Here is a 57,671-nt window from a genome sequence, read left to right as displayed (position 1 = left end):
AGCGCAGTAGCGAATGCATCCCCGAGCCGAGCACATCAATGGTCGACCCATGCCCCGCCATCAGGATCAACATCGCCGTCGCGATCAGCTCATCTTCGGACAACCGCCCAGCATCGCGATGACGCATAAGCTGGGTCAACAGATCCTCTTGCGGTGCCTTTTGCCGTTCGGCCACCAGGTCGAGCAGGTACAGATAAAACTCTTTGGTCGCTTGCTCGGCCAGGGCCTTGTCATCATCATCCCGGCCAACATCAAAGAAACGCACGACATTTTCCGACCAGACGCGCAGTTGCGGGCAATCCTGATCCGGCACGCCCAGCAAGCGGCCAATGATATGACCGGGCACATGGGCGGCGAACTCTTCGATGAAATCAAACTCGGACTGGTAGCGAAGCCCGTCCAGTTTGCTGGCCACAAAGGTCTGAATGGCCTGTCTTTGCCGCGCGATCATCGCACGGGTGAATTCCTTGAAAACCAAGGTCCGCAGCCGGTGATGGGTCTCCCCTTCGCTCTCCAACAGGTTGGTCTGCACAAAGCGTTCGTGATGTGGCATGTCATGCCAATTGCGCTTGTGCTGTTCGGCGCGGCGCTCTTCCTCGCTTTGCACATCGTCCAGACTGCGCACCATTTTGCGATCCGTCGCCACGCGCTGCACATCCGCCATGCGGCTGAGCAGCCAAATGTCCTGTTCCGCATAATAAAAGGGCTCGTGCTGCGCCCGCAGCTCGGCATAAACCGCGTAAGGGTCGCGGGCGAATTCAGGTGATAGCGGATTGAAAACAAAAGGTTGGGTCATGGCGGGGTCTTTCTGCTCAAGACCCGCAGCCTGAGCCAAGATGATCGCAGGCTCAACCCCCTTTCAACACAACCTCAGCGCCTCGTGCTGGCGGCTCTTCATCCACCAATTCCTGAGGGAAGCCATCGGCCAACACGCTGACACCCGCGGCCTCTTCGAGCCGTTCAATCATACGATCCGATTGCGCCCGCTCACCATAGCGTGCCTGCCCGTCTTTCATCATCGCAATGATCTGTGGGGACAGTTCCAAAGGCACATCATGTGCCTCAGCAAGTTGTTGAAAAAGCCCGATATCCTTGAGCACAAGGTCCATGGCAAAATCAACGTCGCGCGAGCCGGACAGGATCAATTGGCTTTCGGTTTCGTGCACAAAAGAGTTGCCCGAACTGATGCGGATCGCCTCGTAAGTCGTGGCCAGGTCAAGCCCCGCTGCTTTCATGGTCGTCAGCGCTTCGCAGAGCGTGAGCAAGTTGGCGGTGGCGAGGTAGTTGGTCATGACCTTGAGTTTCGAGGCCGTGCCGATCTCTCCGGTGTGCAACACGTTGCGGCCGAGGATGGTGAGCAGGGGGAGGACCGTTTCAAAGGCGGCGCGCTCGGCGCCGGCAAAGATCGAGATATTTCCGGTCGCGGCACGGTGGCAACCGCCGGAAACCGGGGCCTCGACAGCCGTGGCTCCGGTGGCAGCAACACGTTGAGATTGCTCAATAATCATCTCTGGATCGGTGGTCGACATCTCGATCCAGATCTTGCCGGGGCCCATGTGTGGGAGCATCTCGGACAGGACAGATTCCGAGGCGGCGGGGTTGGGGAGTGAGGTGATAACCACCTCATTTTGCTGCATAATTTCCGCGGCAGATTTTCCATCTGTCGCACCACGAGAAACGAACTCGGCCACGCGAGATTCGTCGAGATCGTAAACGTCTAGCACCTTGATATTATTCAGCAAATTGCCAGCCAACTTACCGCCGACGGCACCTAATCCGATGAAACCTGTTTTCATGTCATCCTCCCCTTTTCGAGCAGGTTGGCGGGATTCCGAGGGCTTGACCATTCTGTTCGCGACAAGGGATTGTCTTTTTTAGACAAGGGGTTACGGTGTTGCCATGGCTCAGATTTACTTTGATACACCGACCGGGGTTTTTAGTGTCACCCAAGAGGGTGACGCGATTGTCAGAGCCGGGTGGAATAGCGTGCAAGCTATTGAAAGCACGCCCCTTTTAGAGGAGGCCAAGGCGCAGATCCTGGCCTATTTTGCCGGGGAATTGGAGGTTTTTGACCTCGCCCTAAAGGTTAACGGCTCCGATTTTCAGCGTCAGGTCTGCGAGGTGATGTCTGCTATTCCTTTCGGGGAAACAAGGACTTATGGCGAGATTGCTCAAGAGATTGGGGCCCCGGCTCAGGCGGTGGGTGGGGCTTGTGGTGGCAATCCCATCCCGCTGATCATCCCGTGTCATCGCGTGCTGTCAGCCTCTGGTTTAGGCGGATTTTCAGGCACTTACGGGGTTGAAACCAAGGTCGAGCTGCTGAAACACGAAGGCGCGGCGAGCCTGTTGATCTGACCCAGTTTTAAGAGGGCGCACGGTGGGGGGTAACGGGCCGGGCGCTGAATGGGCAACAGGGCAATCAGTACAAAACGCCGCGCGTTTGGGGGAGATTTCCCCCTGCCCTTTCGCCCCCAATCCGGGGCCCCGGAGCAAACCGCCCACCCAATCTGTCCGATTCTGCCCGAATTTGGGAGAGATTGCCCCCTCCGCTGAATTCACCGCACAATTAGATGGTAAATTCTGGTTAAACTCTGTTGACGAACGCCGTTGAGCATCGGCAGCCCCCTTGCCAATAGCATCTGTTGATGCCCCAGATTGAGCCCCTACCCGAAAATAGATCATACATATTTGCATTATTCTGTCTTATAGGACAAACTCCATACTCAAACGCCACATGGCGTTAGGCGATTGGATGGCGGCCTTCCCCTGGCGAATGGATGTCGAAAAGCGCAGAACCCTTGGACCGAGCAGCGAGAAAGCCATGTCAACTCTAGCCCCAAAACGCAAAACCTTGGTCGTTGAAGTCCGGGACAAGCTGAAAGAACAAATAACGTCAGGCGATTATCGTCCGGGCGACCGGCTGCCAAGCGAAGCCAGCCTCACCGAAGAACACGGCGTGTCGCGCACTGTGATCCGCGAAGCAATTGCATCGCTGCGCGCCGACGGGCTGGTGGATTCGCGTCGTGGTGCCGGGGTCTTTGTGATCGAACCGGTCAACCCGCCCATCATGCCGTTCCAAAGCGCCAACCCTGAACAATTGTCATCCATGATTGAGCTTCTGGAACTGCGCACCGCGATCGAAGTCGAGGCAGCAGGCCTGGCTGCCATCCGTCACAGCCCGGCGCAAGAGGAAAAAATCCTCAAGAGTTTAAAGCACTTGGAAGAGTTGACCGACACGGATGCATCGACCCATGAGGCGGATTTCGCCCTGCATCTGGCCATTGCCGAAGCATCAAACAACAAGCGTTTTGCCGATACATTATCCATGCTTGGCGCGACCATGATCCCGCGCCATGCCTTGCATCCGACCGAAACGCCAGTTGCTCCGGAATACACGGCCCTGCTGAAACAAGAGCATCGCGACATCGTTTATGCTGTTCTGGACGGTGATGAAGATGGCGCAAGACAGGCCATGCGCATGCATCTGAAGGGCAGCCAAGCCCGCTATAAGAAATTGCTGCGGGACTAGGGTCAGGACTTGAATTCTTGTCATCCAGATACCGCCCCCGGATCGCTTGCGATCCGGTTCGCGCCCGACCCCGCCCCCAGGGCGGGCGCGAATTCGGCTCAACGTTTCAACAAGATACGCAGTTTCCTGATGCCACCACCCGTTTGCCAAGGTTGGACGCGCCCACCCTCGGTGCCGGGCGCGAACCTGTGTGGTTGCTATTTACCTAAGTAGTAGACTTCAGTTCCTGGTGACGAGAGACAGGACTTGAATAGCGCGCGGCATAGAGCAAAGCGAAATTGACTTCACTCAAATTGTATGACAACCAGTATTATTAATACGACTTGATTTCAGAATCAGGTTCATTTTGTCATGCAAGAGGGCTCCATGCTGACCGTTGAAACCCGCCACGCCATTCATCCGGACCATGCCAAACAAATGGACACGGACACGCTGCGTTCCAATTTCCTGGCCGGAGGCCTGTTCGCACCGGGCGAAATTCGCCTTGTTTATACCCATTATGACCGGTTTGTTTTGGGCGGGGCCGTGCCAAATGGCGCGCCTCTGACCCTGGGCAAGGTTGAAGAAACCAAGACCGACACCTTTCTGGAGCGTCGCGAGATGGGCATCGTCAATATTGGCGAAACCGGCACGGTTTCTGCTGACGGGACAAGCTATACGCTGGCCAAGGGCGAGGTGCTGTATCTGGGCAAGGGCACGGGCGATGTGACCTTTGACGGTGCGGGCCGGTTTTACATCACCTCTGCCCCGGCGCATGAGAGCTTTCCCAACCGTCTGATCACGATGGATGAGTGCGAAAAGGTGGCGATGGGCGCGGCCGAAACCTCGAACAAACGTACGATCAAGATGTTCATCCACCCCAAGGTGATGGAGAGCTGCCAGCTGATCCTGGGCTATACCTCGCTGGAGGATGGCTCGGTCTGGAACACGATCCCGAGCCATATTCATGACCGCCGCATGGAGGCCTATCTGTATTGGGGCATGGATGAGGAAAGCCGTGTGCTGCATCTGATGGGCGAACCGACCGAAACGCGCCACCTGTTCATGAGCAATGAAGAAGCTGCGATTTCTCCGCCCTGGTCGATCCATTCCGGCGCAGGCATCGGCGAATACACGTTTATCTGGGCCATGGCCGGCGACAATGTCGATTATACCGACATGGACTTTATTCAACCGAAGGACATGAAATGAGCCGCTTTTCGCTTGAGGGGAAAAAGGCGCTGGTGACGGGCGCGAATACCGGGATCGGGCAAGCGATTGCGGTGTCTTTGGCCGCTGCAGGCGCGCAGGTTGTTTGCGGTGGGCGGCGGTCTTGTGACGAGACCATCGGCAAAATTCACGATGCGGGTGGCGCGGCGTCGGCCTTGATCATCGATTTTGCCGATCCGATGGCGGGTCGGGATGTGTTTACGGGCGCGGGATATGACATTCTGGTCAATAATGCGGGCATCATTCGGCGTGAGGACTCCGTGGATTTCTCGGAAACCGATTGGGACGATGTGATGGATGTGAACGCCAAGGCGTTGTTCTTTACCTGCCAGGCTTTTGCCAAGGAGGCGCTGGCGCAGGATCGCCAGGGTAAGATCGTCAATATCGCCTCTTTGCTGTCCTTTCAGGGCGGCATTCGCGTGCCGTCTTATACTGCGTCCAAACATGCGGTGGCCGGGTTGACCAAGCTGCTGGCCAATGAATGGGCGGCGCGTGGGATCAATGTGAACGCCATTGCGCCGGGCTATATTGCCACCAACAACACCGAGGCGCTGCGCGCGGATGAGGCGCGCAATCAGGCGATCCTCGAGCGTATCCCGGCGGGGCGTTGGGGTGATCCTGAGGATATTGCCGACACGGCAGTGTTCCTGAGCGCCCCAGCCTCTGATTATGTGCATGGCGCGGTGATCAATGTGGATGGCGGGTGGCTGGCGCGCTAAGGTCAGGCAAACGCAAAGTATGAGCCGGTGGGTCACGATTTGACCCACCGGCTTTTTGTTGGAGCACGGGAAAGGGGCGCAAGGCCCCTGCCCTAGGTTGGCCCCTAAAACCGATAGAGCTCGGCGGGGTTCTCGACCAAGGCCCGCTCAAGCGCAGCCCCCTCTGGCAGCCAGCCCAGCACAGTGTCCAGTAGGGCGGCGTCATCCGGGTAGTCTTCGGTCTTGGTGGCCATGTTATGGGGCCAGTTGGTTCCCCAGACGATCCGCTCTGGCGCGTAACGCGCGATTTCGCGGGCAAGCTCGGCGATATCGGGGTAATCCGGGCCGCCGCTGCGGGAGGATTCATAACAACCGGCGAATTTGAAACGCATCTTGCCGCGATCCAGCAGCCGCTTGATCGTGGCCACATGGCTGTTGGTGATGCCGGAGAAGATCTTGCCGTGGTGATCCAGAACCCAGTCTGATTTCAACGAAGCCAGCCGAGGCTCCAGACGTGGCAAAGCAGAGCCGTCAAATTGCACCGCCATCATCCAACCGGCATTTGCGGCAATCGCGTCGATCTCTTCCAGACGATCAAGGCCAATGGCCCCGCCCGGCAGGTCCATGATGCGCGCGCCGACAATGCCCTGCGCGCTAAGCGCCTCAATCTCGGCATCAGAGACATCGGGCGTGATGACGGCCACGCCGCGCGCAACTTCACCCATCTCTTTCATACAGGCCAGCAGACAAGCATTGTCGGCCTGATGCGCATTGCCCTGGGTGATCACCACACGCTCAATGCCCAACCAGGACATGACCTTGCGGTACATCTCGGGCGTGGGCAGGGGCGCGGGCGGCAGTCCGGGGCCGCCCTCGACCGCGGGGAAACCGGCGACATACATATGCATTTGCGTGTCCACAGCGCCCTGCGGCAACCGGGTTTTCGCGGGCGCGCCCGCCAGCGTGCGATCAATCATTTCTAATCCCTTGGCGCGAAGTCGCGCAATGCGTCGCGGTTGATTTCGATGCCGAGCCCCGGCCCATCGGGGACGTGAACCCAGCCGTTTTCATGTTCAATCGGAGAGGTGACAATGGCCTGACGGAACGGGTTATGGGTGCGGTCGAACTCCATGATCGGTGCAACAGGAGCGGTGCGCACCGGGTCGGGCACCATCGAGGACAGGAATTGCAGCGCCGCCGCAATCTGCACAGCGGTGCCCCAGACATGCGGGACCACGCGCACCCCATAGACCGAGGCGAGATCGGCGACCTTTTTGGCTTCGCTAAAACCGCCAACGCCGCAGAGATCCGGCTGGATGATGTCCACCGCGCGGCTTTCCAGCGCCTCGCGATAGCCCCAGCGCGTGTGCCAAGTCTCGCCCGCCGCCAGAGGCAGCGGCTGGCGCGCGCGCACGTCGCGATAGGCCGAGAGCTGTTCGGGCAGGACCGGCTCTTCGAACCAGTCAATATCAAATTCTGCAGCCGCCTGGCCAAGCTTGATCGCCTCAGCCGCGGTGTAGCCGTGATTTGCATCGATCATCAAACGCCAGGTCGGACCAATGGCCTCGCGCACGGCCTTGATGACCCGCAGGTCTTCGGCCACGTCAAAGCCGATCTTGACCTTCATCCGGTCAAAACCCGCCTCGGCATGGGCCGCCATTTCAAGGGCATTGTCCTGAACACGATCAACGCCATCACGTTTGAAACTGCCCGTCGCATAGGCCTCGATCCGGTCATGCCAGCGCCCGCCAAGCAGGGTGGAAATGGGCGCGCCAAAATGCTTGCCCTTGATGTCCCAAAGCGCGATGTCGATGCCCGACAGTGCTGTGACGGTCAGGCCGCGCTGCCCCTGATCGCGCAGCGCATTGTAACAGGTCGCCCAGAGCTTTTCGGTTTCCAGCGGGTTTTGCCCGATCAGAAACCCCTTATAGGCGTCAACCACCGCCGCATTGGGCCGCGCAGGACCAAGGCATTCGCCCCACCCTATGGTGCCATCGTCACAGATGACCTCGACCAGCACATGGCTACGCTTGTCAAACCGCATTGAGGCGCTTTCGAACGCGGTTTCAAGCTGGTGCTCGAGCAGATGGGTTCGGATATCGGCAATCTTCATAACGATCCTCTCGGCGGTCGCTGGGGGCGCTGGCTCTTTGGGGGCAGCCCCTTAGGCCGCCGTTTCCATGATCTTGAGCAAAACACCCTCTTCTTCCTTGGACAGGTCGTCAAGCGGCGCGCGCACGGCACCGGCATCGAACCCTGCCAAGCGCACCCCGGCCTTGATCGCGGAAACAGCATAGCCCTTGCGGGAGTCGCGCAGCTTCATGAAAGGAAAGAAGAAATCGTTCAGGATGGTTTCACAGGTCTCGTGATCTCCACTGCGCAAGGCCGTGTAAAAACGATTGGCCAGAGCCGGAACAAAGTTGAACACAGCCGAGGAATAAGTGGTGAAACCGACGCCAAGATAGGCCTCGGCAAAGAGTTCTGCGGTGGGCATCCCGCCGAGATAGGTCAGGCGGTCGCCCATCTTGGCCGTCACCTGACGCATCTTGCCAATATCGCCCGATCCGTCCTTGAACCCGACCAGGTTCGGGCAGGCGTCACAGAGCCGCGCCACGGTGTCGACCTCAAACTGGGAATTGTCGCGATTGTAGATCATCACGCCAATATCAACCGCATCGCAGATGGATTTGATGTGGTTGAACAGCCCTTCTTGGGGCGCATCGATCAGGTAATGCGGCAGGACAAGCAGGCCGTCCGCCCCGGCCTTTTGCGCCGATTGACCGATCGAGATCGCAATCTCGGTTCCGTAACCACATCCCGAGACAATGGCCGTCTCGCCGGAGCTTTCCTTGGCCGCGGCGACAATCGGGGCGATCTCATCCTGCTGAAGAGAGAAGAATTCTCCGGTGCCACCGGCGGCAAACAAGACCGGGGCGTCATATCCGGCGAGCCATTCGATATGTTTTTGATAGCTGTCGCAGGCGAAATTCCCGTCTGCATCGAAATGGGTCACGGGAAAGGAGAGCAGGCCGGAGCCGAGGGCGGATTTGAGATGATCAGGAGTCATTTTAGTGTCTCTTCATTTATCATACTACTTGTATGATAACTTTCTATTTATGTCAATCGAAACGGGGCTTAGCCCAAGGTCCTCAGGTCGGCGGGCAGCACATCGGTCGGGATATTCTGGTAACAGACCGGTCGCAGGAAACGGCGGATCGCCAAAGTGCCCACGGAAGTCGCGCCAAAGTTTGTGGAGGCCGGATAAGGGCCGCCATGGACCATGGCATCGCAGACTTCAACGCCGGTCGGGAAACCATTGGCGAGGATGCGGCCAGCTTTGCGTTCGAGGATCGGCCTGATTTTGCGCGCAAATTCAGTGTCATTGGCAGACATATGCAGGGTCGCCGTCAATTGCCCTGGCAGGCTGCGCGCCACGTCGAGGACCTCTTGGGCATTGCTGGCGACGATCACCAGGCCGAGCGGGCCAAAGACTTCTTCGCTGAGCGCGTGATTGTTCAGCCAATCCTGCGCGGTTGTTTTGAACAGGAAGGGCTTGGCTTCGCGGGGGCCGCAGGCGGTTTCAAGAAGCGCCTGCACATTTGTATGACTTCCCATTTGCTCAGCGCCGCTGGCATAGGTCTGGGCCATGCCTTGGGTGAGCATGACCTGCGCGTCGGTCTGCGTCAGCGCTGCCAAGGTCGCGGCGATGAAACGCTCACCATCCTCGCTCGCCTGGACAACCGCGATGCCGGGATTGGTGCAGAATTGCCCGGCCCCCATTGTGAGCGAGCCAGCCCAGCCCTGCCCCAGCTCGTCCGCTTTGCTGGCCATGGCACCGGGCAGCATGAACATCGGATTCACAGAGCCGAGTTCACCAAAGAAGGGAATGGGATCGGGACGTTGGGCGCAGAGATCGAACAAGGCTCGGCCACCGCCAAGCGAGCCGGTGAAGCCGACGGCCTGAATCAAAGGGTGCTGGACAAGCGATTGCCCCACGGCCCGGTTACCGCCCTGAACCAGAGAAAAGACACCGGGATGGACGCCGCATTTCTGGATCGCCGCATGGATGGCCTCGGCGATGATCTCGCCGGTTCCGGGATGGGCGCTGTGGCCCTTCACCACAACCGGGCACCCCGCCGCCAGCGCCGAGGCGGTGTCGCCGCCCGCCGTGGAGAAAGCCAGCGGGAAGTTTGACGCGCCAAAAACGGCCACCGGACCAATCGGGCGCTGGATCATGCGCAGATCGGGGCGCGGCAGTGGCGCACGATCCGGCAAGGCGGCATCATGGCGTAGGTCGAGATAGTCACCTTGAAGAATATGGCTGGCAAATAGGCGGATCTGCCCGGTTGTGCGGCCACGCTCGCCCTGCAAGCGTGCCTCGGGCAAGCCGGTTTCCTGAGACCCAATCTGGGTGATGGCCTCGGCGCGGGCTTCGATCTGATCGGCAATCTCGTTGAGAAAGGCGGCGCGCTCTTCGCGGCTGGCATAGCCGTATGTCCAAAACGCCTCTTCTGCGGCCTGCGCCGCCTGATCCACCAGATCGACCGTGCCATGGCTGAATTCATGGGCTGAACCGGTCGCGGGTTCGGATTGAAACTTTTGCTCTGTGCTGACCCATTGGCCTGCAATCAGGTGCTTACCGTGCGGCGTGAAATCAGTCATCTTTGGTCTCCGTTACAATCGGCAGCTCTGGAAAAGTGCCGCCGTGGTAAACGTTCAGGGGGTCGTTTGGATCGGGGTTTGGATGGGCCTCTTGGACCTGCGCCACAAAATCCTCGGAATTGCTTTTGGGCGTCCAGCCGAGATAATCGGCGGCACTGTTGTCCCAAAAGCTGCGCGTGTTATTCGACATGCCATAGACAATCGGGCAACCCAGCTTGGGCGCGTGAAAGGCGGTCTGGCAAAAGCTGACAAAATCCTCATAGGACAGCCAGGTGGCCAGCATCCGGTGACTTTTTGGATAGTCAAAACAAGAACCGATGCGAAGGATCGCGGTTTCCTGGCCGAATTTGTCGAAGTACATCCGAGCCAGCGCTTCGCCATAGATTTTCGACACCGCATAGAGGCTGTCGGGGCGCGGTACGGCCTGCGCGTCAATCGTCTCTGACTGCGGATAGAAACCGACCACGTGGTTTGAAGAGCCAAACACGATGCGGGGATGGCCATGGGCACGGGCAGCCTCATAGAGGTTGTAGACGCCTTGGATATTGGCATCCTGGATCGGGCGGAAGGGACCTTCGATCGAATAGCCGCCCAGATGAATGATGCCATCACAGCCCGCAACGGCGGCGTTGACCGCATCAAAATCGTCGAGCGATGCGCAACAGTTTTCTTCATGTGGCAACAGGTTCTGCACCTCGCGACGGCCAGACACGACAACCGTGTCGGCCAGCTCGGACAAGAGCGGCCGGATGGCTGTTGCCATGGCACCGGTCGCTCCGGTCAGAAGAAGCCGCCTGAGTTTCTTAGGAGCAGCTTGGGGGGTATCAGTCATGTCTTTCGTCCATTGCGTCATGGGTAGAGTTGAACTCGCCGAGCCACGGAACGGTGTCCGCGACCGTTTCAAGGCCAAGCTTGGGGAGGTCAGGCCAGGCGGCGAGAAAGTGTGTGAGGTCAGCGGCGCAGGTCTGGTGCGGCCGGTAACGGGCGCGCCAATCGCCGGAATTGAGAGAGCCATCTGCCGCGTAGCCGGGGCCTGACCAATCATCCCAAGGCGCGGTGTGCGAGATATGCGCGCCAATCTGGCAATCGACCAAAAGGCATTTTCCGACCGAGAGAAGACTGTCTCGCGTCACGCGGCTTTGGCCACCGGCCAGCTTGTTGTCCGAGGCCAAAACGGTCTGATAGCTGGGATCAGGGGCCGTACCATAGGGGCTGGCCCGCACCCCTTCGAACCATTGCCGCCCCAGGCAGGATTGGCCGTTGCGGCCAAAATCCGCGCCATCATGGGTAAAGCGGCATTTGGCAAAGACAAACCCATAAGGCGTATCGATATGGGTGGCGGGCGCAACAACCCAAGAGCGGGCCTGTCGACTGCCAAGGGTGCGGATGGTGCAGGTTTCGAAAAACGCCGTGCTGTGGCCAAAGATAAAGTCGACATCGCCCTCGATATCGCAATTGGCAAAATAGGCTCGGTTGCGCTGACCGGGTGCCGGGGCCTGCAAATACAGCGTGTCCTGAAAGGATTTCAGGTGAACGTGCCGGGCACATAGCCGGTCTGCCCCGGCCAGATGCAGGGCGACGGCCTGATGCTGCCCCTGCGAATAGCGCCCAAAGTGATCGGGTTGCGCGCCCTTTGGCGCAGCCGCCTTGCGCGTGGCCTGATAGGTGTTGTGGATGGTGAGGTTGGACAAGGAGACCTCATCCGCCTCGATCCGCATGACGGCAGAGCGGTTGGTTCCCAGCCGCTCACCACAGGACATGCGGGCAAAGAGTGCGCGGGTCTCTGACCCAACATCCTCAAACTGCGCGGCGAAGGCGTTCAAGTATTCGGCAACCGGCATTTCCGCGTCGATATTGGCGGTGATCCTTGTGTCTTGCGGCGCGGCCCCTAAACCTCGAAACTCAAAGCTTAGGGGCGCGCCATTGGTCTTGGGGACATAGACCAATCCGGCATAGTCTCCCGGCATGATGGCGATGGTGACGGTTGTCCGATGGGCGCGGTTTGCCAAGGCGGATTCGATCGCGGCCTGGATTGTCAGGAAACTGTCCGTGCCAGCGCCATTCTGATCGACAAGCAGCACCCAATCCTCGGCCCCATCATCGGGTCTGGTTGGGTCCCAAACGGCCTGCCCCGCCGTGTTGCCCTGGACCAAAACGGTTTCGGGGCGGCATTGTGCAGCTTGTTCTTGCGACAGCATTGGGCGTTGCGCCACATGGCGCGCCGCCCAATAAGGCCGAAGAGAGGGTTGCGCCGCGCTCATCCCCTTAGCGCCCGGTGTTTTGCGCGTGCAAAAGCGAGGCCGCATAGGCCTTCATCATTGGGCCGACGCCCTTGGCATCATCCGCAACACGGTTTTCGCTGAGGTAATAGTCGGCACTGCCATCACGGAAGCGGCCTTCGAACCAGCCAAGCCCGGCGACTTCGCACATTTCCACCATGTGCAAGGCACCTGTTTCGTCGGGCTGCATGGCATAGGCTTCAAGGGCAGGCATCAGATCTGCGACGTCACCGTCAAAAAGGCCAAGATCCTTGGCGCGATAGAAGGCATAGACGAACATCGCCGAGGCGGATGTCTCGACATAGTTGCCCTCAAGATCCGGGCGATCCAGCACCTGAAGCCACAAGCCTTCTTCACCGCGATAGGACATGATGTCTTGCAACAGTTTCACGCTGCGCGCGCGCAAGGGGGCGAATTTTTCCGGGCCGACAAGCTCGGCCACGTCCACCAGCGCCATGACCAGCCAGCCCAGCGAGCGCGACCAATGCGCATGCGACGCCCCGGTTTCCGGGTTGCACCATGGCTGCATTTTGGCCTCGTCAATCGCATGGTGATAGAGGCCCGTGTCAGGGGCAAAGAGCTGGGTCAGGGCGGTGTCGAGCTGGGTCAGGCTGTCGTCAACCAGAGCGGTGTCACCGGTTTTTTGGCCGTATTCGATCTGGAACGGCTGCCCCATATAAAGGCCATCCAGCCAGATCTGCCACGGATAGCGCAGCTTGTGCCAGAACACGCCGCTTTTGGTGCGCGGATGGGTGCGCAACTGGCGCATCAGCAGGTGGCAGGCCTCGAGATATTTCGCATCCCCGGTGACCGCATGGGCCGTAAAGGCCGAGCGGCCGGGCAGGATATTGTCGATATTGTAATCAGACGGGTTATAGCCGGTGAGCGCCGTGCCGCCCTCTTCGACCTGACGCGAGATCCGCTCGATCATCAGATCCATCCAGGTCTGATCCCCGGTTGCCTGGGCCAAGAGGGTAAGCCCCCGGTAAATGCACCCATCTTCGTAACACCATCTCTTGCCCTTATAGGGCTGGTACTGATCCACGTAGGGTTTGAAAAAATCGGTGAGCATGCGTTTCACTCCTACGCGTGGGGGATCAAATCGACGGTACCGTCGATTTCAGCAAATTCGGACCAGATCGCGACATTGCACACCGGGGCGACACCATCGGCCATCAAAGGCACGCCGGGCGCGGCATCACTGTCGAAACTGATTTTGAAATCCTTGATGGTGATGCTGTGCACCGGGCGTTCCGGCAGGCCCAGCACCGCCACGCCAGCAATGGCGACTCCGGTTGCGGTCACCTGCTCGAGCGTGATGTCATGGACTTCGGGCGTGGTGTCATCCACAGCGGCGGGCGCGCGATCTTGAACCCAATCGTCATGTCCGTCCGGGTCACAAAAATAGAAGGCGTTGATGGCAAAGGGCGTTGGCACATCGCGCATGACCACATCGCGAAACGAAACGCGGGCGACCTTGCCCCCCCGGCCCCGGCGCGTTTTGATCCGCAAACCGCGATCCGTGCCAAGGAATTCACAGGCATGCACGGCAACATCGGTGATCTCGCCGCTCATCTCTGAGCCAAGCACAACGCCACCATGGCCGCGTTCCATAAAGCAATGGCGCACGGTCAAACGCCGTGTCGGTGCCAGGTGATCCACCTGCCCCGGCCCGCGCTTGCCCGCTTTGACCGCGATACAGTCATCGCCAACGGTAAAGTGGATGCCCGCCAGATCAATATCGGTGCAGCTTTCGGGATTGAGCCCATCCGTGTTGGGGCTGTCGGCCGGATTGATGATTTTCAGGCCAGCGCATGTGAGGCCGTCAATATGAAACGGGTGCACTGTCCAGCTGGGCGTGTTTTGGATTGTGAAACCGGAGAGCTGCACATTCTTGCCATAGGCAAGGAACAAGCCACGCGGGCGGCGCGCACCGTCTCGGGTTTCCTTGGGCCAATCCCACCAATCGCCGCGATCACCACCGCCATCCAGCGTGCCTTTGCCGGTGATGACCAAGTTGTCGCAATCAATCGCTGTGACCGGGGCTGCAAAGGCGGCCTCGGGCAGGCCTTCCCAGGTGCCGACCACGCGGCCTGTTTCATCACGGGGCTCAAGAATGGGCCAGCCAGACCGGTCGTGATCAGCAAAAAGGCTTGTGCCCTCGGGCAGATAGAATGTCATATCGGCCTTAAGAAAAATTGGCCGGGTCTTGAAGACCCCTTTGGGCAGAACCAGGGTGCCGCCCGCCGGAGTGGCCATGATCGCAGATTGCAGCGCGAAACTGTTGTCCTCGGCGTCTTCGGACAGGCCGAACGCGGCGGCCTCAACCTCGCCCGAACAGGCCGGAGTTGCGAAACCCAACACCTGGTCAGCCACCTGGAACCGATAAGAGACAGACGGTGCGAGACCTTCGATAAAAACGGGCGCTTGCTGCGTTGTTCCCGTTTCAACGGTGGTGCCATCCGCCTGAGACAGCACCCAATCCAAAGGGGCATCCAGATGAAACCGGGTGGCATTAGGCAAAATGAGCAAGGAGACGGTCCGCGAGGATACCGCCGTGATTTCGAGCTTGAGCGTCATGGGATTTTCCAGAAAAGAGCCGGAGCCCGAAGGCTCCGACAGGGGGGAGTGACGAGTTTACTTGACGTCCTCAAGTGCTTCGTTGATGGCGTAGATCATGTCGTCAGCCGCTGTTTCGGCGTCGATCTCGCCATAGGCAAAGAGTTCGAGGTTGTCCTCAAGCGCGGAACGCACGGTCGGGAATTCCATCATCGGATGGATCGCCGGACCTTCGGCGCTGATCACCTTGGCCTGAGCTTCGATCTGCACAGCTTTGATGGCATCCGCCGCCAAAAGCTGTTCACGTGCTGCCTTGGAGGCCGGAACACCCCGGGTGGACCCCAGCGCCGCAACACCCTCTTCTTCGTTCAGTAGGCAGTTGACGATTTGCGCAGCGGCCTCTTTGTGCGGTGAGTTTTCCGAGATCGAGAAGACCATGGAGGCCTTGCGATAGATGCCCGGGGTCTTTTGACCGTCCTGAGACAGCAAGCCGTGATAAACCACCTCTTGCCCCTCTTCGAGCGGGCCAGTGATCTTGAAGTACGTGGAATCCCACTGATAGGTCCCGGCGATTTTACCCGAGGCCCAATTGGGGTTCTCGTGCAGTTTGATATTGCCTGCCGCTGCGACATCGGGCCATGGGATGATCACGTGATTGTCGACCAGGGTCTTGTAAAAGGACACCGCATCGGTGAGCTCTTCTTTGGTCCAGGCCAATTCGTTGGTTTCGGGATCGATCAGCGCCTTGCCGGTCTTTTGGGTGCCATAGATCACCATGACCAGAGCGGCGTCCAATTTGGCGGCTTCGAACGGATAGTAATCTTCGCCCAGTTTCTCACGGAAGACAGGGCCCGCTGCGACGAGTTCGTCCCAGGTGTTTGGAACCTCAAGGCCTGCCTTGGCATAGGTGGATTTGTTGAACACGAACAACCGGCCTGTTGTGGAGATCGGCAGACCGTTCAGCTTGCCCACCATGGAGCCGGCCTCGATCTGGTCCGCGTCCCAGCTGGACAGGTCGATGATGTCGGACAAAGTGTTCAGATCCGCCAGACCGGTGCCGTCAGCAGAATAGATCGACAGCCATGGCCAGTTGACCTGCATGATGTCGGCTTCGGTTCCGCCTGCGATCTGGGTGGTCAGCTTTTCGTAATGGCCAGACCAGCCGGTGAATTCGGGTTTGATCACATGGCCATGCTTCGCGCCACACACTTCCAGCGCAGCCTGGGTCGCCTCGTGGCGGCTGTTACCGCCCCACCAGCTCATCCGGAGCTCGGCAGCCTGAGCGGCACCGGCAATCGTAGACGCAGCCAAAGCCGCTGTTAGAACAGTCTTTTTCATCTCTTTTCCTCCCTGAGACAGAAATTAAGAACCAAGCGACACGTTTTGGCCGCTTTGGACGTCGAAAATATGGATGTGCTGACCCTCCGGTTTCAGCCCGACCAGATCGCCACGTTTGAGCGAGCTGTCATAGTCTTCGCTGGGGACCACACAGACAAAGGTGCCTCCGCCGATCCGGGCATAGACATTGACTTCGTGGCCCATGAATTCGAGATTGGTGATCTCGCCGGTAAAGGCGTTTTCAGTACCCGCGGGCACGATATCGAGATGCTGTGGGCGGATGCCGAGCTTGACCGTGCTTTCGGATGTCGTCAGACGATCTGCCAAGCCATCCAGAACCTTGATCTGTTGATCGCCAGCGGAGAGAACCGGCACATTGCCGTCCCGCGCAAAGCTGCATTCGACAAAGTTCATTTCCGGCATTCCGATGAAACCGGCGACAAAGTCATTTGCAGGCTTGTCATACAACGTCGCCGGATCGGCGACCTGCATGATATGTCCATCCTTCATGACGCAGATGCGGTCGCCCATTGTCATGGCTTCGACCTGGTCATGGGTCACATAGACCACCGTGGCCGGACGCCCCTCAGAGCGCAGACGCTTGTGCAGATCGGTGATGCGAACCCGCATGGAGGCGCGCAGCTTGGCGTCGAGGTTGGACAGGGGTTCGTCGAACAGGAACACCTCGGGGTGTTTGATCAACGCCCGCCCCAGAGCGACCCGCTGGGCCTGACCACCCGACAGCTGCTTGGGCAGGCGGTCGAGAAGCTCTTCGATCTCGAGGATTTCAGACACTTCGGCGGTCTTTTCCTCAATCTCGGATTTGGGTTTGCCCGCCAGGGTGAGGCCGAAAGACAGGTTCTTGCGCACCTTCATATGGGGATAAAGCGCGTAGTTCTGGAACACCATCGCGATGCCACGCTTGCCCGGTGCCAATTCGTTGACCACCTGGTCACCGATGCGGATTTCACCACCTGTGATGGTTTCCAGGCCAGCAATCATGCGCAGGGTTGTGGATTTGGCGCAGCCGGATGGCCCCACCAGAACCATGAATTCCCCTTCTTCGATATCCAGGTTGATACCATGTACGGCCTTGAAACCATTGCCATAGGTCTTTTCGACCGAACGGAGTTGAAGATCAGCCATTAGCCTTTGACCCCCCCTGCTGAGATGCCGTCGATGAAGTATTTCTGAGCGGCAAAGAAAACGATGAGTGATGGAGCCAAGGCGAGGACCGACATGGCGAGAATTTGGTTCCAGGCAAAGGCCTCGGTGGCGTCGATCGACAGTTTGAGCGCAAGGCTGACCGGGTATTTTTCAACCGACGAGATGTAGATCAGCGGCCCAAGGAAGTCGTTCATGGTCCACATGAACTGGAACAGACAAACCGAGATCAGCGCCGGCATCAGCAAAGGAACCACGATATAGACCAGTGTCTGGAACGTGTTGGCCCCGTCGACCCGTGCGGCCTCTTCCATGTCGCGCGGGATGGCGCGCAGAAACTGGATGACCATGAAGACAAAGAAGGCATCGCCCGCCAGCGCCGAGGGCACCCAAAGCGGCAGGAAGCTATCAAGCCAGCCAATGTCGCGGAACAACAGGTATTGCGGAATACGTGTCACGACATTTGGCAAAAGCAGCGTCGCGATCACGGTCACGAACAGGAATTTCTTGCCCGGGAACTCAAAGCGCGCAAAGCCATAGGCGACCACCGTGCAGGACACTGCCGTCCCGATGACCTTTGGAATGATGATCCAGAGCGAGTTCAGGAAGAACGTGCCAAAGGTGTAGGGCGTCGAGGTTTTCCAGCCGTCAATATAGCCTTGGATGGTTGCGTCTTTGGGCCAGAATGACGGCGATGAGAACATCTCGGCATTGGTTTTAAAGGACGCGCCCACAAGCCAGATCAGCGGGTAGACCATGATCAGACCGATGACGGTCAACAGCGTGTAGCGGATGGTCGAACTGATGCGGGCCTTGCGACGGAGCTTGAGCTCGAGTGCGGTGGGCGGCTCGCGCCCATCACGGTTTGGATTTGGAAGATCTGTGATAGATGACATGTGCTTAGCTCCGCTTGTCGCCCGCGTAGTAGACCCACTTTTTCGACGACCAGAAGGCGATCAGTGTCAGCACCATGATGATGGCAAAGAGCACCCAGGCGATGGCCGACGCGTAGCCCATATCGAAGGATTTGAAGGCCTCGTCGTAGATATAAAGCGGCAAGAGGTACGTTGATTTGAGCGGCCCGCCCTCGGTGATGATGTAGGGGCCATTGAATTCCTGAAACGCTTGCACGGTTTGCATGATCAGGTTGAAGAAGATCACCGGTGTGATCAGCGGAAGCGTGATCGACCGGAAGATACGCCAGGGCCCTGCCCCATCAATCGCGGCGGCCTCATAAAGCGATTTGTCCACCGATTGCAGCGCCGCCAAAAAGATCACCATGGCAGAGCCGAACTGCCAGCAGCGCAGCAGCGTGATGGTGAACAGGGCATTTTCAGGGTCGCCGAACCAGTTGATCGGTTCGCCACCAAGCGCCGTAATGGCCATATTCACAAGGCCCGTATCCGCAAAGATATAGCGCCACAGAACCGCGATTGCGATGGAGCCGCCCAGGATGGACGGCACGTAATACGCTGTTCTAAATAAGTTAATCGCCTTGAGGCGATAGTTCAGCACCACCGCGATAAACAACGCAAATGCGAGTTTCAGCGGCACCGTGGTGAACACATAGATCAATGTCACCTTCAACGATTTGTCAAAGGTCCGATCCCGTGTGAACAGCTTTTCATAGTTCTTTGTCCCGACCCATTCCGGGGAAGACAAGAGATCGTAGTCGGTAAAGCTGAGGTAGAACGACGCGAGAAACGGAAAGGCGATAAAGAGCACCAATCCGATTACATAAGGCGCCACATACCACAAACCGACATATTTGCTTTCGCCGCCCATAAGGCAACCCTCCCTACTTGTATAACAAGTTGTATGATAACTTTTGGCCGGAAGCAAGACACATTTAGGAAGTGCGCAGATTCTGGATCAACGCATTATTTTAAAGTGATATTTTTGGATTATCGGGAGAGGGTTAGCGCATTGTCGCGCCTTTTACTGTGGGAATCTCGGGCTAAACGCGCACAATTTCCGCCGTCTTTTGCGGGTAAGTTCGGTGTGAGATTCGAGAGGTGTCATATCTGGCGGTATGCATATGGGCAGATTGAAACGCACAAACGCCTGCCCTGTCGGACAAAATGCCGACAGGGATCATATGAGATGTAGTGAAAAGAACCTCAACACGAAGCGCGCCGGCGGCTAGCGCGGCAGCAGATAGGCGTCTTGCGGCACTGGATCGGTGAATGATTTCACGGTGTCACCGAGGGCTTCCTGAACCAGATGCGCCACCAGATCCGGGAACAGCACCTGTGGATTTGCCGCCTCCCACAGGAAGAACCCATAAGACCCCGGCATTGGGTTGATCTCGTTGAACCAAAGCTCGCCAGTGGCCTTGTCGGTCATAAAGTCCATCCGCGGCGCGCCGCGCTGTCCAAGGATGGCAAAGGCTTTCTCGGCATAGTCATAAAGACGCGCCTGCAGCTCCGGGTCCAGATCCGGGTTGATGTCGCGTGTCAGGGACAACATGCCCTGCGATGGCACAATGGCCGCCCCCAGCTTGCCCTGCCCACCACCATTGCCGCTGCTTTCCTGCGACAGGTATTTTTCGCGGAAATCCAGCAGCTCGGCTGACGACTTGGGCCGCTCAATCGCGGAAAAGCAGGTTTTGCCATCGCGGAACATGACGGCGATGTTGAGCTCTTCGAGGTTTTGCACCTGTGGTTCGACCAGGGCAAAGGTGTCTTCACGCAGCGCCCCTTGCAGGTGGATCAGCAGGGTTTCGCGGTCCTTGGCCAAGCCGACGCCGATGCTTGAGCCGAGATTGGCCGGTTTGACCACCACAGGGAAAGACAGCTTTTCCTCGATCTCGTCGATCACCGGCTCGGGATCTGCCAATTGGCTGGTCTGGACAACCACATGCGGCAGCACATTCACCCCAACCGATTGCACCAGCGATTTGGTCGCATCCTTGCGCATGGCAATGGCAGAGTTGGTGGCCGAAAACCCGGTGGTCGGGATGCCAACGATTTCGAGCATCCCGGCAAGACGCCCGTCTTCGCCAAACGGGCCGTGAAAGACCGGGACGGCGCAGTCAATCCCACAGCGCCAGCTGCCATCATGGGATTTCAGGCAAGGGCCGGCGTCATCCCAGGCAAAGAACACTTCGCGCAGACCTGGCGGGCTTGGCTTGTAACGCTCTAAACGACGCAGTGTTGGACCGTGAAAAAACCGACCCTCAAAATTCATATAGACCGGGACAATGTTCATTGTCCGAACATCCGCCGCATCCATCAACTGTTGCGCGCTCACGACACTGACATCGTGTTCCTGGCTCGGCCCACCAAAAATGACGGCTATGTTCAGCTTATCCAAGGCAATTGCCCCTCTTCGATCTGGTCTCGGTTCACCATATACATTACAAGAATTCAAAGCACTACATATGGTAGTGAAAAAGCAGCATGCTGAGCGGTAGAAATGTCATTGATGAACTATGAGATCCTGGGCAACAAGGACGGGTTTCCGATTGTTTTTGGCCATGGCTGGGCGCGAGACCATCGCGATTTCATCCCGGTTGCAGAACTGTTGGGCGATCGCGCCAAACTGATCTTGCTGGACCTGCCAGGATTTGGCGCAAGCCCCCGCCCCGAAGCGGCCTGGGACACGCAGGATTATGCCAAGGCAACCCGCGACATGCTGGAACAAGAGCTGGGGTTGAGGCGCTACATCTGGGTCGGACACAGCTTTGGCGGCCGGGTCGGGCTGCGTTTAGCGCAGATGTCTGACAGCCCGGTGGCCCATTTACTCGTCGTGGCCGGGGCCGGTGTGCCGCGCGACGTGCCGATGACCAAGAAATGGCGGGGCAAGCTGCGCAGTTGGCAATTCAAACGCAAAAAGGCCGCGGCAAATTCCGAAGATGAGATCATCGCGCTGGAAAAGCAGTTTGGCAGCGCCGATTACGTTGCCAGCCGTGAAAGCGGGTTGCGCGATATTTTCATCAAGGCCGTTCAGGAGAACCAGACTGAGCAGCTGACCTCGATCACTTGCCCGACCACATTCCTATACGGGGCCAACGATACGGAAACGCCGCCAGAAATCGGTAAGAAGATGCACGCGCTGGTGCCAAACTCGACCTATCTTGAATGCCCCGAATATGACCACCTGACCATTCTGTCCCGTGGTCGCCACCAAATGACATTGATGCTCAAAGACGCGCTGCAGGAGTTGGGTGAATGATGATTTTTGCCAAACTATGCTTGCTCGCAAGCCTGATCTTTCTGCTCTTCACCCGCGTGCGCACCCTGCTGACCTATTTCCAGCAAGAGGAATATGACGGCAAACGGTTCGTCGGGGCCTGGTCGGATGTGCGCCTGTTTGATGTCAAAGCAACAGTTGCGACGCTTGTGGCGGTCGTGCTTGGGGCAAATGGCATGGGGGCGGTGCTGACAACCTTGCTGCTGTCGGTTGCCTTTGTCGTGCTGGCCTATCTCGAAGGCCAACATCGTTTCAAAAAGGCCCTGGCGCGGACCGAGCGTGCCATGCGGATCTATTGGCTGACCTTTGGCAGCGTGGCCGTGCTGGCGCTATTGACGCTGCTGCACCCGCTTTGCGCGCTGGTCGCCCTGCATGCCGCGCCTTTTGTGATGATCGTCGCCAACAAAGTGCTGCAACCACTTCAGGTCAAGATCAACGAGGGGTACCAGAGCGAGGCGCGGGCCAAGCTGGAACGGCTTGACCCGATCCGTATCGGCATCACCGGTTCCTTTGGCAAAACCACTGTAAAACACATGTTTGCCGAGATCCTTGAGGCCTCTGGCCCGGTCTATTACAGCCCCGGATCAATCAACACAGTTCTGGGTCACACCCGTCATATCCGCCAGCGCCTGCAATGGTCGCACAAGTATTTCGTTGCGGAAATGGGCGCTTATGGGATCGGGTCAATCAAACGGCTTTGCGATTTTGTGCATCCGAATTACGGCATTATCACCGCTGTTGGCGATGCGCATACCGAACGTTTCGGCAGTATCGAGGCCATTGCCCAAGCCAAATCGGAACTGGCCACCGAAGTCTGTTCGGCGGGCGGCACGGTTGTGTTGAATGCCAAATTGCTGGATTACGCCCCTTTTGCCAAAATCCGCGAAACCTATGGCGCGCGGGCTGTCACTGTTGGGTTTGAGGATGCGGATGTTGTGATCAGCCACCAAGAGCTTGACGGTGGGTCCTGGTCAATCTCGCTAAGCTCGCAGAACCCGGATCTTGATGGGATCACCTATGAACTGCCGCTGCTGGGCGAACATAACGTGTTGAACTCGGCCCTCGCCGTGGTGATGGCGGCCACCATCGACCCCAAGATTGTGGCGCAAATCCCGTATTTTACCCGAACCGTTGCCCAAGTCCCGCATCGCCTGCAAAAGGTTGGTGCCCCGGGTACGGCCCTGATCCTGGATGATGCCTATAACTCGAATGAAATGGGCTTTATGTCGGCGGTTGCCTCGATGGACAAGCTGGCCAAACAGCGCGGTGGTCGGCGGATATTGGTGACGCCGGGCATTGCCGAACTGGGTCTGGAGCATGACCGGGTGCATGACCGTCTGGGCAAATTCAGCGCCGAGAAATGCGATATGATCTATGTGGTCAACCCCGACCGTATCCGCAGCTTTGTTGACAGCACAAAATCCGGCGCGGCCAAGGTGATCGAGGTTGCAACCTTTAGCGATGCCCGTGCCTTGATCGCCAAAGAGCTGCACGAAGATGATGTGATCCTGTACGAGAACGACCTGCCCGACCTCTTGGAGGAAAAACGCATTCTGTGATCGGGTCTGCCTGACGTGATCTGGACGCCGGGCCCCGTCTTTGGCAAGCGGACTTAGAGTTTAATTAACTGCGCGGTGGCAAAGTGCCGTTAGGAACGGCATGCCGAAAGACCGCGTATCTTGCAACCAAACACCGCAGAGAATTTGGGCCTAACGCCCGAAGCCCGAAGGCGTTTGCTCCTGTCGCATATCAGCGAACGGGTGACGAGGCTTCCGTCTCGGGTGTTGCTCTACATTATGGGATGTTCCCTTTCGCTGACGGCCGTTGACGTCACGATCTGCGTCAGCGGGCTTGTCTTGCTGTTGGGCGGGGATCTGTTGGACTGCTGGTGTTTGCGCCGTCCGGTCAGGTATTTGGCCCTGTCGGACAGAGTGCGCGAGGCTGAGTTTTTTGCAGCAATAACCGGCACGCTACAAGCGTTGAGCCTGAGTGGCGCGAGCGCTCTTTATTTCTTTCTGTCAGGTGCAGAAGCCAATCTATTGTTCGTCATCGGCGCGCTTGGCATCGGGGCGGTGAATTCGGCAATTGCGCTGCCGCTCTTTCCACTTGGCGGCATGATCAAACTGGGGCTTTACGGTGTGACTCCGGTCGTTTTGATCGGCTTGCAAGCCATCAGGTCAAACGACCTGAATGTCTTATATTTCACGGACACATCCGGTAGTATGCTGCTGATTTGTATGGCCTATATGTTCATGTCCTTCACCAAATCCGGCTTGGCAAATTTCCGCATCACACAGACCCTTGGGGCCAAGGAAAGCGAGCTAAAGCGCGCCAATCAACGCATGGTGTCTGACCAGAAAGAGTTGCGCAAACTGTCCCTGGTGGCGCGCAAGGCCAATGACAGTATTGTCCTCACGGACCCCGAACGCCGGATTATCTGGGTGAATGAGGCCTTCAGCCGCGTCACCGGGTTTTCTGCAAAGGAAGCGGTGGGGCAAAAAATCGCTGAGCTACTTTCGGGCGACGATGAAAGCTTGCTTTTGCCGCAGGACATTGATGAGGCTGTCGGGGCCGGCAAACCCTTTCGCGGCGAAATGGTCAACATTACCAAAGACAATCGCCGCATATGGGTCGAGGTGAATATCTTCCCGGTCCATGATGCCAGCGGTGAGGTTGAATTTTTTGTTGGCATTGAACGGGATGTGACTGAGGCGAAAAAACACGCCGAAGAAATGGTGCAAGCCCGCCATGCCGCCGAACAAGGCGCGCGCGCGAAATCAGAATTCCTCGCCAATATGAGCCATGAAATCCGCACGCCTCTGACGGGTATCATCGGCATGACGGATATACTGGCCGAGACCGGGCTGAGTGAGGAGCAAAAAGGCTATCTGCGCACCATCGCCGGGTCGTCTCAATCTTTGATGACGGTGATCAATGACGTTTTGGACCTGTCGCAACTGGATGCCGGAAAGATGGAGCTCAACCCGGCCCCGTTTCGCATCGACACGCTTTTCCAGGACACGGTGGCCCTGCTCACAGCCTCCGCGAAACAGGCCAACACCGCCTTGTCGCTGGAATTCTTCTCGGAGACGTCGTTGTCCATCGATGCGGATCAAAGCCGCCTGCGCCAGGTGGCGATCAATCTGATTGGCAACGCAATCAAGTTTACCAAAGACGGCGATATCAATATCCGGGTCGAGATCATTGAGGCGGCAGGTGGGCCGCGCCTGAAATTTGAGGTCAAGGATACCGGGATCGGCATCGCCAAAAACAAGCTCGACAAGATTTTTGATCGCTTCACCCAGGCGGAGCGGGATACGGTGACCCAATTTGGCGGCACTGGCTTGGGGTTGACCATCTCAAGGAACATCATTGAGCTGATGGGCGGGCGCATTTCCGTGACATCCAAACTGGGTTTGGGGACCACGTTCCTCGTCGATATTCCGGTCAAACTCGCGGCCGATCTCGGCAGTGAAGAAGATTTGACCGCCCCGGTCACCGAGGATTTCGATCACCTGGCCGGGCTCAAAATTCTCATCGCCGAGGACAATCAAACCAACCGGTTGTTGTTGTCCAAATATCTGGACGGCTTGCCCATCTTTCTGCGTTTTGCCGCCGATGGCGTCGAAGCCGTTTCCGCGACCGAAGCCCTGAACCCCGATCTCATCTTTATGGATGTCTCCATGCCTGGAATGAGCGGGCTTGAGGCAACGCGCCAAATTCGGCGGCTCGACATTCCGCAACCTACCATTGTCGCGCTCACGGCCCATGCCTTTGATACGGAAATGCAATCCTGCCTAAAGGCCGGCATGGACCACTTTTTGACCAAACCCATTCGAAAACAGGCCTTTCTGGAATGGATTACCAAGAATGCCCGCAAACAAGATGACAGGCCGGCCCCTCCGAGCCTGTCAAATGCCAATTAGGGTCTGGCTTTTCTATGAACTCTCTTGGCAGGACTAAGCGTCACGGCGCAGCAATACGGTTTCAATTGCGGTCTTAAGCTGGGCCTGCGAGGCCGGTTTGGTCAGCCGTATGGTTCTGTCATCATTGGGAAGCGCCTGATCCGTCATGCTGGCATAGCCGGACATAAAGATCACCGGCATGTCCGGGCTGTCATTGCGGATCTTGGCGCACAATTCTGGGCCCTGCAGCTTTCCGGGCATGACAATATCTGTCAGGACCAAATCAAAATCTTGATCCTGCACAAAATGCAGATAGGCCGCATCGCCGGAATTGGCGGCGCACACATCATAGCCCATCTTTTCAAGGCTTTGCACCAAAACGAGACGCACCGCCTCCTCATCCTCGGCCAGGAGAATTCTGGCCTGAGAAAACGCCGCTTCTGTCTCGGAACCCGTCTCTTCCTGCGCGGCTTTCGGGTCTTTCATGACCGCGTTGAAGAACAGTTTGAATGTGGTCCCCTCGCCGATGGTTGACACCACCGCAACCGCGCCGCCGGATTGCTGCATGAATCCCTGGACCATGGACAGGCCCAGCCCGGAACCGCGCCCGGGGGATTTTGTCGTGTAAAACGGTTCAAAAATCATGTCCTGCGCTTCAGAAGCGATGCCAGTGCCCGTGTCTTCGACCGTCAAAACCACATAGGCCCCGGGTGGCAGATCACCGCCCGACGTGGTGATCTGGGCTTCAACCACAAACATGTTTTTGCTGGAAATTCTCAGATGCCCGCCCAGTGGCATGGCATCCCGAGCATTCAGGATCAGGTTCAACAAAGCGCTTTCAGTCGAACTCGGATCCGCCTCGATAGCCCAAAGATCCGGCTGCAGATCCGTCACGACATCAATATTGGCGGGTAAAACCCGGCGCGTCCAACTGCCGGTGTCCAGAACCAGTTGGTTCAGTTCGATCAATTTGGGTTCCAGCCGGGCCTTGCGCGCAAAGGCCAGCATGTTGCGGGTCAGATCAGCGCCGCGTTGCGTGGCCTTGAGGCTATTGGTGATCAACCGCTTTTGCCCATCATCGGTGGCATCATCCAGCAGCAATTCCAGATTGCCCATGATGACAGCGAGCAAGTTGTTGAAATCATGGGCAACGCCGCCGGTCAATTGACCAATGCTCTCTTGCTTTTGGGCCGCCAGAACCTGCATGGCCTTTTGTTCAAGCTCGAGATCTTTTTTCCGGTCCTCGGTGATATCAAGGACAAAGTTATCCCATTTTGCCCCTTCGCTTTGATCGGGGTTGGGATGCCCCCAGCCTTCAAGCCATTTTTCTGTGCCCGAGGGGGTCACGATGCTCCAGACAAAGTTCCATCGCTCACCTTCTATCAGCGCGCGGGACACGGTGGCGTTCCATTCCAGATGTTGCTCGGCCCCGTCTTGCCCCCAAAGGCGGCTTGGATCTTTGTAAAGGTCCCCGGGCTCACATTCCCAGATGTCGCGGCATCGCTCCGAGATGAATTCCAGCCGGTCCTGACCATCATGACTTTGGAGATAGGTGAAAAACACCCCCGGCGCATTGCGTACAGCGCTGTCAAAGCGTTGATCAGACAGGCCCTTTTTGCGCTCTGCCTCCTTCAACGAGGCGGCAAGCCAGATGGCCGCGATGGAGACAATGGCGATGATCAGGCTGGCGATTGAGAGACCGGCCATCATGATGACCCGTTCCATGTCTGCCTGCGCCCAGCCGCCGCTTGGCTGCGCCATCAAGGTCCAGCTCCGCCCCAATAGGGAAATCGGCTCTGCGACCGGGTTCTGCGCGCTCCAATCCGCGTAATCTGCGGTGCCAAGGCTGACCGAGACATCGCCGGATTCCGTCAACAGCGCCATCTCAAGACCAAGCCCATCATCGGTCATGCCAACAGAGGCCAAGAGGAGATCAAGGTTGTAGACCAGAGACAAAACCCCGCGAAATTGCGGATCGCCCTGGGTGGTTTCAAACACCGGAACGCGCAGGATCACCCCTTTGGGGCCCTGGACCAGGGACAAAGGACCAATTAGGGCGGGTGTGCCTGTATCCTTTACCTGTTGCACCTGTTCGATCTGGGTCGGCAGATCGCGGTAGTCCAGACCAATCAGCGCCTCATTTCCCGCAATCGGGTAAACATGGCTGATCACCAGATCCGGGGCCCAAGCGATGTTGATCAGCGCCTCTTTGTTGACGCCGGCACTGGCCGCGAGCCTTGCATAGGCCTCCTCGGACAGGGCGTCGGATTGCGACAGGAACAGGGCAATCGAACGCGCGACCTGCATCCCAGTATCAATTTCGACCTGCAGCTTGGTGTGGAACAGCTCAAGCTGAAACGAGACCTCCGCCCGCCGTTCTTTGATCTGCAACTCGCGACCAAAATAGTTGATCCCAAAGACCATGGCGGCCAGGGCAACGACGATCAACAAAGATTGCAGCACGCTTACCCAAAGGACTGAGCCGCGCCCGGAAAATGACGGTGGTCGAGACAGGTTCAATCTTCACTCCTACCGCTGCACAACTGGTCTGATCCGTTAACCAAACCCAGGTGACCCAATCTTAACGATCATGTCGTTAACGAATTCATACTACGGTTGAAGTCCCTTTGTCATCTGAACCAATAGTCCCACCCATCCAGGTAATAAGCGACCAAAGGATGCGATTGCATTGTATTTGGTTCTGCCTCGACCCGGTCGGTATCTGCGCCAAAGATCTGCGCGGCCTGCCAGACCTCGGGATTGAGGTATTTCAACCCCTCGGGCAAGGCGGGCGGGCGGTCTGCGGGCAGATGCGCCCCGGCCAGAACAAAGCCCCATTCACCAAAGCTTGGCACATAGGAATGATAGGGAATGACCCCCAATTCCTTTCCGGGGCCCTGCGGATTGCGGGTGGTTTCCAGCGTGGTGACGACGGACCAAAACGCTTGCCGCGCAAAAAAGGGTGATCCGGCTTGGGTGACCATCAACCCCTGCGCGCTAAGGCGTTCCATCAGCAACCCATAGAACTGGCGGCTGTAGAGTTTGGAAAGGGCCACGTTTTTGGGATCGGGCAGATCGACGATGATCACATCAAAAACCTGCTCAGACCCTTCTACGAACAGCCAGGCGTCGCCATTCTGGATCGACACACGCGGGTCGGACAGGGATTGTGCGTTTAACGCGGCCAAATCCTCATGATCGCGGAAAATCTCAGTCACCCGCGGGTCGAGATCGACCAAAGTGATGGTTTCCACATCCTTGTATTTCAGCACTTCGCGCACGGCCATGCCGTCGCCACCGCCGAGGATCAGCACGTTGTTGCGCCGGGGGGCCAGCGCCATAACCGGATGCACCAGCGGTTCGTGATAACGGTGCTCGTCCAGACTGTCGAACTGGATGGAATGATTGAGGAAAAGCCGTGTGCGATCCCGGTAGCGGGTGACAGTGATCTGCTGATAGGGGGTGGCTTCGGTCAAGATGACATCGTCTTCGAACAGCTGCGCCTCGGTGATGGCGACAAGGCGTTCGGATTGGACCAACCCGGCAATCGCGCCAATCAGGGCCACCGCCCAGACCGCAAAAATGATCCGCGTTACATGTTCGCGAAACAACCAGATCGACAGGCCTGCCACCAAGAGGTTGAGCACTCCAAAGGCAAGGCTGGCCGACATCAGCCCCAGATGCGGGATAACCAGCAGCGGAAAACAGACCGAGGCCACCAGAGCGCCGACATAATCGACACTGAGCACGTTTTCGAACCGGTTCTCAAAAGCACCAATCGCCTCTAACGCGCGGGTGATCAGCGGGATTTCCATCCCCGACAACACGCCGACCGCGATTAACATAGTATAGAGCGGCGCAGCCACCGAGCCGAGCAAGGCGTAGTGAAAGAACAAGGCCGGGGCCATGAAGCCGCCCACGACCCCCAATAGGATCTGCGCCCAGATGAAACCGGGCAACGGCTGTGCAACAAAGCGCGAAAGGTACGCGCCGACACCCATGGCAGACAAAAAGATCCCGATCACCAGGGAAAACTGGCGGATCGAGTCTCCTAACAGATAGCTGGAAAGCGTCGCGGCGATCAGTTCGTAAATCAGCCCTGCAACGGCCACCAAAAAGGTCGCCGCCAAGAGCCAGGCTTCCCGCGCGCGCGACGCGGGAATGGGGGGCGTGGTCATGAAACGATGACGGCCGCGATAATGATCGAAATCGAGATAAAGAGCATGCCAATGACCACCGCCAGGGCGATGTTCTGATCCTCTTCAATCTCTTTCATGATTGGGAAAGGTGTGATCCAGTCCAGAACTTTCCAGGTCACGAACATCAGCAACATGCCAAGGAAGGTGTAGAAAATGGTGCCAAGGAATTCGGCAAAGTTGATTGCTTCTAACATTGTGAAATGCCCCCGTTATTTTACGCGGTTGTTGCTGTAGTAATAGCCACCCCCGCCGCTGCCCTGTCGGACAGAGGCGGTTTTGTCGAGATCGTTGCTGGCGCCGCCGACCCCCTGATAGCCAAGATAGGTTGATCCGGCGACCAAAAGGCCCGACGCGGACAAAAAGACGATGCGAAACAAATTCATGATTTGCCTCCAAATTCCTGATCAATCATCCCAATCGCCTCCGGCCCAGCGTTTGCTTTTGTGGCGCCAGCGGCGGATGAATTGCCAGATCGCAACGCCGCCGAACAGGATCGCCGCCCAGAAGGGCAAGACGCCGCTCATCTGACCTTCGCGAATGCGCAGATCCAGACGGCTGATCGCCTGTTTTGGTTGGTCGCGCTTGGCCGCGCCGGTCCAGATACCGCTTTCAGCCTCGCCAAGATTGATCTGATAGGTGCCCGCCTTTTCAGGCACAAAGCGCAGATTGGCCTTGCCCGAACCTTCGGACCAATTGCCATCATCCCAACCGTGGTAACGCTCCATCACGCGCCCTGCGCCAAACAGGATTTCGCCATCCGGGTCCTGCACCGTAAAGCCGACGCTGGCCCAACTGTTGGACACATCCCCGGACAGGGCGATTTCCAAAAGCTTATTGGTTTGCGTGACTTCAAAGGGGATTTCGACCGGCAGGCCAACCACCGGCAGGCCCACTTCGGAGACAATGGTGCGCCCGCCGCTCAGCCCCATTACAAAGGAAATGATGATGCAAAGCAGCGCAAAAAGCGCTGACATGTTGCGGACGAATTTGAAGTTCTCACCACCCGAGAACGGCATCAAAGGATGCACTTTCTTGCTCAGCTTGGGCAGCTCAACCCCAAAGCTTTTGGCGATCTCGTCGCGGGGCAAATAGGTGGTGCGATAGACTTCGCGTTCTTTGTCAGTGGTGGAAAAGCCCAGCATCGCATCGTCAGACATGGCGCTGACCGTGGTGCTTTTGTCGCCAATCCGAACCGCCCAGGTAAATTCGCCCTCGGCAAAGGTCACTTCGCTGGTCGAGGTCTCGTAATATTTGAAACGATCCCCTTTGACCTGAATGGCTGGTGGTGCTTCAGAACGTTCCACCTGGCTTTCAGAAATCCAACCGGGCCCGCGAAAGCGGCGCGAAAAGGTCACATGCCCATCATCCAACGTCAGATAGGCATAGCCGTGGGTGGGCGAAAACAGCTGGTGGTCGATCCAGGTCCAGGTCCGCCCAGCATAAGTTTCCTTATGCTCCAGCGTGCCGATCACCGTGTATTCCACATCGAGGATCTTGCCCTTCATCCCCAGTTTGAACGGGGTGTCGGGGCGTTTCAGGTCGGCAAAGGTGCGCAGGACTTTGTAATCCTCTTGCGCGTCCAGTTCAGAGCCACAATAGGGGCAGACATGCACGGTCACACGCCCGCCGCCCAGAACATCAAGGCCAGCACCGCATGAGGTGCAGTTAATCGTTGTCAGATCGCCGCTGCGGGTCATGTTCCCCTCACCACTTTGATCTCAAACGGGTCATACCAGTCACCCTGGAACCACTTTTCCCCGCCATCCCAGAATTCACCGGACAAAAGCTCGCCCGATTGGTTGGTGGCGTTGAGGAATGTATGCGTGTCGCCAACATCGATCTGTTCGTCAAAACTGCCGCGCACGGCCACGCACTCGGCGGTTTCGATTTCGTTCACACGGTAGGTGCGGCGTTCAAACATGACCTTTTCGCCCAAACGGGGCTGGCCCTTGATGCGCGGGCCGCCTTTCTTGGGGCAGGCCTCTTGCAGGACGATGTCGCCCTCATCGACAGAGACCCAATAAGGATCACCGCGCCCATCCACGCCCCAGAATTCATCCCAAAAGCCGCGCCCATAGGAATAACGGGCATGGCCGTAAATATCGATGCGGAAACTGCCCAGAACAACCTGGTCGCCAATGCCAAACAGCAAGGGCGTATCATGCATCTCACCACCCTGCCCGGCGGTCAGTGCCTTGTCATCCGCTAAAAACAGCGAAGTCCCACACGAGGTGCAGGTCGTCATTTTAATAATATCCAGAGCCTGTTCGACCTGGTTCCCGCAATTGGGACAATTAAAACTTTTCATGCCCGCAGGTTGCCCATGCATGCGCGAAATTCAAGTAAGGATTTCTGTCAGGTGCAAATTGTTTGGCTCTTGCGTGTTATGCGGGCAGCGTAAGGCGGTCATGCCGGGTGACGTAACAAAATCGTTGCGATCCTGGTTTCCTTTGACAGGGATAAGCGTAAATCTACGCCCGACTAGGCTCCAAATGCGGGCCATAACAGGTGAAACGGATGCTGATAGAGAATAAGACATTTGACGAGCTGACCATCGGAGACAGCGCCGAGCTGCAAAGACTGTGCACGCAGGATGACATGATCGTCTTCGCCAATGTGTCGGGCAATCACAATCCCATGCATATGTATGACGCGGATGGCGATGCCGATGGCCACCCTGAGGCGATCTTGCCCGGGATGTTTGTCGGGGCCTTGATTTCTGCGGTTCTGGGCAATGTGCTGCCCGGTGCCGGGACGCTGTATCGCTCGCAAAACTTTCATTTCCACAATCGCGCCCATGCCGGGGATGAATTGCTGAGCCGGGTGATCGTCACCGACAAGAACGAAAAAGAGGGCACTGTAACCCTATCGACCGAAGTGCGCCGGGTGCGTGATGATGCCGTCGTGCTGGATGGCTGGGCCGAAGTCCTGGCCCCGCGCCGCAAGGTGGAATATGACAGCCACGACTTGCCCGGCCTGGTGGTGCAACGGCATCGCCATTTTGAAAAACTGCTGGCCAAGGCCGAACCACTGGACGCCTTGGCCACGGCGGTGGTCTGCCCCGAAGATCCTAATTCGCTGGGTGGGGCTCTTTTGGCGCGGGAGCACACGCTGATCGACCCGATCCTGCTCGGGGATGCGGACAAGATCACAGCCACCGCGCGGGACATGGGCCAAACGCTCGACAATATCGAAATCATCGACATCAAAGATCATCGCGGCTGCGCGCGTCGGGCGGTGGAACTGGTGCATGAAGGGCGCGCCAAGGCCCTGATGAAAGGGCATTTGCACACCGATATGCTGCTGCGCCCGCTTTTGGACAAACAGACAGGCCTGCGCATGGGGCGGCGCTTTACCCATGTGTTCGTGATGGATGTGCCGGGGCTGGCGCATCCTTTGCTGGTCACCGATGCCGCGATCAATATCGCGCCCGACCTCAAAACCAAGGTCGACATCACCCAGAACGCCATTGATCTGGCGCTGAGCCTTGGCATTGCCGAGCCCAAAGTTGGTGTTTTGTCGGCTGTGGAAACCGTGAATCCCGATCTCCCCTCGTCGATCGACGCCGCACTTCTGTCCAAGATGGCGGATCGCGGCCAGATCACCGGCGGGCTGGTGGATGGGCCTTTGGCAATGGACAATGCGGTGGATATCGCCGCGGCGCGGACCAAGGGCATCATCTCTCCGGTGGCCGGTCAGGCGGACATTCTGGTCGTACCGAATCTGGACGCTGGCAATATGCTTGCCAAACAACTCGCCTATCTTAGCCATGCCGAAAGCGCCGGTGTGGTTCTGGGTGCGCGGGTTCCGGTGATCCTGAATTCGCGGGCGGATGACGACATGGCGCGACTGGCCTCCTGTGCCGTTGCGGCACTGCACCATGAGCGTCTGAAGGGATAAATTTGATGAGCCACGTACTGACCCTGAATGCCGGATCTTCGTCTTTGAAGTTCGGGCTGTTCGAAACGGCGACTGATCCGGTGGCGGTTCTGACGGGGCTCATTGATCAAATCGGCGGGGCCGCGACCATCAAGGTCAAGGATGCCGCCGACGAAACCTTGGCCTTTGCAGAGCTGAGCCCAGAGCAGGCGGCCAATCATGTCGGTGCGGTTCAGGCGTCTTTGGAGCAAATCGCCACCTATTTCCCCGAAGCACGTATTCAGGCGGTTGGCCATCGCATTGTGCATGGCGGGGCCGAGTTTTCCGCCCCTGTCGAGATCACCGATGATGTGCTGGGCCGCTTGGAAAGCTTTGTGCCTTTGGCCCCCTTGCACCAGCCTCATAACCTTGCCGGAATTGCCGCCGCGATTGAGGCCTTTCCCGAGGCGCGTCAGGTTGCCTGTTTTGACACGGCTTTTCATCGTCAACACAGCTTTGTGCAAGACACCTATGGCCTGCCGCGTGCCTATTACGACAAAGGTGTGCGCCGCTACGGGTTTCATGGGTCGAGCTATGAGTTCATCTCGGGTGCCGTGGCCGAGATTGATCCGGCGTTACATGACGGGCGCGTGGCGGTGGCGCATCTGGGCAATGGGGCCTCGATCTGTGGGATCCATGGCGGAAAATCCGTCGCCTCGACCATGGGGTTTTCGCCCTTGGATGGCGTCGCCATGGGCACCCGCCCCGGCCAGATCGACCCGGGCGTGTTGCTTTACCTCATGAGCGAAGAGAACATGAGCGCCGCGCAGATTTCTGACCTGCTTTACACAGAGTCCGGGCTTTTGGGGTTGTCAGGGCTCAGCAATGACATGCGCAGCCTGCTCGCCTCGGATACGGTCGAAGCTGCGCAGGCGATTGACTATTTCTGCACCCGTATTCGCATGGAAATCGGCAGTCTGGCGGCGGCGATGCAAGGGCTGGATGGCTTGGTCTTTACCGGGGGGATCGGAGAGAACGCCGCAGCCATTCGCGCACAGATCTGCGCCGGTCTGGGGTGGCTCGGGATCGAGATGGACAATGCGCGCAACGCTGCGCCCGATCCGCGCATCAGCACCGATAACAGCCCGGTGCCCGTGATGGTGATCCCCACAAACGAAGAGCTGGTGATCGCACGGGCAGCCGCCCGGTTGCTGTGACTATCGAAACGGCCAAAGCGGATGGGGCACCGGATCTTTGGGGCGAAGCAGATAACGCCGAAAAATGTCGCCATAAGAGCTGTATAAATACCCTTTGTTGCGGCTGAGATACCTGTCTTTGTTGGCGTAATACATCTGCGGCAGCCTGTACCACGGCATCGTGGCATGCATGTGGTGGACCACATGCAGATTGTTGTTGAGAAAGAGCCAGGACAAAATCCCTTTGTCCTCGATGATCACTGTGCGCCCCGATGCAATATCATGGGCGCGATGCTCTAAAAACGTTCTGATCTTCAAGATGGCCAACGCCGCGTAGACACAAATACTCCAGGCCCAAACGGGCATGAGCGCAACCGAAGACATCCACCAGAGCACTAGGGCCAGTGCTGGGATATGCAACAGCCACCCCAGCAGCACCCGGCGATCACCTGTTGCGATGGCACGCATATCCTGCAGGACAAAGGCGATGCTGCCCAACGCGGGACCAATCAGCAATCGGCCCGCTAAGGTGTTATTGGCCTGCAAGACGCGCTGCTGCCAGGGGGCAAGCTGCCCCCAAACCGCCGGGTCCCAATAATTGCTTTCCGGATCATCATAGGGATCGGTCAGGATAGAGTCGCGGTGATGTGCCATATGCGTATCCTTGAACCGCAAATAGGGAACGGTAACCGACAAGGCGGGAAAGACAAGTAAGGCATTGAAAACCGGCGACGATGTCGGATGGCCGTGCAACGCCTCATGAGACAGCGACGAATGCAAGGCGGTGCTCAGGGTCACACAGACCATTGCCAGCAGCAGCGAGATTTCGGTCAAACCCGTCATGCCCCAGACCCAACCGCCATAGCACAGGCCCAGCATGACAAGAGTTGGCCATTCGACCTGCCGATGCCAATCCCGCCACCGGGGCCGCCTATGTTTTGCCAATTTGGGGGGTGCCATTTTGTCTCCGGTCTCTACTCACGAAACCGTTACCAGCGCAGCGCGGTCAAAGGTATTCAGCATTCTGTTAACAAAATGAGTGATCCGTGATATTTATCCCCAATGGGAACTATTATCGACAAACGTGACCGCGCCCTGCTGTTCCGCACCCGCCTGCAAGAGGCGCTGTCACAGGCTGGAGCCAATCAGACCTCCCTGGCGCGCGATATCGGTGTGGATCGCTCGACCATTTCGCAGCTCTTGGCGGATGATGGGGCGCGGCTGCCCAATGCGCATCTGGTTGGCAGTTGCGCGCAGGCTTTGAGTGTCTCTACCGATTGGCTACTGGGCCTGTCCGACCGGCCTGAAAACGCCGCCGATCTGGTCGCCACCAGCCTCACCATGACCGAAGCGCCGCGCGCTCTGGTCGATGAAACCATCTTTGCCTGGCACCAGGAGGCGGAAGGTTACAAAATCCGCCATGTTCCAGCACTTTTGCCAGATATGTTGAAAACCAAAGCTGTGCTGGAATGGGAATATGAACCCCATCTGGGCCGCTCTGCTGACCAGGCGATTGCCAGTTCCGAGGAACGGTTGGACTGGATGCGGCAATCACGCTCAGATTACGAAATCTGCATTCCCTACCATGAGTTAGAGAGTTTTCTATCAGGAACCGGATACTATTCCGGTCTGCCCGCAGACATACGACAGGCGCAATGTGATCACTGGATTACGCTGTGCCAATCGCTGTATCCGCGCCTGCGCGTCTACCTGTTCTGCGCGCGCCAGCTTTACTCCGCCCCGATTACCGTTTTTGGCCCGCTTCTGGCCGTGCTTTATATGGGGCGCAACTATCTGGTGTTTCGCGACACCAACCGGATTTCCGCCATCACCAGCCATTTTGACGCGCTTGTACGCGAGGCCGATATCAGCGCGCGGCAATTGCCCGAAGAGCTGGAAAAGATGCGCAGCCTGATTGCCTAGGGTCAGGACCCATTAATTCACAATGCTCAGCATGGAAAAATACGTGTTATCAGAGGTTTGAATTTCGCAGACAAGGCTGGTTGCCTTGGCAAGAAAATCGAGCCGCTGAGAGCATGTATTTCTCCATGCCCGTCCTCCCAGAGGGAGGCCGACTATGCTCGGCGCGCCTCTGGCGCGAGGGGTTCACCGGATTTTGCCCCAGCCTGTGTTATATGCCCTTGAAATAGAACCACTATTCCTGCGGACATATGCCTGGTCTGGAACAAAATCTGGCGAACTGAGCGTTGTGAATTAATGGGTCCTGACCCTGACATGCCCCTGCCCCCTTGAGAGACGGGGCGGGTGGGTGGGCGGCTCTCAAGGGGGCAGCCCACCTTTGAAATCAAAAGGGCATCGGGTGGGCTTTGTGGACCTTGTCCAAAGCCGCCCAAAGCTCCGGCGATATCTCAACATCAGCCGCGCCCAGCGCATGTTCCAATTGCGCCAAGGTGGTCGCCCCAAAAATCGACGAGGTCACAAATGGCCGCCGCGCCGACCAGGCAAGGGCCATATGGACCGGGTCCATGTCAAAGTCGCGGGCGACCTTCAGATAGGCCTCCACCGCGCCCAAAGCCCGGTCCGACTTGCGCCCGCCCATTTCGGCATTCAGCGACATGCGCGACCCTTCCGGCACAGCGCCACCTTGGTATTTCCCACTCAGATACCCTGCTGCCAAGGGAGAGAAAGGCAGGAAACCAACCTCTTCATAAGTCATCAATTCCGCCAGATCCGTATCTGCCAAGCGACACATCAAGGAATATTCATTCTGGATCGAGGCCACCCTTGGCCCACCGACACGCTCCGCCGCCGCCAGCCATTGTGCGGTGCCCCAGGCGCTGTCATTCGACAGGCCAAAGGCGCGGATCGTTCCCCGCTCCACTTCCTTTTGCAAAGCCCCCAGACAATCCTCAATATCCTGAATGACCTGTTCACGGCTCATCCCGGATTTGCGCGGATCAAAGCTCCAATTCTGTCGAAACATGAAACTGCCGCGATTGGGCCAGTGGAATTGATAGAGGTCGATATAGTCGGTCTGCAACCGTTTCAACGACCCTTCAATGGTTTCTGGAATGGATGTCGCGGAAATCGGGGCCCCATCGCGCGCCTGACTGCCCGCACCGGAATGTTTGGTTGCCAGGATCCAATCCGCCCGCTTGCCCGAAGCGGCAAACCAGTTGCCGATGATCTCTTCGGTCCTCCCGATAGTCTCCTTACGGACTGGATTGACCGGGTACATTTCCGCTGTATCCATGAAATTGATGCCGCCATCCAAGGCCCGCTCAATCTGGGCATGGCTCTCAGCTTCGCTGGTCTGGGTGCCAAAGGTCATGGTGCCAAGGCAGAATTCACTGACAGCGATGCCGGTTTTCCCAAGAGTGTTTCGTTTCATCCTGTATCTCCCTCGCGCTTTTGTCGCGATGATAGCGGTGACATCCTGATTTCCAAGGGCAAGAGAGCAAAAATCAATCATTGAGAACAAAATAAGAACGCGCTACCCTAACCCCATGACCGCCCATACGCTTTTATCTCGCAAAACCCACCGTCCACCGCCGGGCTTGCCGGTGATGGAACAGGCAAGCTTGCCCCTGTCGCGGGTGCATGAAATCTGCGGCCGTGCCCGGCGCAGTTGGGCGGTGCATATTGCCTCCAGACTGCTGGCAGAGCTCAGAACCGGCCCGATTTTCTGGATTTCCCCGACATGGGAACACAATCAGCTCAACACCGATGGTCTGGTCTCCCTGCTGCCGCCGCAATCACTGATCTTCCTCTCGCCGCTTCGCGCCGAGGATATCCTGTGGAGCATGGAGGAGATCCTGCGCAGCGGGGCCGCCCCATTGGTGGTGGCTGATCTGCCCGCCCCTCCGGGCATGACCGCCGTGCGCCGCCTGCATCTGGCGGCGGAAACCGGCGCGGGCGAAGGGCGCTTTCGCCCGCTGGGCCTGCTGCTGACACCGGGAAATGGCGGTGCCCCGGGGGTCGAAACCCGCTGGCAGATGGAACCCGATCACCGCCCCGGCCAGACCCGCTGGCGGTTGGAGCGGTTGCGCGCCCGCATGGCCCCACCCAAAAGCTGGTCGCTTGATCGGCTCGGCTCACCCCCGCAGGATCATGCAGGTGGTCGAGCCGGTGGCATATAGTTTGCCATCCTCCTTGCCGCGCAACTCTCCAGTCGCCACAGCGGTCGAGCGCCCGGAATGTTGCGCAATCCCAACCGCATGAACCACAACCCCCAAAGGGATCGCGCGGGTGATATTGATCTTGTATTCCAGCGTCGTATAGCCCGCCCCGGCCGGCAAAGTCGTATGCACCGCGCAGGCCATGCAACTGTCCAGGATCGCCCCATACCAGCCGCCATGCACCGTGCGCAGCGGGTTGGCGACCTCAAATTGCGGGATGCCTTCGAACACCACGCGGCCCTCTTCCGCCTCAACCGGGGCAAAGCCCAGTGTCTCACCAATAGGTGGCCCGGCCCGTTCCCCAGACACAATGCTGCGCATCATCTCCAGCCCCGGCACTGACATCAATTCCTCGGGGCTTGGCAATTCATCCAGGCTGCGGGCAATCTTGCGCTGTGACATCAACATCCTCCTGTCGCTCACGCCACTCAACCCCAGCCCGACACAACCCAAAACCCTAACGCTGCGTCACCAGCCTGTGGTTTCTCTGGGCTTAAAATATCCCGGGGAGTCCCGAGCCATGCTCGGGACGGGGCAGCGCCCCAACACAGCCAAAAGTCCCAAAACGACAAAAGAAAGTCGCAATCCCCCATGCCCGCCCAGCCCAGCAATGCGCCTATGCCCCTATGCGTATGATGCTCTCCTTTGCCGCCCTCTATCTGTCGGTTGTCCTTTTGCAACTGTCCTCGGGCGGCGTGGGTCCGCTTGACGCGCTGTCGGGGCTCAAGCTGAACTTCACCACGCAGCAAATCGGTTTTCTCGGCTCAGCGCATTTCCTCGGCTTTTTCCTTGGCTGCTGGTGGGCCCCGCGCCTGATGGGCAATATCGGCCATTCCCGCGCCTTTGCGATTTTCACCGCGCTTGGCACCATGGGCATTCTTGGCCATATCCTCAGCGATAACCCGTATTTCTGGGCCGCCATGCGGGTTGGACAGGGGCTGTGTATCGCGGGCAGCTACACGGTGGTTGAATCTTGGCTGCAATCAAAGGTCACCAATGACAATCGTGGGCGCGCCATGGGGACCTATCGGGTCACCGATATGCTGGCCTCTCTAGCGGCGCAGCTGATTATTTCGGTGCTCGAACCGGCCTATTACGTATCCTACACCCTGCTGGCGATGATCTGTTGCGCGGCGATCCTGCCGTTGACCTTGACCCGCGCCACCCAGCCCGAAACCCCTGACGCACCGAGGCTCAAGCCCGGCCTGGCCTTTGCGCGTTCGCCCTTGGCGGTGGCCGGGGTGCTGGTTGCCGCGCTTTCTGGGGCGTCATTTCGCATGGTCGGGCCTCTTTATGGCACTGGGGTGGGCCTGCAAACCTCTGACATCGCGCTCTTTCTGGCGGCCTTTGTCGCGGGGGGCGCGCTGGCGCAATACCCGGTTGGCTGGCTCGCCGATCGGTTTGATCGACGCTTTGTGTTGATCTGGCTGTCTGTGGCAGCCGTCATCAGCAGTGTTTTCACCGCCAGCGTATCCGGGCTGAACACTACAGCCATCATGCTGACTGCCGCCCTGTTTGGGGCGACGACTTTTCCAATCTATTCCGTCGCAGCCGCCCATGCCCATGACTTTGCCGACAGTTCGGAACGTGTCGAACTCTCGGCGGCGCTGATGTTCTGGTATGCCTGCGGAGCCATCGCCGCGCCCTGGGTCGCCTCGACCTTGATCGATGCCTTTGGCCCGCCTGCCCTATTCACCATGATCGCCTTTGGCCACGCGCTGCTGATCGTCTTTGGCCTGCTGAGGATGCGCGCCCGCCCCGGCGCGACCGAACGCACGCCCTATGTCTATGCGCCGCGCACCTCCTTTGTGATTGGTCGTCTCATGTCGCGCTTTCGCGACAGCTCTCTGGACAAAGAAGACAAATCCAACTAGCCCTTGCCGCTTGCATCCGTTACATCAGCGCCAAACCGCACGGGACGAACAGCCATGGCACGCCATCTCATCACCTCCGCGATTCCCTATATCAACGGGATCAAGCACTTGGGCAATCTTGTGGGCTCTCAGCTGCCTGCCGATCTTTACGCCCGCTACCTGCGCGCACGCGGGCATGAGGTGATGTTCCTTTGCGCCACCGATGAACATGGCACCCCGGCCGAGCTGGCCGCCGCCAAGGCAGGCAAGCCGGTGGATGAATACTGCGCCGAAATGTGGGCCGTGCAGTCCGAAATCGCCAAAGGCTTTCGCCTGTCCTTTGACCATTTTGGCCGCTCATCTTCTGAGCAGAACAAGAAGCTGACCCAGCATTTTGCCGCGCGTCTTGATGCCGAAGGCCTGATTGCCGAGGTCAGCGAAACGCAGATGTATTCCCATGCCGATGGCCGCTATCTGCCCGACCGCTATATCGAGGGCACCTGCCCCAATTGCGGTTTTGAGGATGCGCGCGGCGATCAGTGCGACAATTGCACCAAGCAGCTTGACCCGGTCGACCTGATCAATCCACGCTCGACCATTTCCGGCTCGACCGATCTGGAAATGCGCGAGACCAAACACCTTTACCTGCGCCAAAGCCAGATGAAGGACAAGCTGGATGCCTGGATCGATAGCAAGACCGACTGGCCGGTGCTGACCACCTCGATTGCCAAGAAATGGCTGCATGACGGTGACGGCTTGCAGGATCGTGGCATCACCCGTGACCTCGATTGGGGTGTGCCTGTGATGAAGGGTGATCAGCCTTGGCCGGGCATGGAAGGCAAGGTGTTCTACGTCTGGTTTGACGCGCCCATCGAATATATCGCCTGCGCCCAGGAATGGGTTGATGCGGGCAAAGGTGAGGATTGGGAACGCTGGTGGCGCACCGATAAGGGTGCTGATGATGTGCGTTACACCCAATTCATGGGCAAGGATAACGTGCCCTTCCACACCCTGTCTTTCCCGACCACGATCCTTGGCTCGAACGAACCGTGGAAGCTGGTCGATTACATCAAATCGTTCAACTATCTGAACTATGATGGCGGGCAGTTCTCCACCTCGCGCGGGCGTGGTGTGTTCATGGATCAGGCGCTGGAAATTCTGCCAGCGGATTATTGGCGCTGGTGGCTGCTGAGCCACGCGCCCGAAAGCTCGGACAGCGAATTCACCTGGGAAAACTTCCAGACCTCGGTGAACAAGGACCTTGCCGACGTGCTGGGCAACTTTGCCAGCCGTGTGACCAAATTCTGCCGTTCCAAGTTTTCCGAGGCCGTGCCGGCGGGCGGCACCATGGGCGCGCGTGAAGAGCAGTTGGTCGCAGACCTCACCGCCAAGGTGCAGGAATACCAGGCCCATATGGAAGCAATCGAAGTGCGCAAGGCCGCAACCGCCCTGCGTGCGGCCTGGGTGTTGGGCAACGAGTACCTGCAAGAGGTCGCGCCCTGGACCACGTTCAAAACCGACCCCGATCAGGCCGCCGCGCAGATCCGTCTGGCCCTGAACATGATCCGTCTCTATGCGGTGATCTCTTCGCCCTTTATCCCGGACGCCAGCGCCGATTTGCTGACATCCATGGGGGCCGAAGACGCCACATGGCCCGATGACATCGCCGCCGCGCTGACCGCCCTGCCCGAAGGCCATGCCTTTAGCGTGCCGGACGTCACCTTCCGCAAGATCACCGATGCCGAGCGTGAGGAATGGCAAGAGCGCTTTGCAGGAACGCGTGACTGATCGACCATGCTGATCCAGTCTGTAGAAGATGTCCTATTATTGATCGCGTCTTGGGCCGGGTTGGCGGATTACACGCCTCCAACCCGTGTTGCCCAAGATGGCATACCTGACGCGCTTTCGCTGATCGAAGATCTCACCACGCGGCTCGGGCCAAATTTTTATTCTTCGCCGCCTGTGACCGCGGATCTGATGAATGTCCAAGACACAATCACCCTTTCGCGTGACTTGGTCCCGGATGAGTTCGGGGTCAGCACGATCGTGACCGAAAACCAGGGCGTTTATAGATTGGGAGTTTCAAATCGGGACCCGGGCCAGGCCTTGGCCGCAGGCGACTGGCTGTATGGAGATCAAGACCTGAATGAAAACGGCTGGTCACCTAGCGGATTGCGCACCGAAGACGCATACATCCTTGCGTTGTTGGTAAACGGATTCTTTGGTTTGAGCTGCCAATGCGAAATTCGCGACGAAGACGCGGTCGACGAAATTCCTGCGGACACGGATCAGCTTCTTTGGTCCCACAAAGCCTTGGGTTCGGGATGGCCCGGTTTTTGGACAAATTCCCAGCAAACAAAACTGCACTTTGGTGGTCTTGGACAAACCTTGCTGAGGCAGTGAAACCGTTCCAACCAATAAACGGATTTCTGTGTAACCGCTGCTCTCACTTGGCCGCCCCTTTCGTAATGCTAGGTTTGCACTTCGGCAAAATTGCATTGCCAAAGCCAAACACAACCTGCAATCTGCCACCAAAATAAAAACCAGTGTTTCGGGCAGAGTAAAACCATGAAAGTTTCCACAGAAACCAGCGCAGAGATCATCGATATTCTGCAGGAACGCAAAGAGCTTCCGCTTTTTCTGGAACGTGACAATCTGGTCGGGATCGAGCTGGGTGTCGCCGGTGGCTGGTATTCCAAACGCATTCTCGATACGGGCCTGTTCAGCGAACTTTATGGCGTCGATCTTTACGGCGACCATCATGACACCAAGCAATATATTGAGGCGCTCCAGCTTGTTGGCATGGGCAAACCCTATTGGCTGCTGCGCATGAGCTTTGAGGAAGCGCTGGGGGCCTTCCCGGATGAATATTTCGATTTCGTCTATATTGATGGCTATGCCCATACCGGCGAAAATCAGGGCAAGACCCTGTTTGACTGGTATCCCAAGGTGAAAAAGGGCGGCATGCTGGCCGGGCATGATTATCACAAGAAATGGCCGCTGGTGCAGGTTTCGGTCAACACATTGGCCGAGGCGACCGGTCAGCCGATCATGCGCACCTCGCTTTCCAAGAAACGCGACCCGCAGGACAAATTCCCGTCCTGGGCCTTGTTCCGCGAAGGTGACGAGATCCCGGACTATCCTGACAAGCTACGCCAATTGCCCAAGAGGCTGCGCGGCGCATAGGCTCTGTTGACAGGCCAGCCCCGGATTGCTACCTCCGCCGCCTCACCAAGCAGAGGGTTTCCATGGGACGCAAGCGCAAGGGCCGCGATATTTCCGGCTGGCTGATCGTAGACAAACCGGCAGGCATGACCTCGACCTCGGTCGTGAATAAGGTTCGTTGGGCCATGGACGCGAAAAAGGCCGGGCATGCGGGCACTCTGGATCCCGAAGCGACCGGTGTTTTGGCGGTGGCCCTGGGCGAGGCCACCAAAACCGTGCCCTATATCACCGACGCGCTCAAAGCCTATCGCTTCACCGTGCGTCTGGGACAAGCCACCAATACCGATGACGCCGAGGGCGAAGTGATTGCAAGCTCGGATTTGCGCCCGGCGGATGACGACATCAAAGAAGCGCTGCACCAGTTTGTCGGTGACATCATGCAGGTGCCGCCGCAATTCTCAGCGGTGAAAATCGACGGGGAGCGCGCCTATAAACGCGCCCGCGATGGCGAAGAGATGGAAATCGCAGCCCGCCCGCTCTGGGTCGAAGAATTGGTGATGATCCGGCGCATCGATGATGACCATGTCGAGCTGGAAATGACCTGTGGCAAGGGCGGCTATGTGCGCTCAATCGCCCGTGACTTGGGCGAAGCTTTGGGCTGCAAGGGCCATGTCCTGTGCCTGCGCCGCATCTGGTCCGGCCCGTTTGAGGCTGGTGATGGGCTGAGCATCGAACAGATTGATGAAATGGCCAAGACCCCGGATCTGGACGCCTACCTGAAACCGCTTGAGGTTGGGCTGGATGATCTGCCCGAGCTGCGCACCACCGCTGAGGGCGCGACCAAGCTGCGCAACGGCAATCCCGGCATGGTGTTTGCCTCAGACGTGGATTACGGCGAAGAGGCCTGGGCCAGTCTCGATGGCGAACCCATCGCGGTTGGCGTCTACAAAGCCGGTGAGTTGCACCCGAAACGTGTATTCGTCACGGCGCAATAAGGCGCGTTTAGCGAACAAAAAACGGTTGCCTGTCGGGACGGTGGGCGGGGCGCCTTTTCAGCCAGCTGAAAACAGCGCCGCTCCCGTCACATCATCGCAATCCAATTGCGTAGGGCCTCCACCGCTTCGGGTTCATCCAGAAACGGGATATGGCCACGGTCAGCCACCTGCACCGCCTGCGCATCCGGTCGCCGCGCCACCATCTTGTCAAAGCACGCCGCCGACAAGAGGTCCGAATTTGCCCCCCGGATCAGGCATAATGGCAACCCGCCCAGCGCATCAAAAAATGGCCAAAGATCCGGCACCACCTGCGCCCCGTCCGCCAGAACCGCGTCGCGCAGCTTCGGGTCATAAGTGATGTCCAGCCCCCCTTCGACCTCGCGGTAATGCGTCTCCGCCTCGCGCTTCCAGCGCTCTGCGGGCACATTGGCAAATCCGGCCATCACCTTAGGACGCGCGGCAATCGCTGCCTCCATAGTCTTCCAGACCGGGCGTCTACCAAGGTAATCCTTGATCACATCCAGCCCCTTATCCGCGATTTCCGGGCCGATATCGTTCAAGGCCACCCCCAGCAGCCGGTCTTTGACTGTTGCCGCCAGACCCATGGCGATCAAACCACCGCGTGAACTGCCCAGCACCGCCGCTTTTTCGATCCCCAGATGATCCAACAACTCAACCGCATCCCGCCCCTCAACCGGGATCGAATAGGTCTCATGCGGGGCCCAATCCGACTGTCCGCGCCCGCGATAATCCAACCGGATCAAGCGCACGCCATCCAGCAAAGGCGCAACATAGTCGAAATCCTTGCCATTGCGGCTGAGCCCCGACAGGCACAGGATCGGCAGCCCCTCGCCCTCATCCGTGAAAAACAGGCTTATCCCATCGGATGTGGTAAAACGTGGCATCAAACAAGCTCCGGTATCGTGCTGAGGTCGCTAAGAACGCGCCCCGGTTTGCCCGGCAACCGATCCATTGGCAAGCCCATGCGGTTCACCCAGACCGTGTTGAAACCATATGCCGCGGCATGGGCCGCGTCCCAGCCATTGGAGGAAACAAACAACACCTCTTCGGGCGCGTAGCCAAACCGCGCGCCGACCAGATCATAAACCTCGCGGGCGGGTTTGAAAGTCTCGACCTTGTCCACCGAGATCAGCGCGTCCAGATAGGTGCCGACACCGGCGCTATCCACCGCGCCCTCAAGCATATCCTTATTGCCGTTGGAGAGGATCGCACAGTTTTTCCCGGCGGCCTTCAGATGCGCCAGCATAAACGGCACCTCCTTATAGGCGGGCAATTCCCAATAAAGCGCCAGCAGGCGTTCGCGCAGCTCAAGGTCATCTTGCAACCCGGCCCGCTCCATCGCCCAATCCAGCCCGTCCTTGGTGACCTCCCAAAACGGCACATAGGTGCCCGCCACCGCGCGCAGCCAGCTATATTCCAACTGTTTGGCCCGCCAATCCGCGGCGATTTGCGGCCAGACCGCCGCCAGCTTTTCGCGCCCCGGCTCTTCGGCCACGACACGGGCGGCTGCAGCGACATCAAACAAGGTGCCATAGGCGTCAAAGATGCAGGTGGTGATGGTCATGGGGTCCCCTCCAGAATTGCCGCCCGCCACCCTGACAGATTTCGGCAGGAGCGAAAGGTCAAAGGCGCGATTACCCGCGCAGTCTCACACCAATGTGTTAGCCTTGGGTCATCGAATTTCCAATAACCCGAGTAATGTTCAAGGAGAGTGACCATGTCAAACCACGGTAAAATCTGGTGGAACGAGCTGATGACCCGCGATGTCGAAAAGGCCAAGGCCTATTATTCCGACCTCTGCGGCTGGAGTTTTGACTCCATGCCTGACCCCGAAACCGGCAGCGTCTATTGGATCGCCATGCAGGGCGACCAACCCGTCGGCGGCCTGATGGATCTGGGCCTGCTCGAACATCTGAACGGTGTGCCGCCGCATTGGTTTACCTATATCGCGGTGGATGATGTGGATGCCTCGGTCGAGGCCACGGTTGCCGCCGGGGGCGAAATCCGCCGCCCTGCCTTTGACGTGCCGGGCATCGGCCGCATTGCCATCATCGCCGACCCGACCGGTGCGCCTGTTGGCATCATGACCCCGGCTGCCCCGGCGGAACAGGGCTAAGCCATTTGCAAATCACGTCCGGGTCTCATAGGGTGCGCGCCCATACGAGCACCCGGGCGGTCCGGCCTCGTCCATTCATTTCCCGAAAAACGAGGCCAAGATGACACAAGCCAAATCCGGCGATACCGTTCGCATTCATTACACCGGCACCCTGGATGACGGTTCGACCTTTGACAGCTCCGCCGGGCGCGACCCGCTGGAATTCAAACTGGGCTCTGGTCAGGTCATCCCCGGTTTCGACAAAGGTGTCGATGGCATGTCCGTTGGCGAAAAGAAAACCATCCATATCCCTGCGGACGAGGCCTATGGTCAAAAGGATGACCGCGCCGTTCAGGCCATCCCGCGCGAAAACATCCCCGACGATATCCCGCTTGAGGTTGGTATTCAGCTGCAAATGCAATCTCCCACCGGTCAGGTCATGCCTGTAACCGTCACCGAAGTCACCGAAACCGAAGTCACCCTGGACGCCAACCACCCGCTGGCGGGCAAGGATCTGACCTTTGAACTGGAGCTGGTCTCGGTCGGATGTGGCGACGAATCCTGTGGGTGTGGTAGCTAGAGCGCCCTTCGGAACTGAATTGAAAAAGGCGGGGTCACCCCGCCTTTTTCTTTGGCCTTGGTTGCCATCGCCTGCGCCAAACGGCTACATCTTGGGCCACATAAAAACGTTGCTGGTTGTTGTCACATCGCTTAACGCTGTCTGGCATCAAAGACATTAACGCGTTAAGTGGTTCCTGCTGGGTCAGTCAAACCCGAAACGCGACAGGGAGGGCATGCCATGCATATGGCCGATATGGGTAAATTCAAATTGCATTACCGGATTGATGGGCCTGATGATGGGGTGCCGGTGGTCTTTGCCAATTCGCTGGGGACAGACCTGCGGCTTTGGGATCCGATCATGCCGCTCTTGCCCGCTGGTCTGCGCATCCTGCGCTATGACAAGCGTGGTCATGGCCTGTCTGACACGCCCGAGGGGCGCTATTCCATGGGCGCGCTGGTTGGCGACGCGGAAAAACTCATGCAGATGACCGGGTTCAAGGATGCCGTCTTTGTCGGCCTCTCTATTGGCGGGTTGATTGCCCAAGGGCTGGCCGCGAAACGCCTTGATCTGGTCAAGGCCGTGGTTCTGTCAAACACAGCCGCCAAAATCGGCACCCGCGACATGTGGGAGGACCGGATCAAAACCGTCGAAGCAGGCGGGCTTGAGGCAGCGCTTGAGGCCACCATGACGCGCTGGTTCTCTAAGAAATTCCGCCAGACACCGGATTACCCCGCCTGGGAGAACCTGCATCTGCAAACCCCCGTGGCCGGTTGGGTTGGCTGTGCTGCGGCGATTGCAGGAACTGATTTCATCTCATCCACATCCGGCCTGCGCCTGCCCGCGCTTGGCATTGCCGGGACCGAAGACGGCTCGACCCCACCGGATCTGGTGCGTGAAATGACCGATCTGATCCCTGGCTCGCAATTCCATCTGATCCGCGGGGCGGGACATCTTCCTTGCGTCGAAAAGCCCGAAGAATATGCCGAAGTGCTGACCGGCTTCCTGAAATCGCAAGGGCTGGTCTGAATGGCGCGCTTTGTGCTGATCCACGGCTCGTGTCATGGGGCCTGGTGCTGGCGCGATGTGATCCCTGAATTGCAGGCCCTCGGGCATGAGGCCAAGGCCATTGACCTGCCCTCGCACGGGGCGGATACTACGCCGGCGGCGGATGTGACGCTTGACCTTTACGCGCGCGCCATCGTAGCGGCTCTGGACGCGCCCAGCATTGTTGTGGGCCATTCCATGGCCGGGTTCCCGATTTCCCGCGCCGCCGAGCTGGACCCAAGCCATATCGCGCGGCTGGTCTATCTCTGTTCCTATATCCCCTGGCCCGGGCTTGGCCTGGCCGATCAACGCCGCAAAGCGCCGCGCCAGCCCTTGGCCGAGGCCTTTCAGGTTGCGCCGGACCGCATCACCATGGGGTTTGATCCCAGCATGGCGCAGGACAAATTCTATCACGATTGTCCCGAAGCGGTGGACTACGCGCTGCAAAACCTGTGCCCACAGCCGATCCTGCCGCAGGAAACCCCCGCTGATCTCGGCGCAAACTACGCTTCGGTGGCGCGCAGCTATATCACCTGTGACGATGACCGGGCCATTCCGCCCGAATTTCAGCGCGAGATGGCCACCGCCCTGCCCGAGTGTGACCGCTACAGCCTGCCCAGCTCTCATTCACCTTTCTTTTCGATGCCGGATCGCCTTGCCGCGCTCTTGCACCAGATCGCCCAGACCTGACCGGAGCCCTCTATGCCCGCCACCCCCTTTGACAGCCTGCACCTAAATACTCTCTTTCCCGCCGGAGACATCGGCAAGCTGTTTTCCGACAGCGCCGAAATCCGCGCGATGATGCTGGTTCAGGGATCCTTGGCCTTGGTTCAGGGCGAGGCGGGCACGATCCCGCAGCTCAGCGCCCAGGCCCTACACCGCGCCAGCCTTGAGCTGCAGATCGACCCAGCCGGATTGGCCGAGTCCTGTGGCCAGAACGGCGTGACGGTTCCCGGCCTTGTCGCCGCCTTTCGCAAAGCCCTACAAGCGCCCGAACACGGGCAATATCTGCATTGGGGCGCGACCTCGCAAGACATTCAGGACAGCGCCCTGATGCTGCGCATGAAGCGTGCCCTTGGCATGATGGAGGCGCATTTGCGCGCCATCCTCGCCAATCTGGCCAAACTCGCCCAAGCCCATGCTGACACGCCGATGACCGCGCGCAGCTATGGGCAGCACGCCGTTCCCACCAGCTTTGGCGCGCAAGTGGCAAGTTGGGGCTGGCCGCTGATTGCGCAGCTTGAGGCCCTGGCAGAGCTGCGCGCGCAGACCTTGCTGGTCTCTCTCTCCGGCGCGGCTGGCACGGCTTCGGCGCTGGGTGATGATCCGATTGCCCTGCGTGCTGAACTGGCGGCCAAGCTGGGCCTGCAGGACCCGGGGCGCAGCTGGCATTCCGATCGCGGCCCGATCCTGCTACAGGCCGATTGGATGGCCCGCACCACGATTGCCTTGGGCAAGCTTGGCGAGGACCTGATCCTCGCCACCCATTCCGGCATTGGCGAGGTAACACTGGGCGGGGCTGGCGGATCCTCCACCATGCCGCAAAAACAAAACCCTGTGCTGCCCTCTGCTTTGGTTGCACTGGCCCGTCATGCGCAAGGGTTGAACACGACCTTGCAAGGCGCGGCGCTGCATCGCCAACAGCGCGACGGGGCCGCATGGTTCACCGAATGGCTGACCTTTCCGCAATTGGTCCAATGCTGCGCTGCCGCGCTGGCGCAGGCCGAGGCTGTGAGCGGCGGTCTTAGCCCCAATACCGCCCGCATGTCCGAGATCCTTGATGAAACCGGCGGGTTTGTTCTGGCCGAGGCGCTGAGCTTTGCCCTTGCTGCCAAGATGCCACGCCCAGAGGCGCAGGCCGAGACCAAGACCCTATGTGCCAAGGCGCGGGACACCGGCCAGGATCTGGCCAGCATTGCCAAAGAGGCGCATGCGGACCTGCCTGCAACCCTGTTCGACATGACCCAGCAATTGGGCACCGCCCCGGATGAGGCGCGCAGGTTTGCGCAAGCCGCGGCCGCGCTCTGATCGATGAACCTCACCGCCGTCTTCCTCTTGGCAACCGTGATGATCGACGCGATGGGCGTCGGGTTGATCATGCCGGTCATGCCCGACCTCATCACCGAGGTCACTGGCGGAACCCTGTCTGATGCGGCGCTGTGGGGCGGGGTTTTGACCACCGCCTTTGCGGTCATGCAATTCCTGTTCTCGCCGCTTTTGGGCAATCTGTCAGACTGGCTGGGCCGCCGACCGGTTCTGTTGGTGTCGCTGGCGGTCATGGCGGCGGATTACGTGGTCATGGCCTTGGCCGGAACGCTCTGGCTCTTGTTGATTGGTCGCCTCATTGGCGGCATCACCGCCGCCACCCATGCCACCGCCTCGGCCACCATGGCCGACCTTGCCGAGCCGGGCAAAGAGGCGCAGGGCTTTGGCCTGATCTCGGCGGCCATCGGGCTTGGCTTTATCCTAGGGCCGTTGATCGGCGGTGTGCTGGGCGAATATGGCACCCGCGCCCCGTTCTGGGCTGCCGCGCTTCTGGCAGGCGCAAACGGGTTGCTCGGCTGGGCGGTGTTCCGCGAGACCGTTACCGACGCCATCCGCCGCCCCTTTGTCCTGCGCAAATCCAACCCGTTTTCGGCCTTTCTCGCCATGTCGCACCTGCCCGGCGTTGGGCGCGGGTTGATCGGGTTCTTCCTCTATCAGGTCAGTTTCGCCGTCTATCCGGCGGTTTGGGCCTATTTCGGCAAAGCGCGTTTTGGCTGGGAGCCCGGCATGATCGGCGTGTCACTGGCGATCTTTGGCGTGTCTTTGGTTCTGGTGCAGGGCGTGTTGATCCGCAGCCTGATCAACCGGCTTGGAAACCGCGGTACAGCTCTGTTCGGTCTGGTGTTCTCCGGGATTTCCTATGGAGCGTTGTCGGTTGTGACCTCGGGCCAGCTGGCCCTGATCCTCACCCCGTTGGCGGCTTTGGGCGCGGCGTTTTCTCCGGCCATGCAAGGGATCCTGTCCCAAAGGCTTGGCCCATCGCGGCAGGGTGAATTGCAGGGCTTGCTTGGCTCGACCTCGGCCATCGCCATGGCCATCGCGCCCTTGTTGATGACCGCGACCTTTGCCCATTTCACCCGCGCCGAAACCGGCATCTACTTCCCTCCTGCCCCTTTTTTGGTGGCGCTGTTACTGACGGTGCTGACCTTGGCGCTGTTCCTTGCCCCGGCGTCACAACAACAAAGGTCGTAAACGCCGCTTTCTGTCGTTTTCTTGCATGACGGCTCGGGTCATGCTGCAAAGATCACTCTCTAGGCGGGCATTCTTTGCCCCGATTGAACCGACACATCAGACCCGAGGCCGCCATGCAGATCAGCGATCTTGATATCATCGTCACCGCCCCCCCTGCCCCCGGTTGGGGCGGGCGTTATTGGATACTGGTCAAGCTGACCACCAAGGACGGGATCACAGGTTGGGGCGAATGCTATGCTTCAAGCGTCGGGCCCGAGGCGATGCGCGCCGTGATAACGGACGTGTTCCAGCGCTACATCCTTGGCGAAAACCCGGAGAACATCGAACGCATGTTCCGCCGCACCTATAGTTCGGGCTTTACGCAACGCCCTGATCTGACAGTGATTGGCGCGTTTTCGGGGTTTGAGATGGCCTGTTGGGACATTCTGGGCAAAGCGCGCAACCGTCCGGTCTGGGCGCTGCTGGGCGGGATGATGAATGAACGCATCCGCACCTATACCTATCTTTATCCGCTGGATCATCATCCCCTGCCCGAATTCTGGGGCGATGCAGATATGGCCGCCGAAGCCGCCGCGGATTGCGTGGCACGCGGCTATACGGCGGTGAAGTTCGACCCGGCTGGCCCCTATACCATGCGCGGCGGCCACCAGCCCGCCATGTCCGATATCACCCGCTCGGTCGATTTTTGCCGCGCCATTCGCGACGCGGTGGGGGACAAGGCAGACCTGCTCTTTGGCACCCATGGCCAGTTCAACACCTCGGGCGCGATCCGACTGGGACAAGCCTTGGAACCCTACCTCCCGCTCTGGTACGAAGAGCCGATCCCGCCTGACAATCTGCTTGAATTTGAACAGGTTGCGAATTCTGTCCGCATCCCCATCGCCACCGGGGAACGCATGTGTACCCGCGCCGAATTTGCCACGGTTCTGCGTTCGGGCGGGGCCAAGATCCTGCAACCGGCTTTGGGCCGTGTCGGCGGCATATGGGAGGCGCGCAAACTGGCGGTTCTGGCGGAAAGCTTTAATGCCGAAATGGCCCCGCATCTCTATGCTGGCCCGGTGGAATGGGCGGCAAATATCCATCTCGGCGTGGCCATTCCCAACCTGCTGATCGCCGAAACCATCGAAACCCCCTTTCATGACGCGCTGATCAAAAGCACGATCCGGGTCGAAGATGGCTATGTCACCGCCCCCACGGCTCCGGGGCTTGGGATCGAGGTCGATGAAGACCTGGCCCGCGCAAATCCCTATGAGGGCGATGGGTTGCACCTGCAGATGCAGGACGATCCTTGTGATTACAAAAACGGCAACCTGTTCGAAGGCGGGGCACCGGCCCCACGCGATACCGCGTAACCGAGGCCGCAATCTCGCAAATTCAATCCACCCCTCGCATTTTGGGCAAAGCATGTTTATCTTGTCGCGAAATCCAACAGGGAACCGCACCTCGTGAACCAAATGCCCAAACCCCCAGCCCCGCCCGAGGAAATGGCCACCAATGCTCAGCATGCCGCGTCTTTTCTAAAGACGCTGGCCCATGAGGGACGGTTGATGATCCTGTGTCATCTCGGCTCGGGTGAAAAATCGGTGGGCGAGCTTGAGGCGCTGTTGGACACACGCCAGGCGGCGGTCAGTCAGATGCTGGCCCGGCTGCGCGAAGAGGGGCTGGTTTCGACCCGGCGTGACGGCAAGACGATCTATTACAGCCTGGCCAATGACGATACCAGCCGCGTGATTTCCCTGCTTTACGAGATGTTCTGCGCCAAAGCCGGGGCATAAAAACAGCCGCAACTGATATCCAGCGCGGCTGTTTCTTTGGGTTTTACTTGCGCGATCGCGTCAGGTGCGCGCCACCAAATTCCGTCGACGGAATTTGCAAAAGTTTTGCAAAACTTTTGTCACCGCGCCCCTGACTGAGAGTGTTACGCCTCGGCCCATTCCCAAGGCCGAACGAAGGCCCCCAGAACCGTGCCAACCTGCGCATCATCCGCGCCATTGGCCTCGAGCTGTGCCACCAAACCGCGTTTCTTGTCATCCATGACCGATACCACGCGCGCCGGGCAATCCGCCTTTTCCAAAGCGCCGTTATAGACCCGGGTGATCGCGTTCTTACGCAGATCCGGTTTGAACACTTTGCCAACAGCGGTTTTGGGCAATTCATCCAGGATTGTCAGATGCTTGGGATGGGCCGCGCGTTCGTGAACATGCTTTTTCGCGTGTTCCAGCAGTTCTTCGACACTGACCTCGGCCCCGTCAACCAGTTCGACAAAGGCACAAGGCAGCTCACCAGCATGGGAATCCGGCTGCCCGATGGCACCGGCAAAGGCAACGGCGGGATGCGCCAGCAGGGCCTCTTCGATCTCTGCCGGGTCAATATTGTGACCGCCACGAATGATCAGGTCTTTGGCCCGGCCAGTGATCCAAAGATAGCCATCCTCGTCCAACCGCCCCAAATCGCCGGTGCGCAGATAGGTGCCGTAGTGGAACAGGTCCTTGTTCTTGTCGGTCTCGGTATAGGTGCTGCCCGCAAAAACCCCGGGGTTCGAGATGCAGATCTCGCCAATCTCATCCGCGGCGCATTCCACCGGTTCGCCATTTGCTGTCTTGAGGATCTTGACGTTGTTATAGGGCAAGGGAATGCCGACCGAACCGACCTTTTTCACCCCTTCCGGTGGGTTTACCGAGACAAGGCAGGTGGCTTCGGTCAAGCCATAGCCTTCGCAAATGGTAACTCCGCAGGTCTTTTCAAAGCGTTTGAAAAGCTCCATTGGCATCGGGGCCGAGCCGGAAAACGCTGTTTTTACAGAAGAAATATCGGCATCCACGGGGCGCTGCATCAAGGCGGAGACGGCTGTAGGAACAGTGATGATAAAACTGATTTTCCAGCGCTCGCAGAGCTTCCAGAAATTATCGAACACGCCCTCGCCGCGATAGCCTTGCGGTGTTGGAAACACCACATGTGCACCGGAATGCAGGGCCGCCATCAGGATCACATGCACCGCAAAGACATGGAACAGCGGCAGCGGGCACATGATGTTGTCGGTCTCGTCAAACAGCAGCGTCGCGCCAAGCCAGCCATTGTAATTCATGCCGGAATAAAGGTGCTGAGCGACCTTTGGCATGCCGGTCGTACCGCCGGTGTGGAAATAGGCCGCGATGCGGTCTTCGGTGCTGTCCTCGAAATCGAGCGTGGTGTTGTGCTTGGCAATTTCCTTATTGAAATTAAGCACATCCACATGCGTATTGCCGTCATTCTTGGGTCGGATCAGAGGCACGATCCAGGATTTGGGCGGTGTCAGATATTGGTTAAGGTCGATCTCGATCACTGTGTGGACATGCGGCGCGTGGCGCACGGCTTCGGCGACCTTTTGCGCGACATCGGTTTTTGGAAAGGCCTTGAGCGTCACGACAACCTTGGCATCCACTTCGCGCAGGATCGAGCCGATCTGTTCGGGTTCCAGCAGTGGGTTGATCGGATTGACGATCCCGGCTACTGCCGCGCCCAAAAGGGTATAAATCGTTTCAGAGCAATTGGGTAGCACATAGGCCACCACATCGTTTTCGCCAATGCCAAGGCTGCGGAACATGTTGGCGCTTTGGGTGACCCGGTCTTTCATCTGTTGCCAGGTGACCGTGTCCGCCTTGTCCTTGGCCCCGGACATTAATTGGTAACTGGTGGCGGGCCGATCCGGAAACTTCCCTGCAATTTTGCAGAGTTGGCCATAGAGACTGACCGGAATATCCCGATCACCCCATGGCATTTCTTGTTCAATTGCATTGCGGTCGTCCATGCTCGCATAAGCCATGGTTGCCCTTCCTCCCCGTTACTCGCTGGCCTGTATACTGTGGATTTTATCCCAATGGCGCAAGGGTTTGCGACGTTGGGGCAATGGGGCTTTGACGCAGCGTTTTGGGGTGGGTGACTTTTGTGGGGGGAGGTGGCAAAAGGAAGGAATGGACCATCCGCTGATCGATCTCATCAATACCAAGATTCAAAAGGCCGACCGCGAGGGGGCCTTTGACAATCTGGCGGGTGCGGGCAAGCCGCTGCCGAAATGTGATGACCCAGACAATGCGGTAATGCACCGGATTCTAAAGGAAAATGGCACGGTTCCCGAGTTTGTTTCGCTGAGCCAAGAGCTGGCGAAACTGCGCGCGGAACTGCTGGAAACCACCGATCGAACCGAACGTCGCAAGCTGATTTCGGAGATGTCGCTGCTAGAGGCGCGGCTTGAAATCGCCCGCAAAGGCTGAGCCCGTTACGCCGGTTTTAACAGACCGCACGCTGCCGGTAACGGATCGCTCGCCCTTATCGCAACGGGGCAATCGGTACAAAACCACCCCAATTTTGCAGAGATTGCCCCCGCCTAGGGTCAGGACCCACTAAGTCAAAACGCTCAGCATGGAAAAATACGTGTTATCAGAGGTTTGAATTTCGCAGACAAGGCTGGTTGCCGTGGCAAGGAAATCGAGCCGCTGAGAACGTGTATTTCTCCATGCCCTTCGGGTTCACCGGATTTTGTCCCAACCTGCGTTATATGCCCTTGAAATAGAACCACTATTCCAGCGGTCATATGCCTAGCCTGGAACAAAATCTGGTGAACTGAGCGTTGTGACTTAGTGGGTCCTGACCCTCACGGGGCCCCGGATCAAGCCATTTTGCCAATCTGTCCGATTCTGCCCGCGTTTGGGGGAGATTGCCCGGCCTGTTACCACTTGGATCGCGCGCTCAGAGATTTCTTTGGTTAAAATCGGTTAGGAGAGGTTAAGTCACCGCTTTAGACCGGCGCTTTCGGCTTTTTCCCCCGTAAAGTTGTTCGACCTGTGCCCCGCTCTTTCCCCAATTTTAACGTGCGTAAGCTATCCAGCTTTCGTGTTGTGAATACAGGATTGAGTGATGCCAACCGCCAGCGAGTTGCCAATTGATAGCAGCGCGAGTGCCATGGATATGGCGGACACCATGTTTGGCAATGGTGTTACAGTGGTTTCCGCAACCTATACCGGAGCCGCCACGGCCTCTGGCACCTATTCGAACGGTGACAGTGTTGCGCCAGGAATTACGCCATCTGATACCGGTGTCATCTTGTCGACGGGGAATGCCGCCGACATTACCAATAGCTCCGGTGACGTGAATATCGCAGCTGACACCTCAACAATAAACAATACGGCAGGCGATGCCGATCTCGATGCGATTTCAGGTCAGACCACCTTTGACGCAGCCGTATTTGAAGCGGACTTTGTTCCTGATGGCAGCACGTTGACCATGCAGATTGTATTTTCCTCAGAGGAATATCTCGAATTTGTGGATGGTGGTTTCAATGACGCTGTGGGGGTTTGGGTCAATGGGGTCGAAGCCGAGCTATCCGTTGGGACAGGCAATATTTCCATTGATGAAATCAATGATGTCGACAATTCGAACCTATACATCGACAACGCCGACACCAGCGATACCTACAATACCGAAATGGACGGGTTTACCGTCACGCTGACGCTAAAGGCTCCGGTCAATCCCGGGGTGACCAACTCGATCAAGATCGGCATCGCTGACGGCGGTGACGGCTCATATGACAGCAACCTTTTGATTGCTGCGGATTCCGTACAGACCGCTTTGGTTGCTGAGGATGACGAGATTCATGTGCGACTGGGTGAAGACGTCAACCATAACCTCTTAGCCAATGACACCTCAGCCACTGGTGCGCAAATGTCGATCACCCACATTAACGGGCAGCCCGTCAATGTAGGTGACACAATCGTGCTTTCGACCGGGCAAACCA

53 protein-coding genes (2 of these 53 cut by a window edge) are annotated in these 57,671 nt (G+C 58.3%); 26 read left to right on the top strand and 27 right to left on the bottom strand.

All coding sequences use genetic code 11. The features are described from left to right. Positions 1-796, bottom strand: the 5' portion of a protein-coding gene (locus CLV87_RS20340; protein WP_099249153.1) for a cytochrome P450. 431 nt of this gene lie to the left of the window's left edge; 796 of the gene's 1,227 nt are visible here — the first part of the coding sequence; it begins with the start codon at positions 794-796; its stop codon lies beyond the left edge, outside the window. Positions 797-848: 52 nt separating this feature from the next. After that, positions 849-1,796 carry an NAD(P)-dependent oxidoreductase gene (locus CLV87_RS20335; RefSeq protein WP_099249398.1) on the bottom strand — a complete coding sequence of 316 codons (948 nt, stop codon included), beginning with the start codon at positions 1,794-1,796 and terminating at the stop codon, positions 849-851. 103 nt (positions 1,797-1,899) lie between these two features. On the opposite strand from CLV87_RS20335, the gene CLV87_RS20330 reads away from it, so the two are divergent. The 4 genes from CLV87_RS20330 to kduD all read left to right on the top strand — a co-directional run bounded on the left by CLV87_RS20330 (position 1,900) and on the right by kduD (position 5,457). After that, the gene (locus tag CLV87_RS20330) at positions 1,900-2,355 is read left to right on the top strand and encodes a methylated-DNA--[protein]-cysteine S-methyltransferase (protein WP_099249151.1); all 456 of its coding nucleotides are present in this window, start codon (positions 1,900-1,902) and stop codon (positions 2,353-2,355) included. A 466-nt stretch (positions 2,356-2,821) separates the two neighbouring features. Beyond that, positions 2,822-3,529 (top strand): FadR/GntR family transcriptional regulator, encoded by a 708-nt coding sequence (locus tag CLV87_RS20325; RefSeq protein ID WP_099249396.1) that lies wholly within the window; start codon positions 2,822-2,824, stop codon positions 3,527-3,529. Positions 3,530-3,895: 366 nt separating this feature from the next. Further along, positions 3,896-4,720, top strand: coding sequence for a 5-dehydro-4-deoxy-D-glucuronate isomerase (gene kduI, locus CLV87_RS20320; protein WP_099249394.1), 825 nt, complete (start codon positions 3,896-3,898; stop codon positions 4,718-4,720). Further along, a complete protein-coding gene (gene kduD / locus CLV87_RS20315) occupies positions 4,717-5,457 on the top strand; it encodes a 2-dehydro-3-deoxy-D-gluconate 5-dehydrogenase KduD (RefSeq protein ID WP_099249148.1) in 741 nt (246 codons plus the stop codon). Before kduI ends, kduD begins: the two co-directional genes overlap by 4 nt. Before the next feature lie 104 nt (positions 5,458-5,561). Here the strand turns inward: kduD and CLV87_RS20310 are convergent, their stop codons facing one another. From CLV87_RS20310 to CLV87_RS20250, 13 genes are all read right to left on the bottom strand, one after another. After that, positions 5,562-6,413 (bottom strand): amidohydrolase family protein, encoded by an 852-nt coding sequence (locus CLV87_RS20310; protein WP_099249146.1) that lies wholly within the window; start codon positions 6,411-6,413, stop codon positions 5,562-5,564. Between the two features lie 2 nt (positions 6,414-6,415). Further along, on the bottom strand, positions 6,416-7,549 hold the full coding sequence (locus CLV87_RS20305) for a mandelate racemase/muconate lactonizing enzyme family protein (RefSeq protein WP_099249144.1): 1,134 nt from the start codon (positions 7,547-7,549) through the stop codon (positions 6,416-6,418). A 51-nt stretch (positions 7,550-7,600) separates the two neighbouring features. Beyond that, positions 7,601-8,503: a 5-dehydro-4-deoxyglucarate dehydratase gene (gene kdgD, locus CLV87_RS20300; RefSeq protein ID WP_133840858.1), complete on the bottom strand. Its 903-nt coding sequence runs from the start codon at positions 8,501-8,503 to the stop codon at positions 7,601-7,603. A gap of 68 nt (positions 8,504-8,571) precedes the next feature. Then, positions 8,572-10,098, bottom strand: coding sequence for an aldehyde dehydrogenase (NADP(+)) (locus CLV87_RS20295; RefSeq protein WP_099249140.1), 1,527 nt, complete (start codon positions 10,096-10,098; stop codon positions 8,572-8,574). Then, the gene (locus CLV87_RS20290) at positions 10,091-10,930 is read right to left on the bottom strand and encodes an NAD-dependent epimerase/dehydratase family protein (RefSeq protein ID WP_099249138.1); all 840 of its coding nucleotides are present in this window, start codon (positions 10,928-10,930) and stop codon (positions 10,091-10,093) included. The genes CLV87_RS20295 and CLV87_RS20290 overlap by 8 nt, the downstream gene beginning before the upstream one ends. Next, complete coding sequence (locus tag CLV87_RS20285; protein WP_166652807.1) at positions 10,923-12,359, bottom strand: pectinesterase family protein; 1,437 nt, start codon at positions 12,357-12,359, stop codon at positions 10,923-10,925. Before CLV87_RS20285 ends, CLV87_RS20290 begins: the two co-directional genes overlap by 8 nt. 4 nt (positions 12,360-12,363) lie before the next feature. Further along, positions 12,364-13,449: a glycoside hydrolase family 88/105 protein gene (locus CLV87_RS20280; RefSeq protein ID WP_099249392.1), complete on the bottom strand. Its 1,086-nt coding sequence runs from the start codon at positions 13,447-13,449 to the stop codon at positions 12,364-12,366. Between the two features lie 11 nt (positions 13,450-13,460). Then, the gene (gene pglA / locus CLV87_RS20275; protein ID WP_099249134.1) at positions 13,461-14,957 is read right to left on the bottom strand and encodes a polygalacturonase PglA; all 1,497 of its coding nucleotides are present in this window, start codon (positions 14,955-14,957) and stop codon (positions 13,461-13,463) included. A gap of 57 nt (positions 14,958-15,014) precedes the next feature. Further along, on the bottom strand, positions 15,015-16,274 hold the full coding sequence (locus CLV87_RS20270) for an ABC transporter substrate-binding protein (protein ID WP_099249132.1): 1,260 nt from the start codon (positions 16,272-16,274) through the stop codon (positions 15,015-15,017). 24 nt (positions 16,275-16,298) lie between these two features. Then, positions 16,299-17,420: an ABC transporter ATP-binding protein gene (locus tag CLV87_RS20265; RefSeq protein WP_099249130.1), complete on the bottom strand. Its 1,122-nt coding sequence runs from the start codon at positions 17,418-17,420 to the stop codon at positions 16,299-16,301. Continuing rightward, entirely contained in the window at positions 17,420-18,334 is a 915-nt protein-coding gene (locus CLV87_RS20260; protein WP_099249128.1) for a carbohydrate ABC transporter permease, read from the bottom strand. The genes CLV87_RS20265 and CLV87_RS20260 overlap by 1 nt, the downstream gene beginning before the upstream one ends. Positions 18,335-18,338: 4 nt before the next feature. Next, positions 18,339-19,223: a carbohydrate ABC transporter permease gene (locus CLV87_RS20255; RefSeq protein ID WP_099249126.1), complete on the bottom strand. Its 885-nt coding sequence runs from the start codon at positions 19,221-19,223 to the stop codon at positions 18,339-18,341. A gap of 357 nt (positions 19,224-19,580) precedes the next feature. Next, complete coding sequence (locus tag CLV87_RS20250) at positions 19,581-20,753, bottom strand: D-alanine--D-alanine ligase (protein WP_133840857.1); 1,173 nt, start codon at positions 20,751-20,753, stop codon at positions 19,581-19,583. Positions 20,754-20,864: 111 nt separating this feature from the next. Between CLV87_RS20250 and CLV87_RS20245 the strand changes: the two genes are divergently transcribed. From CLV87_RS20245 to CLV87_RS20235, 3 genes are all read left to right on the top strand, one after another. After that, on the top strand, positions 20,865-21,614 hold the full coding sequence (locus CLV87_RS20245) for an alpha/beta fold hydrolase (RefSeq protein WP_166652806.1): 750 nt from the start codon (positions 20,865-20,867) through the stop codon (positions 21,612-21,614). Further along, a complete protein-coding gene (locus CLV87_RS20240; RefSeq protein WP_099249120.1) occupies positions 21,611-23,191 on the top strand; it encodes a Mur ligase family protein in 1,581 nt (526 codons plus the stop codon). Before CLV87_RS20245 ends, CLV87_RS20240 begins: the two co-directional genes overlap by 4 nt. A 237-nt stretch (positions 23,192-23,428) precedes the next feature. Beyond that, positions 23,429-25,558, top strand: a complete 2,130-nt coding sequence (locus CLV87_RS20235; protein WP_099249118.1) for a PAS domain-containing hybrid sensor histidine kinase/response regulator — start codon at positions 23,429-23,431, stop codon at positions 25,556-25,558. 33 nt (positions 25,559-25,591) lie between these two features. Here the strand turns inward: CLV87_RS20235 and CLV87_RS20230 are convergent, their stop codons facing one another. The 6 genes from CLV87_RS20230 to CLV87_RS20210 form a co-directional block, all read right to left on the bottom strand. Beyond that, entirely contained in the window at positions 25,592-28,057 is a 2,466-nt protein-coding gene (locus CLV87_RS20230) for a response regulator (RefSeq protein WP_133840856.1), read from the bottom strand. Positions 28,058-28,167: 110 nt separating this feature from the next. Further along, entirely contained in the window at positions 28,168-29,715 is a 1,548-nt protein-coding gene (locus CLV87_RS20225) for a polyamine aminopropyltransferase (RefSeq protein ID WP_099249115.1), read from the bottom strand. After that, positions 29,712-29,930, bottom strand: a complete 219-nt coding sequence (locus CLV87_RS20220) for a DUF350 domain-containing protein (RefSeq protein WP_099249113.1) — start codon at positions 29,928-29,930, stop codon at positions 29,712-29,714. The genes CLV87_RS20225 and CLV87_RS20220 overlap by 4 nt, the downstream gene beginning before the upstream one ends. Positions 29,931-29,945: 15 nt before the next feature. Then, positions 29,946-30,119 (bottom strand): hypothetical protein, encoded by a 174-nt coding sequence (locus CLV87_RS23965; RefSeq protein WP_166652804.1) that lies wholly within the window; start codon positions 30,117-30,119, stop codon positions 29,946-29,948. Between the two features lie 21 nt (positions 30,120-30,140). Beyond that, positions 30,141-31,433 carry a DUF4178 domain-containing protein gene (locus tag CLV87_RS20215; protein WP_099249111.1) on the bottom strand — a complete coding sequence of 431 codons (1,293 nt, stop codon included), beginning with the start codon at positions 31,431-31,433 and terminating at the stop codon, positions 30,141-30,143. After that, positions 31,430-31,981 carry a DUF4178 domain-containing protein gene (locus tag CLV87_RS20210; protein WP_235872004.1) on the bottom strand — a complete coding sequence of 184 codons (552 nt, stop codon included), beginning with the start codon at positions 31,979-31,981 and terminating at the stop codon, positions 31,430-31,432. The genes CLV87_RS20215 and CLV87_RS20210 overlap by 4 nt, the downstream gene beginning before the upstream one ends. Before the next feature lie 272 nt (positions 31,982-32,253). Here CLV87_RS20210 and CLV87_RS20205 point away from each other — a divergent pair, with 272 nt between their 5' ends. Further along, a complete protein-coding gene (locus CLV87_RS20205; RefSeq protein WP_099249109.1) occupies positions 32,254-33,636 on the top strand; it encodes a bifunctional enoyl-CoA hydratase/phosphate acetyltransferase in 1,383 nt (460 codons plus the stop codon). A gap of 5 nt (positions 33,637-33,641) precedes the next feature. Next, positions 33,642-34,811, top strand: a complete 1,170-nt coding sequence (locus CLV87_RS20200; protein ID WP_099249107.1) for an acetate/propionate family kinase — start codon at positions 33,642-33,644, stop codon at positions 34,809-34,811. Here the strand turns inward: CLV87_RS20200 and CLV87_RS20195 are convergent, their stop codons facing one another. Then, on the bottom strand, positions 34,812-35,750 hold the full coding sequence (locus CLV87_RS20195) for a fatty acid desaturase (protein WP_099249105.1): 939 nt from the start codon (positions 35,748-35,750) through the stop codon (positions 34,812-34,814). 102 nt (positions 35,751-35,852) lie between these two features. On the opposite strand from CLV87_RS20195, the gene CLV87_RS20190 reads away from it, so the two are divergent. Next, complete coding sequence (locus CLV87_RS20190) at positions 35,853-36,713, top strand: helix-turn-helix domain-containing protein (RefSeq protein WP_099249103.1); 861 nt, start codon at positions 35,853-35,855, stop codon at positions 36,711-36,713. A 382-nt stretch (positions 36,714-37,095) separates the two neighbouring features. Here CLV87_RS20190 and CLV87_RS20185 read toward each other — a convergent pair whose 3' ends face one another. After that, positions 37,096-38,142: an aldo/keto reductase gene (locus CLV87_RS20185; protein WP_099249101.1), complete on the bottom strand. Its 1,047-nt coding sequence runs from the start codon at positions 38,140-38,142 to the stop codon at positions 37,096-37,098. 175 nt (positions 38,143-38,317) lie between these two features. Here CLV87_RS20185 and CLV87_RS20180 point away from each other — a divergent pair, with 175 nt between their 5' ends. Next, the gene (locus tag CLV87_RS20180) at positions 38,318-38,890 is read left to right on the top strand and encodes an ImuA family protein (protein WP_235872003.1); all 573 of its coding nucleotides are present in this window, start codon (positions 38,318-38,320) and stop codon (positions 38,888-38,890) included. On the opposite strand, the gene CLV87_RS20175 is transcribed toward CLV87_RS20180, so the two are convergent. Next, on the bottom strand, positions 38,846-39,331 hold the full coding sequence (locus CLV87_RS20175; RefSeq protein WP_099249388.1) for a PaaI family thioesterase: 486 nt from the start codon (positions 39,329-39,331) through the stop codon (positions 38,846-38,848). The two genes, CLV87_RS20180 and CLV87_RS20175, sit on opposite strands and share 45 nt — an antisense overlap. Before the next feature lie 224 nt (positions 39,332-39,555). Between CLV87_RS20175 and CLV87_RS20170 the strand changes: the two genes are divergently transcribed. The 5 genes from CLV87_RS20170 (at position 39,556) to truB (ending at position 44,942) form a co-directional block, all read left to right on the top strand. Then, a complete protein-coding gene (locus CLV87_RS20170) occupies positions 39,556-40,803 on the top strand; it encodes an MFS transporter (protein ID WP_099249097.1) in 1,248 nt (415 codons plus the stop codon). A gap of 54 nt (positions 40,804-40,857) precedes the next feature. Continuing rightward, positions 40,858-42,570 carry a methionine--tRNA ligase gene (gene metG, locus CLV87_RS20165; RefSeq protein WP_099249095.1) on the top strand — a complete coding sequence of 571 codons (1,713 nt, stop codon included), beginning with the start codon at positions 40,858-40,860 and terminating at the stop codon, positions 42,568-42,570. A gap of 6 nt (positions 42,571-42,576) precedes the next feature. After that, positions 42,577-43,185, top strand: coding sequence for a hypothetical protein (locus CLV87_RS20160; RefSeq protein ID WP_099249093.1), 609 nt, complete (start codon positions 42,577-42,579; stop codon positions 43,183-43,185). Positions 43,186-43,350: 165 nt separating this feature from the next. Then, the gene (locus CLV87_RS20155) at positions 43,351-43,968 is read left to right on the top strand and encodes a class I SAM-dependent methyltransferase (protein ID WP_099249091.1); all 618 of its coding nucleotides are present in this window, start codon (positions 43,351-43,353) and stop codon (positions 43,966-43,968) included. A 62-nt stretch (positions 43,969-44,030) separates the two neighbouring features. Continuing rightward, the gene (gene truB / locus CLV87_RS20150) at positions 44,031-44,942 is read left to right on the top strand and encodes a tRNA pseudouridine(55) synthase TruB (RefSeq protein ID WP_099249089.1); all 912 of its coding nucleotides are present in this window, start codon (positions 44,031-44,033) and stop codon (positions 44,940-44,942) included. Positions 44,943-45,028: 86 nt separating this feature from the next. Here truB and CLV87_RS20145 read toward each other — a convergent pair whose 3' ends face one another. Both CLV87_RS20145 and CLV87_RS20140 read right to left on the bottom strand, forming a co-directional pair. Continuing rightward, a complete protein-coding gene (locus CLV87_RS20145) occupies positions 45,029-45,847 on the bottom strand; it encodes an alpha/beta fold hydrolase (protein WP_099249087.1) in 819 nt (272 codons plus the stop codon). Next, complete coding sequence (locus CLV87_RS20140; RefSeq protein WP_099249085.1) at positions 45,847-46,527, bottom strand: haloacid dehalogenase type II; 681 nt, start codon at positions 46,525-46,527, stop codon at positions 45,847-45,849. Before CLV87_RS20140 ends, CLV87_RS20145 begins: the two co-directional genes overlap by 1 nt. A 153-nt stretch (positions 46,528-46,680) precedes the next feature. Here CLV87_RS20140 and CLV87_RS20135 point away from each other — a divergent pair, with 153 nt between their 5' ends. The 8 genes from CLV87_RS20135 to CLV87_RS20100 all read left to right on the top strand — a co-directional run bounded on the left by CLV87_RS20135 (position 46,681) and on the right by CLV87_RS20100 (position 53,676). Further along, a complete protein-coding gene (locus tag CLV87_RS20135) occupies positions 46,681-47,079 on the top strand; it encodes a VOC family protein (RefSeq protein WP_099249083.1) in 399 nt (132 codons plus the stop codon). A gap of 100 nt (positions 47,080-47,179) precedes the next feature. After that, positions 47,180-47,638, top strand: coding sequence for an FKBP-type peptidyl-prolyl cis-trans isomerase (locus CLV87_RS20130; protein WP_099249081.1), 459 nt, complete (start codon positions 47,180-47,182; stop codon positions 47,636-47,638). 219 nt (positions 47,639-47,857) lie between these two features. Next, positions 47,858-48,646, top strand: coding sequence for a 3-oxoadipate enol-lactonase (gene pcaD, locus CLV87_RS20125; protein WP_099249079.1), 789 nt, complete (start codon positions 47,858-47,860; stop codon positions 48,644-48,646). Then, positions 48,647-49,354, top strand: a complete 708-nt coding sequence (locus CLV87_RS20120; RefSeq protein ID WP_099249077.1) for an alpha/beta fold hydrolase — start codon at positions 48,647-48,649, stop codon at positions 49,352-49,354. Positions 49,355-49,366: 12 nt separating this feature from the next. Next, the gene (locus tag CLV87_RS20115; RefSeq protein ID WP_099249075.1) at positions 49,367-50,692 is read left to right on the top strand and encodes a lyase family protein; all 1,326 of its coding nucleotides are present in this window, start codon (positions 49,367-49,369) and stop codon (positions 50,690-50,692) included. A gap of 3 nt (positions 50,693-50,695) precedes the next feature. Next, complete coding sequence (locus CLV87_RS20110) at positions 50,696-51,901, top strand: MFS transporter (protein ID WP_099249073.1); 1,206 nt, start codon at positions 50,696-50,698, stop codon at positions 51,899-51,901. 113 nt (positions 51,902-52,014) lie between these two features. Then, positions 52,015-53,253, top strand: a complete 1,239-nt coding sequence (locus CLV87_RS20105) for a mandelate racemase/muconate lactonizing enzyme family protein (protein WP_099249071.1) — start codon at positions 52,015-52,017, stop codon at positions 53,251-53,253. Between the two features lie 102 nt (positions 53,254-53,355). After that, entirely contained in the window at positions 53,356-53,676 is a 321-nt protein-coding gene (locus CLV87_RS20100) for an ArsR/SmtB family transcription factor (protein ID WP_235872002.1), read from the top strand. Between the two features lie 143 nt (positions 53,677-53,819). Here the strand turns inward: CLV87_RS20100 and CLV87_RS20095 are convergent, their stop codons facing one another. Then, a complete protein-coding gene (locus CLV87_RS20095) occupies positions 53,820-55,703 on the bottom strand; it encodes an acyl-CoA synthetase (RefSeq protein WP_099249069.1) in 1,884 nt (627 codons plus the stop codon). Positions 55,704-55,851: 148 nt separating this feature from the next. Between CLV87_RS20095 and CLV87_RS20090 the strand changes: the two genes are divergently transcribed. Together CLV87_RS20090 and CLV87_RS20085 are read left to right on the top strand one after the other, a co-directional pair. Then, entirely contained in the window at positions 55,852-56,151 is a 300-nt protein-coding gene (locus CLV87_RS20090; RefSeq protein ID WP_099249067.1) for a DnaJ family domain-containing protein, read from the top strand. A 643-nt stretch (positions 56,152-56,794) separates the two neighbouring features. Beyond that, positions 56,795-57,671, top strand: the 5' portion of a protein-coding gene (locus CLV87_RS20085; RefSeq protein ID WP_099249065.1) for a choice-of-anchor L domain-containing protein. The gene runs 743 nt beyond the window's last position; the window shows 877 of its 1,620 coding nt (coding positions 1-877); it begins with the start codon at positions 56,795-56,797; its stop codon lies off the right edge, out of view.

It is taken from the genome of Pelagimonas phthalicica, assembly GCF_004364805.1.
GTDB classification, from domain to species: domain Bacteria; phylum Pseudomonadota; class Alphaproteobacteria; order Rhodobacterales; family Rhodobacteraceae; genus Pelagimonas; species Pelagimonas phthalicica.
Note: the sequence above shows the minus strand (reverse complement) of the source record. Positions and strands in the feature narration are given on the sequence as shown.

Coding starts and splice junctions, on each gene's coding strand:
- CLV87_RS20325 (WP_099249396.1), top strand. CDS start 2,822: ATGTCAACTCTAGCCCCAAAACGCAAAACCTTGGTCGTTGAAGTCCGG.
- CLV87_RS20215 (WP_099249111.1), bottom strand. CDS start 31,433: ATGACCCGCAGCGGCGATCTGACAACGATTAACTGCACCTCATGCGGT.
- CLV87_RS20240 (WP_099249120.1), top strand. CDS start 21,611: ATGATGATTTTTGCCAAACTATGCTTGCTCGCAAGCCTGATCTTTCTG.
- kduD (WP_099249148.1), top strand. CDS start 4,717: ATGAGCCGCTTTTCGCTTGAGGGGAAAAAGGCGCTGGTGACGGGCGCG.
- CLV87_RS20100 (WP_235872002.1), top strand. CDS start 53,356: ATGCCCAAACCCCCAGCCCCGCCCGAGGAAATGGCCACCAATGCTCAG.
- CLV87_RS20285 (WP_166652807.1), bottom strand. CDS start 12,359: ATGAGCGCGGCGCAACCCTCTCTTCGGCCTTATTGGGCGGCGCGCCAT.
- CLV87_RS20335 (WP_099249398.1), bottom strand. CDS start 1,796: ATGAAAACAGGTTTCATCGGATTAGGTGCCGTCGGCGGTAAGTTGGCT.
- CLV87_RS20145 (WP_099249087.1), bottom strand. CDS start 45,847: ATGCCACGTTTTACCACATCCGATGGGATAAGCCTGTTTTTCACGGAT.
- CLV87_RS20330 (WP_099249151.1), top strand. CDS start 1,900: ATGGCTCAGATTTACTTTGATACACCGACCGGGGTTTTTAGTGTCACC.
- CLV87_RS20180 (WP_235872003.1), top strand. CDS start 38,318: ATGGAACAGGCAAGCTTGCCCCTGTCGCGGGTGCATGAAATCTGCGGC.
- CLV87_RS20295 (WP_099249140.1), bottom strand. CDS start 10,098: ATGACTGATTTCACGCCGCACGGTAAGCACCTGATTGCAGGCCAATGG.
- CLV87_RS20210 (WP_235872004.1), bottom strand. CDS start 31,981: ATGACGACCTGCACCTCGTGTGGGACTTCGCTGTTTTTAGCGGATGAC.
- CLV87_RS20265 (WP_099249130.1), bottom strand. CDS start 17,420: ATGGCTGATCTTCAACTCCGTTCGGTCGAAAAGACCTATGGCAATGGT.
- CLV87_RS20310 (WP_099249146.1), bottom strand. CDS start 6,413: ATGATTGATCGCACGCTGGCGGGCGCGCCCGCGAAAACCCGGTTGCCG.
- pglA (WP_099249134.1), bottom strand. CDS start 14,957: ATGACGCTCAAGCTCGAAATCACGGCGGTATCCTCGCGGACCGTCTCC.
- CLV87_RS20115 (WP_099249075.1), top strand. CDS start 49,367: ATGCCCGCCACCCCCTTTGACAGCCTGCACCTAAATACTCTCTTTCCC.
- kdgD (WP_133840858.1), bottom strand. CDS start 8,503: ATGACTCCTGATCATCTCAAATCCGCCCTCGGCTCCGGCCTGCTCTCC.
- CLV87_RS20135 (WP_099249083.1), top strand. CDS start 46,681: ATGTCAAACCACGGTAAAATCTGGTGGAACGAGCTGATGACCCGCGAT.
- CLV87_RS20260 (WP_099249128.1), bottom strand. CDS start 18,334: ATGTCATCTATCACAGATCTTCCAAATCCAAACCGTGATGGGCGCGAG.
- CLV87_RS20270 (WP_099249132.1), bottom strand. CDS start 16,274: ATGAAAAAGACTGTTCTAACAGCGGCTTTGGCTGCGTCTACGATTGCC.
- CLV87_RS20170 (WP_099249097.1), top strand. CDS start 39,556: ATGCGTATGATGCTCTCCTTTGCCGCCCTCTATCTGTCGGTTGTCCTT.
- CLV87_RS20105 (WP_099249071.1), top strand. CDS start 52,015: ATGCAGATCAGCGATCTTGATATCATCGTCACCGCCCCCCCTGCCCCC.
- CLV87_RS20245 (WP_166652806.1), top strand. CDS start 20,865: ATGAACTATGAGATCCTGGGCAACAAGGACGGGTTTCCGATTGTTTTT.
- CLV87_RS20110 (WP_099249073.1), top strand. CDS start 50,696: ATGAACCTCACCGCCGTCTTCCTCTTGGCAACCGTGATGATCGACGCG.
- metG (WP_099249095.1), top strand. CDS start 40,858: ATGGCACGCCATCTCATCACCTCCGCGATTCCCTATATCAACGGGATC.
- CLV87_RS20305 (WP_099249144.1), bottom strand. CDS start 7,549: ATGAAGATTGCCGATATCCGAACCCATCTGCTCGAGCACCAGCTTGAA.
- CLV87_RS20205 (WP_099249109.1), top strand. CDS start 32,254: ATGCTGATAGAGAATAAGACATTTGACGAGCTGACCATCGGAGACAGC.
- CLV87_RS20235 (WP_099249118.1), top strand. CDS start 23,429: ATGGGATGTTCCCTTTCGCTGACGGCCGTTGACGTCACGATCTGCGTC.
- kduI (WP_099249394.1), top strand. CDS start 3,896: ATGCTGACCGTTGAAACCCGCCACGCCATTCATCCGGACCATGCCAAA.
- CLV87_RS20290 (WP_099249138.1), bottom strand. CDS start 10,930: ATGACTGATACCCCCCAAGCTGCTCCTAAGAAACTCAGGCGGCTTCTT.
- CLV87_RS20280 (WP_099249392.1), bottom strand. CDS start 13,449: ATGCTCACCGATTTTTTCAAACCCTACGTGGATCAGTACCAGCCCTAT.
- CLV87_RS20095 (WP_099249069.1), bottom strand. CDS start 55,703: ATGGCTTATGCGAGCATGGACGACCGCAATGCAATTGAACAAGAAATG.
- CLV87_RS20120 (WP_099249077.1), top strand. CDS start 48,647: ATGGCGCGCTTTGTGCTGATCCACGGCTCGTGTCATGGGGCCTGGTGC.
- CLV87_RS20185 (WP_099249101.1), bottom strand. CDS start 38,142: ATGAAACGAAACACTCTTGGGAAAACCGGCATCGCTGTCAGTGAATTC.
- CLV87_RS20175 (WP_099249388.1), bottom strand. CDS start 39,331: ATGTCACAGCGCAAGATTGCCCGCAGCCTGGATGAATTGCCAAGCCCC.
- CLV87_RS20160 (WP_099249093.1), top strand. CDS start 42,577: ATGCTGATCCAGTCTGTAGAAGATGTCCTATTATTGATCGCGTCTTGG.
- CLV87_RS20255 (WP_099249126.1), bottom strand. CDS start 19,223: ATGGGCGGCGAAAGCAAATATGTCGGTTTGTGGTATGTGGCGCCTTAT.
- truB (WP_099249089.1), top strand. CDS start 44,031: ATGGGACGCAAGCGCAAGGGCCGCGATATTTCCGGCTGGCTGATCGTA.
- CLV87_RS20155 (WP_099249091.1), top strand. CDS start 43,351: ATGAAAGTTTCCACAGAAACCAGCGCAGAGATCATCGATATTCTGCAG.
- CLV87_RS20225 (WP_099249115.1), bottom strand. CDS start 29,715: ATGACCACGCCCCCCATTCCCGCGTCGCGCGCGCGGGAAGCCTGGCTC.
- CLV87_RS23965 (WP_166652804.1), bottom strand. CDS start 30,119: ATGAATTTGTTTCGCATCGTCTTTTTGTCCGCGTCGGGCCTTTTGGTC.
- CLV87_RS20140 (WP_099249085.1), bottom strand. CDS start 46,527: ATGACCATCACCACCTGCATCTTTGACGCCTATGGCACCTTGTTTGAT.
- CLV87_RS20190 (WP_099249103.1), top strand. CDS start 35,853: ATGGGAACTATTATCGACAAACGTGACCGCGCCCTGCTGTTCCGCACC.
- CLV87_RS20200 (WP_099249107.1), top strand. CDS start 33,642: ATGAGCCACGTACTGACCCTGAATGCCGGATCTTCGTCTTTGAAGTTC.
- CLV87_RS20195 (WP_099249105.1), bottom strand. CDS start 35,750: ATGGCACCCCCCAAATTGGCAAAACATAGGCGGCCCCGGTGGCGGGAT.
- CLV87_RS20220 (WP_099249113.1), bottom strand. CDS start 29,930: ATGTTAGAAGCAATCAACTTTGCCGAATTCCTTGGCACCATTTTCTAC.
- CLV87_RS20090 (WP_099249067.1), top strand. CDS start 55,852: ATGGACCATCCGCTGATCGATCTCATCAATACCAAGATTCAAAAGGCC.
- CLV87_RS20130 (WP_099249081.1), top strand. CDS start 47,180: ATGACACAAGCCAAATCCGGCGATACCGTTCGCATTCATTACACCGGC.
- pcaD (WP_099249079.1), top strand. CDS start 47,858: ATGCATATGGCCGATATGGGTAAATTCAAATTGCATTACCGGATTGAT.